Source organism: Streptomyces sp. 4F14, from assembly GCF_048159485.1.
In the GTDB taxonomy this organism is placed as follows: domain Bacteria; phylum Actinomycetota; class Actinomycetes; order Streptomycetales; family Streptomycetaceae; genus Streptomyces.
This window is the reverse complement of record NZ_JBLRVY010000008.1, coordinates 281,340-336,622: the sequence shown is the minus strand read 5'-3', so window position 1 is coordinate 336,622 and position 55,283 is coordinate 281,340. Positions and strand designations below refer to the sequence as shown.

55 protein-coding genes and 1 pseudogene (2 of these 56 cut by a window edge) are annotated in these 55,283 nt (G+C 71.6%); 24 read left to right on the top strand and 32 right to left on the bottom strand.

What is annotated here, in order from left to right; all coding sequences use genetic code 11:
• The 13 genes from ACLZOT_RS16865 to ACLZOT_RS16805 form a co-directional block, all read right to left on the bottom strand.
• Window positions 1–533 carry the beginning of an acyl-CoA dehydrogenase family protein gene (locus ACLZOT_RS16865; RefSeq protein WP_416969728.1) on the bottom strand. It extends 616 nt beyond the left edge of the window, so the window shows 533 of its 1,149 coding nt (coding positions 1–533); its start codon is at window positions 531–533; the stop codon falls past the left edge of the window.
• A gap of 14 nt (window positions 534–547) precedes the next feature.
• A complete protein-coding gene (locus tag ACLZOT_RS16860) occupies window positions 548–1,678 on the bottom strand; it encodes a thiolase family protein (protein WP_416969727.1) in 1,131 nt (376 codons plus the stop codon).
• Window positions 1,675–2,466: an enoyl-CoA hydratase/isomerase family protein gene (locus ACLZOT_RS16855; protein ID WP_416969726.1), complete on the bottom strand. Its 792-nt coding sequence runs from the start codon at window positions 2,464–2,466 to the stop codon at window positions 1,675–1,677. Before ACLZOT_RS16855 ends, ACLZOT_RS16860 begins: the two co-directional genes overlap by 4 nt.
• Entirely contained in the window at window positions 2,463–3,635 is a 1,173-nt protein-coding gene (locus ACLZOT_RS16850; RefSeq protein WP_416969725.1) for a CaiB/BaiF CoA transferase family protein, read from the bottom strand. Before ACLZOT_RS16850 ends, ACLZOT_RS16855 begins: the two co-directional genes overlap by 4 nt.
• Before the next feature lies 1 nt (window position 3,636).
• Window positions 3,637–5,142, bottom strand: coding sequence for a FadD3 family acyl-CoA ligase (locus ACLZOT_RS16845; RefSeq protein ID WP_416969724.1), 1,506 nt, complete (start codon window positions 5,140–5,142; stop codon window positions 3,637–3,639).
• Between the two features lie 3 nt (window positions 5,143–5,145).
• Complete coding sequence (locus tag ACLZOT_RS16840) at window positions 5,146–6,282, bottom strand: acyl-CoA dehydrogenase family protein (RefSeq protein WP_416969723.1); 1,137 nt, start codon at window positions 6,280–6,282, stop codon at window positions 5,146–5,148.
• Entirely contained in the window at window positions 6,279–7,190 is a 912-nt protein-coding gene (locus tag ACLZOT_RS16835; protein WP_416969722.1) for an acyl-CoA dehydrogenase family protein, read from the bottom strand. Before ACLZOT_RS16835 ends, ACLZOT_RS16840 begins: the two co-directional genes overlap by 4 nt.
• Window positions 7,191–7,192: 2 nt before the next feature.
• The gene (locus tag ACLZOT_RS16830) at window positions 7,193–7,966 is read right to left on the bottom strand and encodes an enoyl-CoA hydratase/isomerase family protein (protein ID WP_416969721.1); all 774 of its coding nucleotides are present in this window, start codon (window positions 7,964–7,966) and stop codon (window positions 7,193–7,195) included.
• Between the two features lie 99 nt (window positions 7,967–8,065).
• On the bottom strand, window positions 8,066–9,010 hold the full coding sequence (locus ACLZOT_RS16825) for an ROK family protein (protein WP_416969812.1): 945 nt from the start codon (window positions 9,008–9,010) through the stop codon (window positions 8,066–8,068).
• A gap of 248 nt (window positions 9,011–9,258) precedes the next feature.
• Window positions 9,259–10,974 (bottom strand): nickel ABC transporter ATP-binding protein NikE, encoded by a 1,716-nt coding sequence (nikE, locus tag ACLZOT_RS16820; RefSeq protein ID WP_416969720.1) that lies wholly within the window; start codon window positions 10,972–10,974, stop codon window positions 9,259–9,261.
• Window positions 10,971–11,834, bottom strand: a complete 864-nt coding sequence (locus tag ACLZOT_RS16815; RefSeq protein ID WP_416969719.1) for an ABC transporter permease — start codon at window positions 11,832–11,834, stop codon at window positions 10,971–10,973. Before ACLZOT_RS16815 ends, nikE begins: the two co-directional genes overlap by 4 nt.
• Window positions 11,831–12,790 (bottom strand): ABC transporter permease, encoded by a 960-nt coding sequence (locus ACLZOT_RS16810; protein ID WP_416969718.1) that lies wholly within the window; start codon window positions 12,788–12,790, stop codon window positions 11,831–11,833. Before ACLZOT_RS16810 ends, ACLZOT_RS16815 begins: the two co-directional genes overlap by 4 nt.
• Window positions 12,791–12,792: 2 nt before the next feature.
• Window positions 12,793–14,541, bottom strand: coding sequence for a peptide ABC transporter substrate-binding protein (locus ACLZOT_RS16805; protein WP_416969717.1), 1,749 nt, complete (start codon window positions 14,539–14,541; stop codon window positions 12,793–12,795).
• A gap of 174 nt (window positions 14,542–14,715) precedes the next feature.
• On the opposite strand from ACLZOT_RS16805, the gene ACLZOT_RS16800 reads away from it, so the two are divergent.
• Window positions 14,716–15,906 (top strand): ROK family protein, encoded by a 1,191-nt coding sequence (locus ACLZOT_RS16800; protein ID WP_416969716.1) that lies wholly within the window; start codon window positions 14,716–14,718, stop codon window positions 15,904–15,906.
• 104 nt (window positions 15,907–16,010) lie between these two features.
• Window positions 16,011–17,504 (top strand): M81 family metallopeptidase, encoded by a 1,494-nt coding sequence (locus ACLZOT_RS16795; RefSeq protein ID WP_416969715.1) that lies wholly within the window; start codon window positions 16,011–16,013, stop codon window positions 17,502–17,504.
• A gap of 4 nt (window positions 17,505–17,508) precedes the next feature.
• Here the strand turns inward: ACLZOT_RS16795 and ACLZOT_RS16790 are convergent, their stop codons facing one another.
• Window positions 17,509–18,267, bottom strand: coding sequence for an SDR family NAD(P)-dependent oxidoreductase (locus ACLZOT_RS16790; protein WP_416969714.1), 759 nt, complete (start codon window positions 18,265–18,267; stop codon window positions 17,509–17,511).
• Window positions 18,268–18,305: 38 nt separating this feature from the next.
• Window positions 18,306–19,472 carry an acyl-CoA dehydrogenase family protein gene (locus ACLZOT_RS16785; RefSeq protein WP_416969713.1) on the bottom strand — a complete coding sequence of 389 codons (1,167 nt, stop codon included), beginning with the start codon at window positions 19,470–19,472 and terminating at the stop codon, window positions 18,306–18,308.
• 99 nt (window positions 19,473–19,571) lie between these two features.
• Here ACLZOT_RS16785 and ACLZOT_RS16780 point away from each other — a divergent pair, with 99 nt between their 5' ends.
• From ACLZOT_RS16780 to ACLZOT_RS16770, 3 genes are read left to right on the top strand one after another with little or no spacing between them, the layout of a single operon-like run.
• Window positions 19,572–20,426 carry an acyl-CoA dehydrogenase family protein gene (locus ACLZOT_RS16780; RefSeq protein WP_416969712.1) on the top strand — a complete coding sequence of 285 codons (855 nt, stop codon included), beginning with the start codon at window positions 19,572–19,574 and terminating at the stop codon, window positions 20,424–20,426.
• Window positions 20,423–21,583, top strand: coding sequence for an acyl-CoA dehydrogenase family protein (locus ACLZOT_RS16775; RefSeq protein WP_416969711.1), 1,161 nt, complete (start codon window positions 20,423–20,425; stop codon window positions 21,581–21,583). The genes ACLZOT_RS16780 and ACLZOT_RS16775 overlap by 4 nt, the downstream gene beginning before the upstream one ends.
• 14 nt (window positions 21,584–21,597) lie before the next feature.
• Window positions 21,598–22,386, top strand: coding sequence for an enoyl-CoA hydratase (locus tag ACLZOT_RS16770; RefSeq protein ID WP_416969710.1), 789 nt, complete (start codon window positions 21,598–21,600; stop codon window positions 22,384–22,386).
• 19 nt (window positions 22,387–22,405) lie between these two features.
• Here ACLZOT_RS16770 and ACLZOT_RS16765 read toward each other — a convergent pair whose 3' ends face one another.
• Window positions 22,406–23,437 (bottom strand): dihydrodipicolinate reductase, encoded by a 1,032-nt coding sequence (locus ACLZOT_RS16765; RefSeq protein ID WP_416969709.1) that lies wholly within the window; start codon window positions 23,435–23,437, stop codon window positions 22,406–22,408.
• Window positions 23,438–23,501: 64 nt separating this feature from the next.
• Window positions 23,502–24,101 carry a TetR/AcrR family transcriptional regulator gene (locus ACLZOT_RS16760; protein ID WP_416969708.1) on the bottom strand — a complete coding sequence of 200 codons (600 nt, stop codon included), beginning with the start codon at window positions 24,099–24,101 and terminating at the stop codon, window positions 23,502–23,504.
• Window positions 24,102–24,245: 144 nt separating this feature from the next.
• Between ACLZOT_RS16760 and ACLZOT_RS16755 the strand changes: the two genes are divergently transcribed.
• From ACLZOT_RS16755 to ACLZOT_RS16745, 3 genes are read left to right on the top strand one after another with little or no spacing between them, the layout of a single operon-like run.
• Window positions 24,246–25,082 (top strand): mycofactocin-coupled SDR family oxidoreductase, encoded by an 837-nt coding sequence (locus ACLZOT_RS16755; RefSeq protein ID WP_416969707.1) that lies wholly within the window; start codon window positions 24,246–24,248, stop codon window positions 25,080–25,082.
• Between the two features lie 26 nt (window positions 25,083–25,108).
• The gene (locus ACLZOT_RS16750) at window positions 25,109–26,302 is read left to right on the top strand and encodes a cytochrome P450 (protein WP_416969706.1); all 1,194 of its coding nucleotides are present in this window, start codon (window positions 25,109–25,111) and stop codon (window positions 26,300–26,302) included.
• Window positions 26,302–26,538 (top strand): ferredoxin, encoded by a 237-nt coding sequence (locus tag ACLZOT_RS16745; RefSeq protein WP_416969705.1) that lies wholly within the window; start codon window positions 26,302–26,304, stop codon window positions 26,536–26,538. Before ACLZOT_RS16750 ends, ACLZOT_RS16745 begins: the two co-directional genes overlap by 1 nt.
• Window positions 26,539–26,584: 46 nt before the next feature.
• Here ACLZOT_RS16745 and ACLZOT_RS16740 read toward each other — a convergent pair whose 3' ends face one another.
• From ACLZOT_RS16740 to ACLZOT_RS16730, 3 genes are all read right to left on the bottom strand, one after another.
• Window positions 26,585–26,737 (bottom strand): hypothetical protein, encoded by a 153-nt coding sequence (locus ACLZOT_RS16740; RefSeq protein WP_416969704.1) that lies wholly within the window; start codon window positions 26,735–26,737, stop codon window positions 26,585–26,587.
• Window positions 26,734–26,952, bottom strand: coding sequence for a hypothetical protein (locus tag ACLZOT_RS16735; protein ID WP_416969703.1), 219 nt, complete (start codon window positions 26,950–26,952; stop codon window positions 26,734–26,736). The genes ACLZOT_RS16740 and ACLZOT_RS16735 overlap by 4 nt, the downstream gene beginning before the upstream one ends.
• Before the next feature lie 134 nt (window positions 26,953–27,086).
• On the bottom strand, window positions 27,087–27,389 hold the full coding sequence (locus tag ACLZOT_RS16730) for a chitin binding peritrophin-A domain-containing protein (protein ID WP_416969702.1): 303 nt from the start codon (window positions 27,387–27,389) through the stop codon (window positions 27,087–27,089).
• 205 nt (window positions 27,390–27,594) lie between these two features.
• On the opposite strand from ACLZOT_RS16730, the gene ACLZOT_RS16725 reads away from it, so the two are divergent.
• Window positions 27,595–29,757, top strand: a complete 2,163-nt coding sequence (locus ACLZOT_RS16725) for a glycosyltransferase family 39 protein (RefSeq protein WP_416969701.1) — start codon at window positions 27,595–27,597, stop codon at window positions 29,755–29,757.
• Window positions 29,758–29,849: 92 nt separating this feature from the next.
• Here the strand turns inward: ACLZOT_RS16725 and ACLZOT_RS16720 are convergent, their stop codons facing one another.
• The 3 genes from ACLZOT_RS16720 to ACLZOT_RS16710 form a co-directional block, all read right to left on the bottom strand.
• Window positions 29,850–30,179 carry an ArsR/SmtB family transcription factor gene (locus ACLZOT_RS16720; protein ID WP_416969700.1) on the bottom strand — a complete coding sequence of 110 codons (330 nt, stop codon included), beginning with the start codon at window positions 30,177–30,179 and terminating at the stop codon, window positions 29,850–29,852.
• Complete coding sequence (locus ACLZOT_RS16715; protein WP_416969699.1) at window positions 30,163–30,387, bottom strand: hypothetical protein; 225 nt, start codon at window positions 30,385–30,387, stop codon at window positions 30,163–30,165. Before ACLZOT_RS16715 ends, ACLZOT_RS16720 begins: the two co-directional genes overlap by 17 nt.
• A gap of 106 nt (window positions 30,388–30,493) precedes the next feature.
• On the bottom strand, window positions 30,494–31,459 hold the full coding sequence (locus tag ACLZOT_RS16710; protein ID WP_416969698.1) for a glycoside hydrolase family 6 protein: 966 nt from the start codon (window positions 31,457–31,459) through the stop codon (window positions 30,494–30,496).
• Between the two features lie 322 nt (window positions 31,460–31,781).
• Here ACLZOT_RS16710 and ACLZOT_RS16705 point away from each other — a divergent pair, with 322 nt between their 5' ends.
• From ACLZOT_RS16705 to ACLZOT_RS16695, 3 genes and pseudogenes are all read left to right on the top strand, one after another.
• Window positions 31,782–32,795 carry a LacI family DNA-binding transcriptional regulator gene (locus tag ACLZOT_RS16705; protein WP_416969697.1) on the top strand — a complete coding sequence of 338 codons (1,014 nt, stop codon included), beginning with the start codon at window positions 31,782–31,784 and terminating at the stop codon, window positions 32,793–32,795.
• Window positions 32,796–33,005: 210 nt separating this feature from the next.
• Window positions 33,006–33,785, top strand: a complete 780-nt coding sequence (locus tag ACLZOT_RS16700; protein ID WP_416969811.1) for a class I SAM-dependent methyltransferase — start codon at window positions 33,006–33,008, stop codon at window positions 33,783–33,785.
• A 95-nt stretch (window positions 33,786–33,880) separates the two neighbouring features.
• A pseudogene (locus ACLZOT_RS16695) lies at window positions 33,881–34,068 on the top strand (hypothetical protein); the annotation flags it as partial.
• Window positions 34,069–34,130: 62 nt separating this feature from the next.
• Here ACLZOT_RS16695 and ACLZOT_RS16690 read toward each other — a convergent pair.
• The 3 genes from ACLZOT_RS16690 to ACLZOT_RS16680 all read right to left on the bottom strand — a co-directional run bounded on the left by ACLZOT_RS16690 (window position 34,131) and on the right by ACLZOT_RS16680 (window position 36,293).
• On the bottom strand, window positions 34,131–34,583 hold the full coding sequence (locus tag ACLZOT_RS16690) for a hypothetical protein (RefSeq protein WP_416969696.1): 453 nt from the start codon (window positions 34,581–34,583) through the stop codon (window positions 34,131–34,133).
• Between the two features lie 647 nt (window positions 34,584–35,230).
• Window positions 35,231–35,749: a GNAT family N-acetyltransferase gene (locus ACLZOT_RS16685; RefSeq protein WP_416969695.1), complete on the bottom strand. Its 519-nt coding sequence runs from the start codon at window positions 35,747–35,749 to the stop codon at window positions 35,231–35,233.
• A 97-nt stretch (window positions 35,750–35,846) separates the two neighbouring features.
• Window positions 35,847–36,293, bottom strand: coding sequence for a hypothetical protein (locus tag ACLZOT_RS16680; RefSeq protein WP_416969694.1), 447 nt, complete (start codon window positions 36,291–36,293; stop codon window positions 35,847–35,849).
• Window positions 36,294–36,739: 446 nt separating this feature from the next.
• Here ACLZOT_RS16680 and ACLZOT_RS16675 point away from each other — a divergent pair, with 446 nt between their 5' ends.
• A complete protein-coding gene (locus ACLZOT_RS16675) occupies window positions 36,740–37,999 on the top strand; it encodes a cytochrome P450 family protein (protein ID WP_416969693.1) in 1,260 nt (419 codons plus the stop codon).
• A 10-nt stretch (window positions 38,000–38,009) separates the two neighbouring features.
• Here the strand turns inward: ACLZOT_RS16675 and ACLZOT_RS16670 are convergent, their stop codons facing one another.
• Genes ACLZOT_RS16670 through ACLZOT_RS16650 form a run of 5 tightly spaced genes read right to left on the bottom strand, consistent with a single transcriptional unit; the run spans window position 38,010 to window position 43,607 of the window.
• Complete coding sequence (locus ACLZOT_RS16670; protein WP_416969692.1) at window positions 38,010–39,611, bottom strand: FMN-binding glutamate synthase family protein; 1,602 nt, start codon at window positions 39,609–39,611, stop codon at window positions 38,010–38,012.
• A 12-nt stretch (window positions 39,612–39,623) separates the two neighbouring features.
• Window positions 39,624–41,363, bottom strand: a complete 1,740-nt coding sequence (locus ACLZOT_RS16665) for a pyruvate dehydrogenase (protein ID WP_416969691.1) — start codon at window positions 41,361–41,363, stop codon at window positions 39,624–39,626.
• A gap of 53 nt (window positions 41,364–41,416) precedes the next feature.
• Window positions 41,417–42,100 carry a carboxymuconolactone decarboxylase family protein gene (locus ACLZOT_RS16660; RefSeq protein WP_416969690.1) on the bottom strand — a complete coding sequence of 228 codons (684 nt, stop codon included), beginning with the start codon at window positions 42,098–42,100 and terminating at the stop codon, window positions 41,417–41,419.
• Entirely contained in the window at window positions 42,097–42,804 is a 708-nt protein-coding gene (locus ACLZOT_RS16655; protein ID WP_416969689.1) for an SDR family NAD(P)-dependent oxidoreductase, read from the bottom strand. Before ACLZOT_RS16655 ends, ACLZOT_RS16660 begins: the two co-directional genes overlap by 4 nt.
• The gene (locus ACLZOT_RS16650) at window positions 42,801–43,607 is read right to left on the bottom strand and encodes a TauD/TfdA dioxygenase family protein (RefSeq protein ID WP_416969688.1); all 807 of its coding nucleotides are present in this window, start codon (window positions 43,605–43,607) and stop codon (window positions 42,801–42,803) included. The genes ACLZOT_RS16655 and ACLZOT_RS16650 overlap by 4 nt, the downstream gene beginning before the upstream one ends.
• A 154-nt stretch (window positions 43,608–43,761) precedes the next feature.
• Between ACLZOT_RS16650 and ACLZOT_RS16645 the strand changes: the two genes are divergently transcribed.
• From ACLZOT_RS16645 to ACLZOT_RS16595, 11 genes are all read left to right on the top strand, one after another.
• Window positions 43,762–44,496, top strand: a complete 735-nt coding sequence (locus ACLZOT_RS16645; RefSeq protein ID WP_416969687.1) for an SDR family oxidoreductase — start codon at window positions 43,762–43,764, stop codon at window positions 44,494–44,496.
• Window positions 44,493–45,992: an aldehyde dehydrogenase family protein gene (locus ACLZOT_RS16640; RefSeq protein ID WP_416969686.1), complete on the top strand. Its 1,500-nt coding sequence runs from the start codon at window positions 44,493–44,495 to the stop codon at window positions 45,990–45,992. The genes ACLZOT_RS16645 and ACLZOT_RS16640 overlap by 4 nt, the downstream gene beginning before the upstream one ends.
• Complete coding sequence (locus ACLZOT_RS16635; protein WP_416969685.1) at window positions 45,989–47,194, top strand: CaiB/BaiF CoA transferase family protein; 1,206 nt, start codon at window positions 45,989–45,991, stop codon at window positions 47,192–47,194. Before ACLZOT_RS16640 ends, ACLZOT_RS16635 begins: the two co-directional genes overlap by 4 nt.
• A gap of 28 nt (window positions 47,195–47,222) precedes the next feature.
• Window positions 47,223–48,596, top strand: a complete 1,374-nt coding sequence (locus ACLZOT_RS16630; protein WP_416969684.1) for an ABC transporter substrate-binding protein — start codon at window positions 47,223–47,225, stop codon at window positions 48,594–48,596.
• Between the two features lie 16 nt (window positions 48,597–48,612).
• Window positions 48,613–48,804, top strand: a complete 192-nt coding sequence (locus ACLZOT_RS16625) for a ferredoxin (protein WP_416969683.1) — start codon at window positions 48,613–48,615, stop codon at window positions 48,802–48,804.
• Between the two features lie 16 nt (window positions 48,805–48,820).
• Window positions 48,821–50,164 carry a cytochrome P450 gene (locus ACLZOT_RS16620; RefSeq protein WP_416969682.1) on the top strand — a complete coding sequence of 448 codons (1,344 nt, stop codon included), beginning with the start codon at window positions 48,821–48,823 and terminating at the stop codon, window positions 50,162–50,164.
• On the top strand, window positions 50,161–51,804 hold the full coding sequence (locus ACLZOT_RS16615) for a thiolase C-terminal domain-containing protein (protein WP_416969681.1): 1,644 nt from the start codon (window positions 50,161–50,163) through the stop codon (window positions 51,802–51,804). Before ACLZOT_RS16620 ends, ACLZOT_RS16615 begins: the two co-directional genes overlap by 4 nt.
• Window positions 51,801–52,706: an alpha/beta hydrolase gene (locus ACLZOT_RS16610; RefSeq protein ID WP_416969680.1), complete on the top strand. Its 906-nt coding sequence runs from the start codon at window positions 51,801–51,803 to the stop codon at window positions 52,704–52,706. The genes ACLZOT_RS16615 and ACLZOT_RS16610 overlap by 4 nt, the downstream gene beginning before the upstream one ends.
• Entirely contained in the window at window positions 52,696–53,190 is a 495-nt protein-coding gene (locus tag ACLZOT_RS16605; RefSeq protein ID WP_416969679.1) for a DoxX family protein, read from the top strand. Before ACLZOT_RS16610 ends, ACLZOT_RS16605 begins: the two co-directional genes overlap by 11 nt.
• A gap of 12 nt (window positions 53,191–53,202) precedes the next feature.
• Entirely contained in the window at window positions 53,203–54,003 is an 801-nt protein-coding gene (locus tag ACLZOT_RS16600) for an NAD(P)-dependent oxidoreductase (RefSeq protein ID WP_416969678.1), read from the top strand.
• A gap of 87 nt (window positions 54,004–54,090) precedes the next feature.
• Complete coding sequence (locus ACLZOT_RS16595) at window positions 54,091–54,756, top strand: TetR/AcrR family transcriptional regulator (protein WP_416969677.1); 666 nt, start codon at window positions 54,091–54,093, stop codon at window positions 54,754–54,756.
• On the opposite strand, the gene ACLZOT_RS16590 is transcribed toward ACLZOT_RS16595, so the two are convergent.
• Window positions 54,720–55,283 carry the 3' portion of an NAD(P)-dependent oxidoreductase gene (locus tag ACLZOT_RS16590; RefSeq protein ID WP_416969676.1) on the bottom strand. The gene runs 330 nt beyond the window's last position, so 564 of the gene's 894 nt are visible here — the last part of the coding sequence; the start codon falls outside the window, past its right edge; the stop codon is at window positions 54,720–54,722. The genes ACLZOT_RS16595 and ACLZOT_RS16590 overlap by 37 nt on opposite strands.

Below are 55,283 nucleotides of genomic sequence, written 5' to 3'. Positions count from 1 at the left end.
CCGGGGTCGGTGCCGGTGCGGGCGACGACGATGACGAGGTCGGCGAGGAGCCCGCCGGTGATGAAGGTCTTCGCCCCGTCCAACACGTAGGTGTCGCCGTCGCGTCGGGCGGTCGTACGGATGCCCGCGAGGTCGGATCCGGTGCCGGGTTCGGTCATCGCGATCGCCGTCAGGAGGCGTCCGGCGGCCAGGCCCGGGAACCAGCGGCGGCGCTGCTCGGGGTTGGCGTAGGTGAGGAAGTAGGGGAGGACGACGTCGAGTTGGGTGCGGACCGTGCCCAGGGTGACGAGCGCGCGGGCCGCCTCCTCCTGGAGGACGACGTTGTAGCGGTAGTCGGGCTGTCCGCCGCCCCCGTACTCCTCGGGGATCGCCATGCCCAACAGGCCCAGCCCGCCGAGCCGTTCGAAGAACGACCGGGGCAGCCGGCCCGCCTTCTCCCACTCCGTGTAGTGCGGCACGACCTCCTTGGCGACGACGTCCCTGACCAGTTCCCTGAACGCCTCGTGATCGGCGGTGAAGACTTCCCGGCGCACGGCGACACCCCCTGTCAGTCGGCGAGTTCGACGAGTGTGGCGTTCGCGGTGCCGCCGCCCTCGCACATCGTCTGGAGCCCGTAACGGATGCCGTGGGCCCGCATGTGGTGGATCATCCGCGTCATCAGGACGGCGCCGGAGGCGCCCAGCGGGTGGCCCAGGGCGATGGCTCCGCCGAGCGGGTTGAGGCGGGCCGGGTCGGCGCCGGTCTCCGCGAGCCACGCCAACGGGATGGGCGCGAAAGCCTCGTTGACCTCGAAGACACCGACGTCCGCCAGGGGTACGCCCGCCTTGCGCAGGACCTGTTCCGTCGCCGGGATCGGGCCCGTCAGCATCAGGACCGGGTCGGATCCGGTCACGGCCCCCGCGCGGTAGCGGACGAGGGGGCTCAGGCCCAACTCCCGTGCCTTCTCGGGGGTGGTGACCAGCAGGGCGGCCGAACCGTCCGAGATCTGCGAGGAGTTGCCCGCGTGGATCACGCCGTCCTCCTGGAACGACGGCTTCAGCTTCGCGAGGGTCTCGACACTGCTGCCGGGACGGACGCCCTCGTCCCGCGCGACACCGGCCACGGGGACGATCTCCGCGTCGAACGTGCCCTGCGCGGCCGCCGCCTTCTGGTGGGAGGACGCCGCGAACTCGTCGACCTGGACCCGGCCGAACCCCCATTTGCGGGCGATGAGTTCGGCGGAGATCCCCTGGTTGAACGAGAAGTCGTCGTAACGCGCCAGGACTTGAGGGCTGTACGGTGTGCCGCCCGCCTTGGCCGCGCCGAGCGGGACCCGGCTCATGACCTCCACGCCGCCCGCCACGACCACGTCGTGCTGGCCGGAGCGGACCGCCTGGACGGCGAACTCCAGGGCCTGCTGGCTCGATCCGCAGGCCCGGCTGACGGTCGTCCCCGGCACGGACTCCGGCCAGCCCGCCGCGAGGACCGAGTAGCGGCCGATGTTGCCGGCCTGGTCGCCTACCTGGGAGACGCAGCCCCAGATCACGTCGTCCACCTCGGCCGGGTCGAGACCCGTGCGCTCCACCAGCGCTCTCAGGACCGTGGCGGAGAGGTCGGCGGGGTGGACGCCGGCCAGCCCGCCGCCGCGTTTCCCCACGGGGGTGCGGACGGCGGCGACGATCACGGCTTCCCGGGTCATGTGCTCTCCGATCGTGTGGCGGGCGTCCAGTCACCCGTGAAGCGCGGCGCGCGTTTCTCCCTGAACGCCGCGTACGCCTCCGGGACATCAGCGGAGGCGAAGTTGACGGCCTGGGCGCGTGCCTCGTTCGCGAGGGCCTCGCGCAGTGAACCGGCCTCGTTCAGAAGGGACTTGGTCTGCGCGAGGGCGACGGGCGGACCGGCGGCCAGCCGGGCGGTGACGTCGTCGGTGAACGCGTCCACCTCACCCGCGTCCACCACCCACGTCACCAGACCGAGCGCCCGCGCCTCCTCGGCGTCGATCGTCTCCGCCAACAGGGCCAGCCGCTTGGCCTGTTGGAGCCCGACGAGCCTAGGCAGCAGCCAGGAGCCGCCGAGGTCCGGGGAGAGCCCGCGCCGGGCGAAGATCTGCGAGAACGACGCCTCGGGGGTCGCCACCACCAAGTCGCAGCCCAACGCCAGGTTCCAGCCCGCGCCGACGGCGACTCCCGTCACCTTGGCGACAGTCGGCACCGGAAGGTCGTGCAGCAGCAGCGCCACATCGGTCAACACCCGCATCCGGTACAGGGGATGAGCCGAACTGACTGTCACGGGCACCTCGGCCCCGGAGCAGAAGGCACCGCCCGCACCCGTGATCACAAGGGCCCGTACGCCCCTGTCCTCACCGGCCTCGGCCAGCGCCCCGCCCAGCGCGGCCCACAACTCGGCGTCCAGGGCGTTGCGCTTGTGCGGCCGGTTGAGGGTCAGGGTCCGGACGCCGTCCTTGTCGTCGACCAGAAGGGACGTCACCGCACGACCCCCCGCTCCCGGAGACCGGCGATCTCCCCTGCTCCGTAACCGAGTTCGGCCAGCACGGCGTCCGTGTGCTCGCCCAGCGCGGGCACCGCCCCCATCGGCGGCTCGAACCCGGCGATCACCGGGGGCGGCAGCAGCGCCGGGACCGGACCCGACGGGGTGCCGATCTCGCGCCAGCGGTCGCGGGCGGCGAGCTGGGGATGGGCGAGGACGTCCTTGGCCGTGTTGTAGCGGGCGTTGCCGATGCCCACCGCGTCCGCGCGACTCTGGATCTCGGCCAGGGGGCGCCGGGCGCACCAGTCGCCGATGGCCTCCTCCAGGACCGCGCGGTGCGCCGTCCGGCCCGCGTTCGTGCGGAACCGCTCGTCGTCCGCGAGGTCGGGACGTTCGATCAACTCCCGTGCCAGGCGGTCCCATTCACGGTCGTTCGTCGTGCCCAGAACGACCGTCTGCGCGTCCGCCGTACGGTAGGCGCCGTAGGGGGCGACGGCGGGGGAGCTCATGCCGAGCGGCTGCTGCTCCACGCCGGAGTGGCGGGTGTAGGTGAGGGGGTAGCCCATCAGCTCCGCCATCGTGTCGAAGAGGCTGATCTGTACGGGGGTGCGCCGGCCGGAGTACAGGAGGGCGAGGATCGACAGCGCCGCGTACAGGCCGCTGGTGACGTCGGCGACGGGCGGGCCGGGCTTCGCGGGGGCGCCGGGGGTGCCGGTGACCGAGCAGGCGCCGGACTCGGCCTGGATCAGCAGGTCGTAGGCGCGCTTGTGGGAGAGGGGGCCGCCGGGGCCGTAGCCGTCGATCTCCACGGCGATCAGGTGGGGGTGGCGGACGGCCAAGTCGGCGGGGGCGAGGCCGAGTTTGGTGGTCGTGCCGGGGGTGAGGTTCGAGACCAGGACGTCCGCCGTCGCCAGGAGCTGGTGCAACACGCCCATGCCGTCGGGGGACTTGAGGTCGAGGGCGACGGATTCCTTGCCCCGGTTGGCCCACACGAAGTGGGCGCCGAGGCCGCCCACGACGTCGTCGTAGTGGCGGGCGAAGTCGCCGCCCTTCGGGTTCTCGACCTTGATGACGCGCGCGCCGAAGTCGCCCAGCGTGCGCGTGCACATGGGCGCGGAGACGGCCTGTTCGAGGGTGACGACCGTGACACCGGCCAGGGGTGCGCGCACGTCACTTCTCCCCGAAGCGGGCGCGCAGTTCGTGCTTGAGGACCTTCTGACTCGCGTTGCGCGGGAGGCCCTCGACGAAGCGGACGTGGCGCGGCACCTTGAAGTTGGCCATGTGCTCGCGCGCCCTCGCTATGACGTCCTCCGCGGTGAGTTCGGCGCCGGGGCGCGGGACGACGTACGCGCAGCCGACCTCGCCGAGGCGGGTGTCGGGCACGCCGATGACCGCGACCTGCGCCAACCGGTCGTCGGCCAGGAGGAGTTGCTCGATCTCCGCCGGGTAGGCGTTGAAGCCGCCGACGATGAACATCTCCTTCTTGCGGTCGACGATCAGGAGGTTGCCGGATGCGTCGAGGAGGCCGACGTCTCCCGTGCGGAGCCAGCCGTCGGGGTCGATGGCGGCGGCGGTGGCCTCGGGGTCGTCCCAGTAGCCGCGCGTCACGGTGTAGCCCCGCACGAGGATCTCCCCGTCGGCGATGCGGACTTCGACGTCCGGAATGGGGCGGCCGGTGGTGCGGGCGACCGTGTCCTCGGTGTCGCCGGGGCGGGTGGAGGTGACCAGCGCGCTCGCCTCGGTGAGGCCGTAGGCGCTGAGCACGATGTCGAAGGAGAGGTCCTTCTTCATGGCGTGGATGAGGGACTCCGGGACGGTCGTCCCGCCGGTCATCGACACCCGCAGCGACGAGAGGTCGTGGCGGGGGCGGTCGGGGTGGCTCAGGAGGTCGTGGAAGATGGTCGGAGGGCCCAGCAGGATGCTCACCCGCTCCCGCTCGATGACCTCCAACGCCCCTGCCGCGTCGAAGACTTGCACCGGGATGACCGTCACACCGTGCAGGAACGACGCGAGCCAGCCCGCCTTGTAGCCGAAGCAGTGGAAGAACGGCGGTACGACCAGGAAGCGGTCGTCGGCGCGGAACGTGTACTGCGCCGACATCCAGCCGTACGCCCGCAGCGACTGGCCGTGCGTGAGGATCACGCCCTTGGGGTGGCCGGTCGTGCCGGAGGTGAACATGATGTCGGAGACGTCGTCCGGGCCGAGGCGGTCGATGGAGGCGTGCGCTTGAGTGTCCGTACGCTCGTCGACCCTGTCGTAGAGGTCCGGCGTGCAGCGCAGAGCGGGCAACTCAGGGTCGTGCGCGCGGAGTTCGGCGACATAGTCCCGGCCGAGGAACGGTGTCGCGTACAGCGCCTTCGCCCCCGACTTGCGCAGGATGTAGGCCAACTCACCGGCTTTGAAACGGGTGTTGAGGGGTACGACGATGCCGCCCGCACCCTGGATGCCGACCGCCGCGAGGATCCACTCGGCCGAGTTGGGGGCGCACAGGCCGACGCGGTCGCCGGGGCCGATGCCCAGGGCGAGCGCCGAGCGCACCGAGCGGATCATCAGGTCCGACAACTCGCTGAAGGAGATGCGGCGTTCGCCGTCCACGAGGGCGGTGGCGGCGCCGTGGCGGCGGGCGGCGACTCTGAGCACGTTCGGGATGCTGAGGAATTCGAGGTCGTGGCGCACGCTTCAGGCTCCGTTCAGGCGCAGCAGCCGCTTGGCGATGATGTCGCGCTGGATCTGGGACGTCCCGCCGTACACGGACGCCGCCCGGGAGTAGAGGTAGTCCGCGAACACCTCGCCGCCGGGGCCGGTCAGTTCCTCGGGGAACACCTTCAACGCCGTTTCGTACAGGCGCTGTTCGGTGCGGGTCATCAGCAGCTTGTCGACCGAGGACTCCGGGCCCGCGGGGCGTCCGGCGAGGCGTTCGGCGGTGCGGCGGCGGGCGTGCGCGACGAGGACCCCGTAGTCGACGACACAGCGGCCGATCTCCGACAACAGGCCGTCGGGCAGGGCGCGTTCACGGGTCTCGGCGCGCAGGCGCTCGATCAGCAGGCGGTACTTGGAGAGGTGGCCGGTGTCGAGGGCGTTGCGCTCGTACGACACCGTCGTCATGGCCAGCGGCCAGCCGTCGCCCTCGGCGCCCACCCGCTCGTGCGGCTCCAGCCGGACGTCGTCCAGGAAGAGTTCGCAGAACTCGTCGTCGCCGTTGGCCGCGCGCAGCGGGCGCACGGTGACGCCCGGGCGGTCCAGGGGGAGGGCGAAGGCGGTGATCGAGGTGTGGCGGGGGGCTTCGGGGTCGGTGCGGGCCAGCAGGAGGCACAGGTCGGAGTACTGGGCGTAACTCGTCCACAGTTTCTGGCCGTTGACGGTGTAGTGGCCGTCCGGGTGGCGTTCGGCGCGGGTGGTCAGGCCGGCCAGGTCGGAGCCCGCGCCGGGTTCGCTGAAGCCCTGGCACCAGACGTCGGCGCCGGAGAGCATGCGGGGCAGGAGGGTACGGCGTTGGTGCTCCGTGCCGAACTTCAGCAGGGCGTGGGCCAGGTAGCCGATGCGGGGGACGCCGGGGGCGCCGCTGGCTCCCAACTCGTCGCTGACCGCCACCTGGTGAAGGGCCGTCAGACCGCGGCCGCCGTACTCCTCGGGGACGTCCAGGCCGACCCAGCCGCCCGCGTGGAGCTGCCGGTGCCAGCGGTGCAGGAAGTGGGGGACGGGCTCGTCGGGGGCGCGCTGCGGGAGGGGGTTGGCCGCCAGCCAGGCGCGGAAGTCGTGGCGGAGGGTCTCCAGGTCGGCCGGGTCGCCGAAGTGCAGGGGCGTGTCGTCGGTCATCCGGTGGCCTCCGGGGTCGCCAGGGCGGTGAGGAGGTCCGGGGTGCCGGCGAAGAGGGCGGCGTCCACCAGGACCCGGCGCAGGTGGAGGTGGGCCGGGTGCTCCCAGGTCTGGGCGATGCCGCCGAACACTTGCATCGCCGCGTACACGGCGTCCACCGCCGAGGAGTTGGCCTCCGCTTTCGCGACGCGGGCGGCGGCGAGGGCGTGGGGCGGGGGCTCGTGGTCCAGGCACCAGGCGGCGTAGCGGGTCGCGCTCGTGCACGCCTCGACCAGGACCGTGGCGTCGGCCAGGAGGTGCTGGACCGCCTGGAAGGAGGCGATGGGGCGGCCGTACTGGTGGCGGTCGCGGGCGTAGGCGGTGGCCTGGTCGAGCAAGGCGCGGGCGGTGGCGGTGAGTTCGCTCGACGCCATGACCAAGGTGTAGGCGTGCCAAAAGGTTTGGGACGTGAGGTGGCCGATGGGTTCGCCGGTGGGCGTGAGAGTGCGGGTGCTGCGCAGGAGGTCGGCCGTGGGGTCGGGTCGGCCCAACTCGTGGCGGGTGACGGTGCCTTCGGGGGTGACGTACAGCGCGCTGTCCGCTCCGTCGCAGTCCCAGGCGAGGGCGGCGGAGACGGCGATCGTGGGGCGGCCGGGCGTTGTCGTGCCGAGCAGGTGCAGGAGCTGCGGGGCCAGGAGGGTCGTGCCGAGGAAGGACGTCGTGAGGGGGGTGCGGGCGTGTTCCTCGGCGAGGAGGGCGCGTTCCTGGACCGTCGCCGCCTCGTGCAGCTCGGCCAGGCCCAGGGCGTCCAGGGAATCCTGGGCCCGCTCACGGGACTTGGGGGTGATCTGGTCCGCCGAGGTCACGGTGTGGCGGGCGGCGAAGGACCGGACCAGGTCGCGGACCTGCGTGAACTCCTCCGGCTGCACGCTCAGTTCTCCCTGCGGGCGAGGTGGTCGAGGATGCGGATGTGGTCGGGGCTGGTCATCGTGGAGCGCTCGGCGAGCAGGGCCGCCTCCATGCCGCCCCGGGAGACCTGTTCGACCACCGCCGCGAGGGCGGCCTTCGTGGCGCGCAGGGCCTCGGCGGGCTGCGCGGCCAGGCGGTGGGCCAGGTCGAGGGCCTCGGGCATGAGGTCCGGCTTCGGCAACACGCGGTTCGCCAGGCCGAGTTCGACCGCCTTCGCGGCGGGGATGCGGTCGCCGGTGAACAGGTACTCCTTCACCCGCAGCAGGCTCGTCAGCAGCGGCCACAGGGTGACACCGCCGTCGCCCGCGACCAGACCCACGGAGACGTGCGGGTCGGCCAGGTAGGCGTCGTCCGCCATCAGGACCAGGTCGCAGCCCAGGGCGAGGCTGCAACCCAGGCCCACGGCCGGGCCGTTGACGGCCGCGATCACCGGCAGGGGGAAGCGGATCATCTCCGTCTGGATGATCCGGTCCAGCCTGATCGACCGCTCCCGCAGCTCCGGGTCGGTGTGGTGGCGGCGCAGGTGGTCGAAGTCGCCGCCCGCGCTGAACGCCCGGCCCGCACCCGTGAGGACGACGGCCCTCGCCTTCCCGTCGTCCGCCAGTTCGCGCCATACCTCCGACAGCCTGCGGTGCAGTTCCTCCGAGACGCCGTTGAGGCGGTCGGGGCGGTTCAGGGTGACGATCCGGACGTCGCCGTCGGCGGCCACGGTCAGGACGGGGGGCACGTCGGTCATGCCGCTGATGATAAGAACGGGCGTACCGTTACTGTCAATGGCGTTGCAAGAAATAGAGAATGGGATTCTCGCATTCAGAGTGGGCCTCAGCCGGGCCCCTCACCCGAGCGCCCCGTCCCAGAGCCCCGCCCGCACGAGCGCCGCCGCCCCCACCCCCACCGCATCCGCCCCCAACCCCGCCGGCACCACCCTCAACTCCTGCCCGCCCACCGGCGGTTCCGCCTCCAGTGCCCGCCGCACCGCCGGCTCCAGCAGTGTCCACGCCCGCCCGACACCCCCGCCGATCACGACGGTCCCGACGTCCAGGAGCCCCGCCGTGACGAGGATCGCGCGCGCCACGGCGGCCCCGGCCTCCTCGTATACGGCCCCTGCGTCCGCATCCCCCCGCCCCGCCGCCTCGGCGACCTCGCGGGCGGAGAGCCGGCGCCCGGTCCGCTCGGCGTACCGCGCGGCGACGGCCCGCCCCGACGCCAGGGTCTCCAGGTGACCCCGGCCCCCGCAGGTGCACGGGCGGTCCCCGAACCCGGGTACGTGCCCGATCTCCCCCGCCGCCCCGCGCGGCCCCCCGTACAACGCGCCGCCCAGCCACAACGCGCCCCCGACCCCGGTCCCCAGCGTCATCCCGAGCACGTGCGACGCCCCCGCGACCGCGCCCCCGGCGACCTCGCCGCGCAGGAACGCGTTGACGTCGTTGTCCAGGTACGCCGGTACGCCGAGCGCCGCCTCGACCGTCGCCGTGACCGGGAACCCGGCCCAGCCTCGGAAGGAGTCGCTGGCCACGACGATGCGCCCGGCATCCGCGTCGACGACACCGGCCGCGCCGACCCCGACGCCGAGCAGCTCGCCCGGCGTGCGGCCGAGAAGGACACGCAGGGCGTCCAAGGCGGCCCCCAGCATCGCCGTACCGCCCTCGACGGCCGGGGTCGGGACGGTGAGCCGGTCCAGGATGCGCAACTCGGGGGTGCACAGGAGGACTTCGGTGCTGGTGCCGCCGATGTCGATGCCGGCGAGGAGGGGAACGGGGTGCGCGGGGGCCTCCGGCAGGTGAACGGCCGTCCAGGGAACGCCCGTTGGGTCGGTTTCTCTCGCACCGGGCCCCGCCCCGCGAGCGCCTGCCGAGCCCAGGCCCGCCCCGTGAGCGCCCGTCGCGCCGGGCCCCGCCCCGCGAGCGCCCCTCGGGAACCGTGCCTCAGGAACACTTGCCACGCCAATACCCGCCCTGCGGGCGTCCGTCGGGCTGACGCCCGCCTCAGGAGCACCCGAGACGCCAACCCCCGCCCCACGCACGCCCGTCACACCGCCCCCCGCCGAACCCGCCCCCGCCGCTCCCACTGCACCACCGGATCCGGTACCGGCACCGCCGCCACCAAACGCCGCGTGTACTCCGTCTCCGGCCACGACAACGTCCTCATGGTCGGCCCCTCCTCGACGACACCCCCGCCCCGCATGACGACGACCCGGTCCGCGAACTCCTGCACCACCGCCAGGTCGTGCGAGACGAAGAGGCACGCGAACCCCAACTCCCCCCGCAGCTCGGCGATCACCTCAAGCACCGTCCGCTGCACGCTCACATCCAGCGCACTCGTCGGCTCGTCCGCCACCAGCAGCCGGGGCCGCAGCACCAGCGCCCGCGCGAGGCTCACCCGCTGCCGCTGGCCGCCCGACAGCTCACGCGGCCCACGCGCCGCCAACTCGCCCGGCAGCCGCACGAGTTCGAGCACCTCGGCGACCCGCGCCCGACGCTCCGCCCCGGACATGCCCCGCCGGTGCATCCGCAGCGGCTCGGCCACGCACTCCGCGACACTCATCCGCGCGTCCAGCGAGGCCACCGGGTCCTGGAGCACCACCCCCACCCCGGCGAGCAGCGCACGCCGGGCCCGCCCCCGGGTCCGCGCGAGGTCGGCACCGAACAGCGTCGCCGACCCGGCGCCGGGCCGGATCAGCCCCAACGCCACCCGCGCGGCAGTGGACTTGCCCGACCCCGACTCCCCGACGAGACCGACCGTCTCACCGGGACGGACGTCGAGGGACACCCCGTCGAGGGCCGTGACACGGCCGAACCGTACGGAGACGTCGCGGAGTTGGACGACGGGGTCACCGCCGACGGCAGCCTCGGACGCCAACGGCGTGGAATCGGCGCCGAGTTCGGCAGCACGGCCCGAGGCTCCCGCCGGCGCCTCAGCACCTGACTCCGCCGAAGCCTCAACCGAAGCCCCCGTCTCCACCACCCGAAGCCGCGGCACCGCCCCCAACAACCCCCGCGTATACGCGTGCTTCGGCCGCAACAACACCTCCTCCACACCCCCGCTCTCCACCACCTCCCCCTCCAGCATCACCGCCACCCGGTCCGCGAAGTCCGCCACCACCCCCATGTTGTGCGTCACCAGCAACACCCCCGTCCCCGACTCCACCGCCAACTCCCGCAGCAGATCCAGGATCTCGGCCTGCACCGTCACATCGAGCGCGGTCGTCGGCTCGTCCGCGATGAGCAGTCCCGGCGAGTTCGCGATGGCCATCGCGATGACGACCCGCTGCCGCTGCCCGCCGGACAACTGGAACGGAAACGCGGAGGCCCGCCGCTCGGGCTCGGGAATCCCCACCCGGCGCAGCAGTTCGACCGCCTCCCGCATGGCCTCGGCACGCGACACCGGCCGGTGATTGCGGACGACCTCGACGATCTGCGCCCCGACCCGCATCAACGGATCGAGCGCGGTGGCCGGTTCCTGGAAGACCATGGACGCCGTACGCCCCCGCAGCCGGGACAGCTCGGGCTCCCCGGCACCCACGACATCCGTGCCGTCGACCGAAACCCGCCCGGAGACAAGGGCGTTGGACGGCAGCAGCCCCAACGCGGCCAGCGCGACCGTGGACTTGCCGGACCCGGACTCCCCGACGAGCGCGAGCGTCTCACCGGGCCGGACACCGAGCGACACCCCGCGTACGGCGGGTACTTCACCCGCTTCGGTCGCGAAAGAGACGCGAAGGTCGTCGATCTGAAGAAAGTTCACGCACGTCCCCTGACGTCGAAGGCGTCCCGCAACCCGTCGCCGAGCGCGTTGAACGCGCAGACGACGAGGATGATCGCGAGCCCCGGCGGCACGATCAGCCACCAGCGGTCCGAGTAGACGGCCGTGAGCCCGGCCGAGAGCATGCCGCCCCAGTCGGTCGACGGCGGCTGCACACCGAGGCCCAGGTACGAGACGTAGGCGACGAGGAGGATCGCGTCGGCGACCTGGAAAGTGGCCGCGACGACCAGCGTGGACACGGAGTTGGGCAGGATGTGCCGGAGGATGGCCCGGCCGTGGGTGCCGCCGGTCGCGCGCAGCGTCAGGACGTAGTCGCGGTTCTTGAGGGTCAGGGTCTGGGCCCGCACGAGCCGCGCGGGCACCAGCCACGACACCAGCCCGAGGATGACGATCAGCCCGGGCACCCCCGGTGAGGTGATCGCGGAGACGACGAGCAGGATGAACAGCGCGGGGATCGCGATCCCGGCGTCCACGACCCGCATCATCGCCGCGTCGACCCAGCCGCCCGCGTACCCGGCGACCGCGCCCCACAGCGCGCCGATGACGGTCGCGAGGAGCCCGGCGGCCAGCCCGACGAGCAGGGAGACCCGCCCGCCGTACATGAGCCGCCCCAGCTCGTCGTGGCCCACGGCGTCCGTGCCGAGCCAATGGCCGCTCCCCGGTGGGAGGTTGACCTGCGTGAGGTCGGTGTGGGTCTGGTCGGTGGAGTACAGGAGGGGCCCGGCGAAGCAGAACAGCAGGAAGAGGACGATGACGACGAGCCCGGCGACCGCGAGCCGGTTGCGCGTGAAACGGCGCAGGGCAAGGGAGTCGGGGTTCAGCCTGAGCGCGATGGTGGTCATGTGCGGTCCGCCTTCACGCGTGGGTCGACGAGCCGCTGGGCGACGTCCGCGAGGAGTGTGCCGGTGACGGTCGCGACGGAGATGACGAGGACACAGCCGAGCAGCACCGGGTAGTCGGAGGACTGGGCGGCGGACCAGAACAGCAGCCCCATTCCCGGGTAGTTGAAGAGCTGCTCGACGACGAGGGCGCCGCCGAAGAGGACGGGCACGTAGTAGCCGAGCATCGCGATCACCGGGGTGAGGGAGTTGCGCAGGACGTGCCGGAAGAGGATCGCGTACGGGCGTGCGCCGCCCGCGCGCGCCGTACGGACGTAGTCCTCGGAGAGGTTCTCCAGGGTCGCCGCCCGCATGTACCGGCTGAAGACGGCGACCATCGACGCGGCCCCGGTGACGACCGGCAGGACGAGGGCCGACGGGTCGCCCAACACCTGCGCCAGGGTGTCTCCTTGGGGTGCCTGGGAGGGGAACCAGCGCAGGGTCTGGGTGAACAGCAGGACCAGCATCAGGCCGAGGAAGTAGACGGGCGTGGAGTACGCGACGAAGCTGAGCGTGGTGATGACGTAGTCGGCCGGCTTGTTGCGGCGGATCGCCTGCCACATGCCGAGCGGGATCGCGAACAGCAGCCCGGCCAGCGCGGACAGGCCCGTCAACACCAGTGTCTTCGGCAGGCGTTGCCCGATCAGCGCGGACACCGCCTCGTTGAGTGTGTACGAGGTGCCGAGGTCGCCGCGCAGCAGATCGCGCAGGTAGTAGACGTACTGGACGGGCAACGACCGGTCGAGGCCCTGCTCGTGGTCGAACGCGGCGAGCTGCTGGGCGGTGGCCTGCGGGCCGAGGATCCCGCGCGCGGGACCCCCGGGCAGCGCGTGCAGCAGACCGAACACGACGACCGTGACGACCAGGATCACCGCCAGCGCCTGGAGGAGGCGCCGGGTCAGATAGAGGGCGGTGTCCATGCTCAGCTGGTCCACTTCCACTGCGCCGGGTGGAAGTTGGCGAGGGAGTCCTGGGAGAAGCCGCCGAGGCCGTTCTTCATGACGGAGATCTGGTAGACGGGTTCGGGGAGCCAGATCACCGGCAGGTTCTGGGCGAGGGCGGCGCTGTACTGCTGGATCGCCTGGTTCGAACTCGACGTCGTGGACGCGGAGATGAGCTGGTCGACGGCCGGGTCGGAGTAGCCGCCGAAGTTGGAGCCGCCGCCGGTCTGGAACAGGGAGTCACCGGTCGGGAAGGCGTTGAAGTACCAACTCCCCGCCGTGCCGAAGAAACTGAGCTGCCACTTGCAGATCGCCTGGCTCGCCTTGCACGAAGGGGTCTGCGACAGAACGGAGTTGACCGGCGCCGTCCTGATCGTGAACTTGATGCCGGTCTTCGCCAGCGAGGACTGGATCGCGCTCATCATGTTGTCCGTGACGGCCGACCCGGACTGCGAGAGCACCTGCATCTCGAACTTCGTTCCCTGCGCGACCCCTTGACCGCACTTGGCGGGTTCGGTACAGGTCATCACCCCGCCCTGCTCGCTCCAGCCGTGACTGGTCAGGAGGGTGCGCGCGGCGTCCGTGTCGTACGGGTACGGGTTCGCCTTCTGCACCGGCGACAGGAAGTCCGAGGACTGGCCCTGCGGGATCGGCCCGTACCCGGGGACCGCCGTCCCGTTGAGGACGACCTTCGACAGGCTCGCCTGGTCGATGGAGCGCTGGATCGCCTGGCGGGCGTACAACTGCTTGAACACGGCGCCCATGGCAGGGTTGTTGAAGTTGTACGGCATGTAGGTGATCGCCCAGCCCGACCACGGGCGGACGGTGTAGCCCTGTGCGGTGAAGCTGTCCTTCTGGTCGAGGTCGGTCGCCTCGATGTAGCCGTAGTCGACGCTGCCGGAGCGCAGGGCGTTCTTCTCCGCGTCGGCGGTGGTGAACGGCAGCAGGTTCACCGTCGGGATGCCGGGCTTCTCGCCGCCGTCGTACTTGGCGTTCGCCGCGAGAACGACCTTTCCGGCGGTGGAGAACGACTTCACGGTGTAGGGGCCGCTGACCGTCTTCCACAGCGGGTTCGAGGCGTAGCCGGAGATGTTCTTCGCCGCGTCGTTGAGGTACGTCCATGTCTTCGCGGGGTCGCCGCCCTGGTCCCAGACGTGCTGGGGGAGGGGGTTGATGGCGCTCAGCTCGTTGGCGAGCATCCACTGCGGGTTGTACGCCTTGTCGAAGGTGATCGTGAAGTGCCGGGCGTCGACCGTCTTGAAGGACGTCCAGTTGTCGGGCGCCTTGCCCGGGTTGTAGCCCGCCCACTGCGCCTTGTTCGCCTTGATCAGGTCGAACCAGAACTCGACGTCCGCCGAGGTGACCGGCTTGCCGTCGCTCCAGTGCCGGTCGCCGAGAGTGATCGTCACGCTCTTGTCGTCGGCCGCGAAATCGGCGGCGGTGGCGATCGAACCCGCCTTGTTCCAGGCGATCTTGCCGGTCGAGCCGTCGTACGCGATCAGCGGCTCCCACAGCGTGTTCGCGATGGAGATGTTGTTGGTGTTGAGGTGCGCGGCCGTACCGATCGGCAGGATCCAGTTCGGGGTGAAGTTCGCGGGCAGCGCGTAGTTGATCCGGCTGTGGTCGGCGGACGACGACGTGCCGCCCGCCCCGGAACAGGCGGCCAGCAGCAGGGTGCCCGCGCTGAGGGCGGCGGCACCGGCGAGGAGTCTCGGGCGGGCAGGGGACATCGCACACTCCAAGGAGGCGGAATCGGGGGTTCAGCCAGTGAACGCCCCGACCGTTGGAGAAAACAGGCGTCCCGCTGTAAAAAGCCTGTTACTGCCGTTCTGAAAAAAGTCCGGAGCCCGTCTCCCGGCTTACTCTCGATCTCCCAGCCGCCGATCGCGGGAGTAACACCGGACATGCCTGAAAAAAGTGCCCCCCAGCACCGGAGGAACGGCACGGGCTTCTCGTCCCTCGCCGAAGGAGTCCTCGAACTCCTCGCCTCCGGCGAGGCGGCGACCCGTACGGAACTCGCCGCGCTGCTCGGCGCCGCGCCCTCCAGCGTGTCGTTCGCGGTCGGGCAGCTGCTGGAGCACGGCCTGGTCGCCGAGGAGGGCACCCGCTCCTCCACCGGCGGCCGGCCCCGCAAGGTGCTGCGCCTGGGCGGTCACGACGGGTACGCCGTCGCCGCCGACCTCGGCGGCAACCACGCCCGCGTCGGCGCCGTCCACGCGGGCGGCGGGCTCACCGACGTCACGACCGTGCCGTTCGCCACCGCCGAGGGCCCCGAGGCCGCCCTCCCCGCCCTGGTCGAGACGCTGACGGCCCTGATCGACCGGCACGGCCGCGACGGGCTGCGCGGCGTCGGCCTGTGCCTGCCGGGCCCCGTCGACGTGGAACCCGGCCTGGTCACCCTCCCCGCCCGGATGCCCGGCTGGAACCGGTTCCCGGTCCGCGACTGGCTGGAGGAGCGGTTCGCGGTCCCGGTCGCCGTCGAGAACGACGCCAACTGCATGGCCGTCGGCGAACACGGCGTACGGCCCGCCGGGCACCGCCAGACGATCATGGTCAAGGCCGGTTCCGGGATCGGCGCGGGCGTCCTCGTCGACGGCCGCCTGTACCGGGGCGGCACCGGCGCCGCCGGCGAGATCACCCACGTCCGCGTCGAGGCCGCCCAGGACACGCCCTGCTCCTGCGGGAACACCGGCTGCCTGGAGACCGTCGCGTCCGGCGCCGCCCTCGTCCGCGTCCTGCACGCGCGGGGCCTCGCCGTCACCAGCACCGAGGACGTCGTACGCCTCGCCTCCGACGCCGACCCCGAGGCGACCCGCGCGGTCCGCCAGGCCGGGCGCTACCTCGGGCAGGTCCTCGCGGCGAACGTCAACTTCTTCAACCCCGACGCCGTGTATCTGGGCGGGATCCTGTCCACGCTGGAGCCGTTCGTGGCCGCCGTGCGCAGTCAGCTGTACGAGGTGTGCCATCCGCTCGTCACCGAGCATCTGGTGATCGAGCGGGCGAGCCTCGGGGCGGACGCGGGGCTGGCGGGGGCGGGGCGGTTCGCGTTGCAGCGGGCGCTGGCGGAGGCGTTGCGGGCGGTGGCGGGGCCGTGAGCGGCCACGGAGAACGAAGCGGGCATATGAACTGACCGGAAGATCATCGACCACCCGCATCGCCCCCTGTATCGCCCCTCTGCAACGACCCCTTGTGAGGAACCATGCCCCTTACCCGCCCCGTGATCGCCATCGCCGGTCTCGGCATCGAGTCGTCCACCTTCTCCCCGGCCCGCACCGAGGCCCCCGCCTTCCACCCCCTGCGCGGCCCCGACGTCCTCACCCGCTACCCCTTCCTGGCCCCCGGCGAGCCCCTCCGCGAGGCCGCCGACTGGCGCGGAGCCCTCGTCGGCAAGGCGCTCCCCGGCGGCACGGTGACAGCGACCGCGTACGCCGACCTCTCGGGCGAACTCCTCGACCGGCTGCGCGAGTTGGGCCCACTCGACGGCCTCTGGTTCGACATCCACGGCGCGATGACCGTCGAGGGCCTGGACGACGCCGAGGCCGACCTCCTCGCTCGCGTCCGCGAGACGGTCGGCCCGGACGTCATCGTGTCCACCTCCATGGACCTCCACGGCAACGTCTCCCGTGACCTGGTCCACGGCACCGACCTGATCACCTGCTACCGCATGGCCCCCCACGAGGACGCCATGGAGACCAAGGAACGCGCCGCCCGCAACCTCGTCCACCACCTGACCAGCGGCGCACCCCGCCCGGTCAAGGCATGGGTGCCCGTACCGGTCCTGCTGGCCGGCGAGCAGACGTCCACCCGGATCGAGCCCGCGCGCAGCGTGTACGCGGCGGTCGACGAGGTCGAGGCAGCTGCGGGCGTCCTCGACGCGGCGATCTGGGTCGGCTACGCGTGGGCGGACGAACCGCGCAACCAGGCCGCCGTGGTCGTCACCGGCGACGACGAGCAGGCCGTCACCGCCGGCGCCGAGCGGCTGGCGCGCGGATTCTGGGCCGCCCGGCACGACTTCGCGTTCGTCGCGCCGACCGACACCCTCGACGCCTGCCTCGACGCGGCGCTCGCCTCCCCGGCCCGCCCCTACTTCGTCAGCGACACCGGCGACAACCCGACGGCGGGCGGCGCCGGGGACGTCACCTGGAGCCTCGCGCGGATCCTGGCCCGCCCGGAGTTCCGCGACCCGGACGGGCCGACCGTCCTGTACGCCTCACTGCCCGGCCCCGGTGCGGTGGACACGGCCGTACGGGCTGGGGTCGGGGCGACCGTCACCGTCACCGCCGGTGCCGAGGTCGACGACCGGCACTGCGGGCCGCTCACCCTGACCGGCGTCGTCCACGCGATCCGGCACGGAGACCGGGACGCCGGGACCGAGGCCGTCGTCCGGGTCGGGAGCGTGTACGTGGTCCTCACGCGGCTGCGCAAGCCGTACCACCACGAACACGACTTCACCGACCTGGAGTTGAGCCCCCGGGACGCCGACGTCGTCATCGTGAAGATCGGCTACCTGGAGCCCGAACTCTTCGCGATGGCCGCCGACTGGAAGATGGCGCTCACCCCGGGCGGCGTCGACCAGGACCTGTCACGGCTCGGCCACCATCGCATCGAGCGCCCGATGTTCCCCTTCGACCGGGCGATGCCAGACCCGGACCTGACCGCGCGGATCATCTCCCCGTCCAACTCCCCGCGATGACCGCCTACATGACCAACCCACCGTCCACCGGCAGGACTTGACCCGTCACGAACGACGCCGCGTCCGACGCGAGGAACACGAACGCGCCCGCCACCTCGTCCGGCTCGGCCCAACGCCCCAGCGGGATACGGGTGAGCATGCGCTCCGCGAACTTCGGATCCGTACGGATGGTCTCGGTCATCGGCGTCGCGGCCAGCGGGGCGAGCGCGTTGACGAGGATGCGGCGCCGGGCCAACTCCCGTGCCAGGGACTTCGTCAGGCCGATGATCCCGGCCTTGGCGATGGAGTAGTTGACCTGGCCGAGCGTCCCGGTCAGCCCGGCGGAGGACGTGACGTTGATGACGCGTCCCGTCCCGTCCTCGGCGAGGAACGGCAGCGCGGCCTGCGTGCAGTGGAACGCGCCCAGCACATGGATGTCGACCAGGCGCCGCACGGAGTCCTCGGACAGCTTCTCGAACATCGCCGGGTCGGTGACCCCGGCGTTGTTGACCAGGATGTGCAGCGTCCCGCCGGTCAGCGCGGCGGCACGGGCGGCGGCCTCGTCGGCCTGCGCCCTTTCCTGTACGTCGAGTTGGACGGCGTCGGCGCTCAGCCCGGCGGCGGTCAGCTTGCCCGCGACGGCCGCCGCCGCGTCCCCGTCCACGTCGGTGACCAGCACGGACGCACCCGCACGGGCGAGTGCTCCGGCGACGGCCGCGCCGATACCGCCGGCGGCGCCGGTGACGAGGGCCGAGCGGCCGGTGAGGTCGAACAGAGTGGTCATCGGTAACTCCCTTACATTGTCAGGCCGTTACGGCGGTGTCAGTAGCTTCTCGGCAGGCCCAGCGCGTGTTCGCCCAGATAGTTCAGGACCATTTCCTGGCTGATCGGCGCGATGCGGGTCAGCCGCGCCTCGCGGAAGTAGCGGGCGACGTCGTACTCCTCGGCGTACCCCATGCCGCCGTGGGTCTGGAGGGCCCGGTCGGCGGCGGTGAAACCGGCGTCCGCGCACAGGTACTTGGCGGTGTTGGCCTCCCGTCCGCAGGGTCGCCCGTTGTCGTAGAGCCAGGTCGCCTTGCGCAGCACCAGTTCGGCGGCGTCGAGGTGGGCGAGGGAGTCGGCCAGCGGGAACTGGATGCCCTGGTTCATGCCGATGGGCCGCCCGAACACCTCGCGCTCGCGGCCGTAGCGCACCGCCCGGTCCAGCGCGACCCGGCCGATACCGAGGGCCTCGGCGGCGATCAGCATGCGTTCGGGGTTGAGGCCGTCGAGCAGATAACGGAAGCCCTGGCCCTCCTCGCCGACCCGGTCCGCGACGGGGACGCGCAGCTCGTCGATGAAGAGCTCGTTCGAGGTGACCGCGTTGCGGCCCATCTTGGCGATGGGGCGGATCTCGACGCGGGCCCGGTCGAGGTCGGTGAGGAAGAGCGTCATGCCGTCCGTGCGCTTGGCCGCGTCCGCCAACTTCGTGGTGCGGGTGAGGAGAAGGATCTTCTCGGACTCAACCGCCTTGGATATCCAGACCTTTCGGCCGCTCACGACGTAATGGTCGCCGTCGCGCCGGGCGTACGTCGTGATGCGCGTCGTGTCGAGACCCGCGCCGGGTTCGGTCACGCCGAAGCAGACGTGCAGGTCACCGCGCGCGATCCGGGGCAGCGTACGGCGTTTCAGCTCCTCGGAGCCGTGCACGACGACCGGGTGCATGCCGAAGATCGACATGTGGATCGAGCTGGCCGCGTTCATCGCGCCGCCCGAGCGGGCCACCTCCTCAAGGAGGAGCGTCGCCTCCGTGATGCCGAGGCCGTGGCCGCCGTACGCCTCCGGGATCGTGATGCCGAGCCAGCCACCGCCCGCGATGGCCGCGTAGAACTCCTCGGGGAAGGCGTGGTCGCGGTCGTGCTCCTGCCAGTAGCGGTCGTCGAAGTCGCGCAGGAGGCCCGCGACCGCCTTGCGGATCGTCTCCTGGTCCTCGGTCAGCTCAAAGTCCACGGGACCCCTCCGTCGGGTGCGAGACTCTTACTTCCCATAATGGAGAATGATATTCTCACACAGCTTGTACGGCACTGCCTCAAGAAGCGGAGGACGGACGTGGAGTTCGAACTCGACGAGGAACAGCGGCTCCTGCGCCGCACGGTCCGCGAGACGGTCGCCAAAGTGCGCGAGCGGCCCGAGGACCAGCAGTGGCAGACCTACCGCGACCTCGGCTGGCTGGAGGCACCACCCTTCGAACTCACCCTGATCCTGGAAGAGTTGGGCTACGCAGCCGACCCCACCCCGTTCCTCGCCACCGCCACCTGGTTCGCTCCCCTCACCGGCCGCCTCCCGGACGGCAGTGGTACGGCGGTCTTCGACGGCACCGGACGGTACGTCCTCGACGCCGACCGCGCCGACGAGATCGCCCTTCTCACCCCCGAGGGTGTCGTCGTCGTCCCCGGCTCCCGGCTCACCCCCGAACGGGTCCCCGTCCTCGACCCCCGTCTCCACGTCGCGCACGTCGACGCCCGCCCGCTCGCCGCAGGCGTCCCCGACCTCGCGCTCACCGGACTCGCGGCCACCGCCGTGGGTGCCTGCCGCCGAGTGCTGGACCTGGTGCTCGAACACGTCAAGCGGCGCACCCAGTTCGGCCGCCCGATCGGCTCCTTCCAGGCCGTCCAGCACAAGGCCGCCGACATGTACGTCGCCATCGAACGCGCCCGTGCCCTCACCCACTACGCGGCGCTCACCATCGCCGAGGACGACGCGCAGCGCACCCGCGCCGCCCACATGGCGAAGGCGGCGGCGGGAGAGTGCCAGCGCACCGTCTTCCGCAGCGGCCTCCAGCTCTTCGGCGCGATGGGCTTCACCTGGGAGAACGAACTCCAACTCCACCTGAAACGCGCCCAGTCCTGCGACCTGCTCCTCGGCACCGCCTCCGTCCACAGGAAGGCACTGCTGCCCGTATGAAGCTCGCCGACGACCCCCAAGTCACCGCGTTCCGCGACCGGTTCACCGCCTTCCTCGACGAGCACCTCCCCGCCGAGGCAGACGCCCGCGAACGCTCCCGCTCCAGCGCCGACGTCCCCGCCTGGGCCCGCCACTGGCAGCGCACCCTCTTCGACCACGGCTGGCTGCTGCCCGGCCAGCCCCCCGAGTACGGCGGACAGCACGCCACCCTCCCCCAACAGCTCGCCCACCTGGAGGAGTTGGCCCGGCGAGGCATCTACCACAGCTTCAACCCGCAGGGCCTCGGCATCATCGCCGCCTCCCTGCTCACCTTCGGCACCGAGGAGCAGAAACGCCGCTGGGCCGTGCCGATCCTGCGCGCCGAGATCACCGCCGCACTCGGCATGAGCGAGCCCGAGGCCGGCTCGGACCTCGCGTCCCTGCGCACCAGGGCCGAGGCCACGCACGACGGCTTCACCGTGAACGGCCAGAAGATCTGGACCTCCGGCGCCCACGACGCCGACGTCCTGCTCACCTTCGTCCGCACCGACCCCGACGCCCCCAAACACCGGGGAATCAGCGCCCTGTTGATCCCCACGGACACCGAGGGCGTCGTCCGCAGGCCCTTCGGTTCGATCGCCGCCGAGGACGACCTCGACTTCAACGAGGTGTTCCTCACGGACGTACGGGTGCCGCGCGAGAATCTGGTGGGCGGGCTGAACGAGGGCTGGAAGGTGGCCAACGGCTCGCTCGGGCACGAACGGACGCTGCTGTGGCTGTCGTACGCCGAACGCCTCGAAGAACTCGTCCGGGACGCCGCCGACGTCGGCGCGGGACAGGAGTGGTACGCCACCCTCCTCATGGACCTCACCGCGCTACGGCTCCTCGGCTACCGCCAACTCGGCCCGGACCGGGACCCGTTCGAGATCTCCGTGCTGAAACTGTTCGGCTCCGAGGCCGTGCAGAACGCCTCGCTGCACGCGCTGGAGGCACACGGCGCCGAGGGGCTCCCGCATCCGGCGCGCACCGGCCCCTACCAGCACATGAACAACGAGGCGTTCAGCGCGAGTTGGTTCGACCGGTACGCCCGCAGTTTCGCAGGGACGATCGCCGGGGGCACCAGCGAGATCCAGCGCACCATCATCGCCGAGCGCATCCTCGGCCTGCCGCGACAGTGAGAGGACGCCGGGAAATGGACCAGATCCTGTACGACGCCGGGGACGACGGGGTCGCCGTCGTCACCCTGAACCGCCCCGAGGCCGCCAACGCCCAGACCATGGCCCTCCTCGACGACCTCGACGCCGCCCTCACCCGCGCCGCCCGCGACGACCAGGTCAAGGTGATCGTCCTGCGCGCCAACGGGCGGCACTTCTCCGCCGGCCACGACCTCAAGGACCGCTGGCCCGGACCCGGCGAGATCACCCTGGAGTGGATCTACGACGCGGAGACGCGCCGGTATCTGGAGTACGCGCTCAAGTGGCGCAACATCCCGAAGCCGACGATCGCCGCCGTCCAGGGCAGGTGCATCGCCGCCGGGCTGATGCTCTGCTGGCCGTGCGATCTGATCGTCGCCGCCGAGAACGCCGAATTCTCCGACCCCGTCGTCCACATGGGTATCGGTGGCGTCGAATACCACGGACACACCTGGGAGTTGGGGGCGCGCAAGGCCAAGGAGATCCTGTTCACCGGGCGCCCGCTCAGCGCGCGGGAGGCGGAGCAGGTGGGGATGGTCAACCGGGTCGTGCCGCTCGACGAACTCGACGCGTCCGCCCTGGAGTTGGCGCGGCGGATCGCGGCGATGCCGTCGTTCGGGCTGCGGCAGGCGAAGCGGGCCGTCAACCAGACGCAGGACGTGCAGGGGTTCTACGCCGCGCTCCAGGCGGTGTTCGACATCCACCAGACGGGACACGGTAACGCGCTCAGCGTGAGCGGGTTCCCGATCCTCACGCGGCTCGAAGACATGAAGCAGAAGCTCAAGTAGGGCCCCGGCCCTGGGCGGTTCAGCCCAGGGCCGCCGTGAACAACGGCAGGTCGACCGTCGTACGGATGCCGGGCGGGGCCGCGCACACGGCCGGGACGGCGTTCACCGCGCGGTGGGCCGTGTAGCCGGGGGAGACGTCCGCCAACCGGTCCAGCGGGACGGGGAAGTTGAGGTCCACGTCGAGCGGGGTGTCGCCGTCGACGGTGACGCGCCAGCCGGTGGGGCGCAGCTCCCAGGCGGGGGAGAGGCCGGTGGTGCAGTACCAGGTGGAGTTGAACTCCAGGAGGGGACGGCCGTCATGGAAGCCGGTGACGGTCGTGCGCTGCGCGGCGACCGTGCCGGCGTCGAGAGTGCCCGCCGCGATCCTCGACTCCCTTGCCGCCATGGCGAGTTGGCCGCTCGCCCGCAGCTCGTCCAGGGGGAGGCCGAGGGCGTCGGCGACCAGGCGCAGGGACGGGCCGAAGCTCGACGTGAGGTGGGCCAGGCGGTGTTCGTCGTAGCCGGTGGTCGCCGGGCGGCCGAAACCCATCACGTCGAACAGGAGCCCCGGGGACGGGCGTTGGGACAGGTCGGCGTACTCGTGGATCGTCAGCTTCGTCAACCGGCGTTGCAAGGAGGCCAGGACGAGGGGAACGGCCTCGGTGATGAAGCCGGGGCTGCTGCCCGTGCTGTGCAGGGAGGCGCCGCCGCGCTTGCAGGCGTCCTCGACGCGTTCCCTGAACGCCGGGTCCATGCTCGGCGGGTGGTGGAAACCGCCGGTCGTGGTGACGACGTTCGCGCCCGAGGCGAGCAGGGCGCACAGGTCGTCGGGGTCGGGGGTGTGCGGCATGTAGAGCACACAGTCGGGGGACAGGGCCAGGATGTCGTCCAGCTCGGTCGTCGCCGTGATGCCGGTCGGGCCCGAGCCGCACAACTCGCCCGCGTCCAGGCCCGACTTGGCGGGGGAGTGGACGTGGACGCCGGTCAATCGCAGGTGGGGGTGGTCGAGTACGGCGCGCAGGGAGCGCAGGCCGATGGTGCCGGTGGACCACTGGACGGCGCGAAGGGTCATGGGATCCTCATCGTGACGGTGCACCTCTCTCCGTTGAGAATGTAATTCTCTCAAGAGGAGATTGCTAGTCCCCGGTTCCGGGTTCTGTTGGCTGCTCCGTGAGGTGAAGCAGCCGCTGCACCAGCTCCCGCGCCTCCTCGTGGCCCGTCGTCAACCCCATCTGTTCCTCAAGGCCGATGATCCGGGCAACCGCGGTCGTGAACACGACCATCGCCGCAGGCGGCACATCCGGGAAACCCGTCCCCGCCTCCGCGAATCGCCGCGTCACCAGCTCGATCTGCGCCCGCCGGTACCGGTCCGAGTGCGCCGCGAGTTCCGCGCGGATCGCCTTGCGGTGGTTCGACAGCGCCGTGAACTCGGTGATCAGCGCGGCACCCGGGCGGCTCGACAACTCCCAGAGCGAGCGCAGGGGTTGGGAGGGATCGAGGGCCCGGTCCTGGGCCTCGTACTCCTGGTCCGCCAGCCGGCGCAGCACCGCGAGGAACAGATCGTCGAGCGTGCGGAAGTAGTACAGGACCAGCGCCGGAGCCACCCCGGCCTCCCGCGCGACGCGCCGGACGCCGACGGCGGCGTACCCCTCCTTGAGCATCAGCCGCTGGGTGATGTCGAGCAGGCGGTGGCGCGTCTCGGAGTTCTCGTTGCCCATGCGGCGGGGTGCGGTCATGCCGGTCATTGTCCTTGACGGCCTTCCGGGCCGGTGTTAAACAGTTGTTCAGCACGCCCCTTCGTTGCGAGCACCCCCTTTCCCCACGGACGGCGCACCTCTCCCGGAACCCTGTCGTCGTACCAGAGGAATCGAGGCACACCCATGCCCGGACGAGTGGAAGGCAAGGTCGCCTTCGTCACCGGCGCCGCGCGCGGCCAGGGCCGCAGTCATGCCGTGCGGCTCGCGGAGGAAGGCGCCGACATCATCGCCGTGGACGTCTGCGAACAGCTCGACGGCGTCACGTTCCCCATGTCCACGCCCGAAGACCTGGAGGAGACAGCCGAGTTGGTGCGCAAGACGGGGCGCGGGATCGTCGCCGTCAAGGCGGACGTGCGTGACCACGACGCCCTCAAGGCCACGGTGGACCGGGGGGTCGAGGAGTTCGGGCGGCTCGACATCGTCGTCGCCAACGCGGGGCTCGGCAGCGACGGGGCCACCCTCGACGCGATGCGCGAGAAGACCTGGCGGGACATGATCGACGTCAACCTCACCGGCGTATGGCTGTCGGCGAAGGCCGCGATCCCGCACATCGTCGCGGGCGGGCGGGGCGGTTCGCTGGTCCTCACCAGCTCCGTCGGCGGACTGAAGGGGTACGAGAACATCGGGCACTACATCGCCGCCAAGCACGGCGTCGTCGGCCTGATGCGCAGCCTGGCACGGGAGTTGGGGCCGCACGGCATCCGCGTCAACACCCTGCATCCCACGCAGGTGAACACGCCGATGGTGATGCACGAGGGCACCTACCGGATGTTCCGGCCCGACCTGGAGAACCCCACCGCCGACGACTTCGCGGCCGTCTCGCAGGGCATGCACGTCCTGCCGACCCCCTGGGTGGAGGCCCAGGACGTCAGCCACGCCGTCCTCTTCCTCGCCTGCGACGAGTCCCGCTTCATCACCGGCGCCACCCTGCCGATCGACGCCGGCGCGCTGCTCAAGTAGCACGCCCTCCAAGTGGGAGACGCACCATGACACTTGCCGCCGAGACGCTCTACTGGGACCCCTACGACCCCGCCCTCGCCCGCGACCCCTACCCGCTCTACGCCAGGCTCCGCGAAGAGGCACCCCTCTACTACAACGAGACCCACGACTTCTACGCCGTCACCCGGCACGCCGACGTCCAGCGCGGGCTCGCCGACTGGCAGACCTTCTCCTCCGCGCGCGGCGACATCCTGGAGATCGTCCAGGCGGACATCGAACTCCCCCCGGGGACACTGATCTTCGAGGATCCGCCGGTCCACGACATCCACCGGCGGCTGCTGGCACGGCTGTTCACACCGCGCCGGCTCGCGGCGCTGGAGCCGCAGGTCCGGGCCTTCTGCCGCCGGGCCCTCCAACCGGTCCTGGGGGCAAAGGAGTTCGACCTCATCGAGGCGGTCGGTGCGGAGATGCCGATGCGGGTCATCGGCATGCTGCTCGGCATCCCGGAGTCCGACCAGCCCGCGATCCGCGACCGCACCGACAGCACCCTCAACACCGAGGGCACCGGGAAGATCGACCACGAGGAGATCCTCAGCACCGAGGCGTTCCGCGACTACATCGAGTGGCGCAAGAAGCACCCCTCCGGCGACCTCATGACCGAACTGATGACCGCCGAGTTCGAGGACGAGAACGGGGTCACGCGCACCCTCACCGACGAGGAGGTCCTGACGTACTGCACGGTCGTCGCGGGCGCCGGGAACGAGACCACCGGGCGGCTCATCGGCTGGTTCGGCGCGCTCATGGCCCGCTACCCCGAGGCCCGCGGGGAACTCGCCGCCGATCCGGCGCTCATCCCCAACGCCATCGAGGAGGTGCTCAGGTTCGAGCCGACGGGACCGTTCACGGCGCGGTACGTGACACGGGACGTGCAGCTGCACGGCCGTACGGTCCCCGCCGGAAGCGCCATCCTGTTCGTCCAGGCCGCAGCCAACCGCGACCCCCGGCGCTTCGACGAACCCGACCGGTTCGACATCCACCGCGTCACCCAGCACATGAGCTTCGGCGTCGGCGCCCACTACTGCCTCGGCGCCGCGCTCGCCCGGCTGGAGGGGCGGATCGCCGCCGAGGAACTCCTCCGGCACTTCCCCGGCTGGCAAGTCGACTGGGAGCACGCCGAGTTGGCGCAGACCTCGACCGTACGCGGCTGGAAGTCCCTGCCGCTCGTGATCGAGGGGGCGTGATGGCGGGGGAGCGGTGGGCCGTCACCGTCGACAAACGGGCCTGCGTCCGCACCGGGTTGTGCGCGGCGTCGGCGCCCGACCGGTTCACGCTCGACGAACGGGGGCAGGGGCAGGCGCGGGACGAGGTGGTGGGCGCGTCCGAGGAGGTGCTCGAAGTCGCCGAGTCCTGCCCGATCGAGGCGATCTCCATCGTGGACGCGTCGACCGGCAAGTCGGTGTTCCCACCGGAGAGTTGAGCGTGGGCGGCAGACCCGGCGCACGGGTCTGCCGCCCCTCGGACGCTCAGGTCCGCGCGGCGGGCACGTCGTGGAACGCGGGCAGACCGCTGTAGCGGCGCGGGACCTCGGCCTCCGTGCCGAGGGCGGTTCTGCAGAACTCGACGGCTTCCTCGCAACGCCCGAAGAAGTGCACGTGCGGCGGCACCTGCGGGGTCACTTGGCGGTGTCCAGGCCGGCCAGCGCCTGCGCCCAGCGCGCGTACTTCAGGGACGCCAGATCGGCGACGGTCCTGACCCCGAACGCCTCCTGGAGCAGGTCTCCCTGGCGGTCGGAGACCCCCTTCAGCGCGGACACCGGGGCCGCCATGATCTCCGGGAGCGCCTTGTCCGCCCACGCCTTGTCCAGCACCTTGCTCAGGTCGATCTCCGCCATGTCTCCTCGTTCCGTCGCGCGTTGTACGCTTTCTCTACAGTCGATGTAGAGAATAGGTTCGCCGGAGAGCGATTCGAACACCTTCCTGAGGAAATGGCGGAAAAGCCCTGTTCGCGTCCGGATCCGTACCCGATCTAGGGCCGGTAGTTCGGCGGGTACACCTTGATGGTCGGGTCGAAGCTGCCGGGCCAGTCGCAGTAACCCAGCGGCCTGTTCACCGGGTTGAAGTTCAGGCCCGACGGACAGGAGTGGATCAAAGACGCCTCCGCGTTGCACTCGACGTACAACTGCGCGCTGGAGGGGTGGGAGTAGTTGGCGTCCGGGGCGCCGTCGCAGAAGCCGTTCGCCGCCGCGGACGACGGCGAGGCGGCTCCGAGGACGAACACGAGGGAACCGGCCGCCGCAGCGGCTGTGGCACAGAGGGCACGCATCTTCATGCCCGGACCAACGAGCCCCGCCACACCGACGACACGCCTGTGCGCCCCCTGTGTCTGCTCCTGTCGATCGGCAGGCAATGACATTCCCCGCACAGGTTGAAAAGCGGCCCCCGCGATTAAAGCGCCGTCCTCAAGACGATGAGAATTCCCTTGGAGGAGCCCGATTCGGAAGGGCCGCGCCGGGGCGTGCCGAACACTGCTGTGCATGGCTACGACAGTCCCCGCGCCGCCCGCGCCCCCGTGGCGTCCGCTCTGGCGCTCCCCCTCCGACCAGCCCGCACACGCCCGCCCGACGCTGCTCGCCCTCCTCGCGCTCGCCGCCCTGCTCTACACCTGGGGCATCGGCCACAGCTCGTACCACGCCTTCTACGCCGACGCCGCGCGCAGCATGTCGGAGAACTGGAAAGCGTTCTTCTACGGTTCCTTCGACCCCGGGAATTCCATCACCCTCGACAAACTCCCCGGATTCCTCTGGCCGCAGGCCCTGTCCGCACGCCTCTTCGGATTCCACCCCTGGGCCCTGGTCCTCCCCCAGGTCCTCGAAGGCATGGCGAGCGTCCTCGTCCTGCACCGCCTCGTCTCCCGCTGGGCCGGCACGAACGCGGCACTCCTCACCTGCACGGCCTTCCTCCTGACCCCGGTCTCCGTCGGGCTGTTCCGTACGGCCGTGGAGGACCCGGCGTTCACGCTGTGCCTGCTGCTCGCGGTGGAGGCGACCCAGCGGGCCGCCCGTGACGGGCGTGCGCGGACGCTGGTCGTCGCGGGGGTGTGGGTCGGGGTCGGGTTCCAGAGCAAGATGCTGGAGGCGTGGGCGGTGCTGCCCGCGCTGGCGGTGGTGTACCTGGTGTCGGCGCCGATCTCCTTGCGGCGGAGGGTGGTTCACCTCGGGGTGGCCGCGGTGGTGATGACCTGTGTGTCGGTGTCGTGGATGGTGGCGGTGACGCTGGTGCCGGCGAAGGACCGGCCCTATGTGGACGGGACGACCGACAACTCCGTGTTCAGCATGGTCGTCGGGTACAACTTCCTGAACCGGTTCTCGGCGTTGGGGGTCAGTGCGGGGGTGACGGGGAGTGTGAGCGGGAGTCAAGGGGGTGGGCATCGGGGGGAGGCGGATGCCGGTGCTGCTGCGCGTGCAGGTGCGGGTGCTTTCGGCGGTGCGGGCCGGGTGCAGGGGATGCGGTCGGGAGAAGGACAGAGGCAGGGGCAAGGTCAAGGGCAAGGCCAGGACGGCTGGGCGAAGATGTTCGGGGCGTCGCTCGCCTCGCAGACCGGGTGGCTGTATCCGTTCGCGGCGGTGTGTGCCGTGTGCGGGCTGGTGTGGAGTCGGGGACGGCCGCGTACTGACGGGCCGCGCGCCGGGTTCCTGCTCTGGGGAACCTGGCTGGCCACGTTCTTCCTGGTCTTCAGCGCGGGGAGCGTCGGGGGGCACACGTACTACATGGGCGTGATCGCCGTGCCGCTGGCGGCGCTGACCGGGGGTGGGGCTGTCGTGCTGTGGCGGGCGTACCGGGCCGGTGGGCGGCGGGCCTGGGCGTTGCCGGGAGCGGTGGCGGCCACGACCGTGTGGAGTGCGTATCTCGCGGGGGAGTTCACGTCGTTCCTGCCGTGGCTGGCGCCGGTGGTGGGGGTGTTGGGGGTGACGGCCGTCGTCCTGCTGGCGGTGGCGCGTCCTGGTGGGCGGCGACGGGCCGGTGGGCGGCTCGCTCTCGCCGGGCTCGCCACCGCCCTGGCGGCTCTGCTGATCGCGCCGGGCGCGTGGGTGGCGCAGGTGTTCAACCCCTCGTACCGCAATACCGGCATGGGCGCGGTCGGGCCGTCCCGAACCGGGGGCGGGCGTGGGGCGTTCACGTCGTTCGAACGGTCCGCGCCGGAAGGGGCGTTCGCGTCGGCGGGCGGCCGGACGGGACGGCTGCGGTGGGACGGGGGCAGGGGAGAGCGGGCCGACGGTGACACGGGCACCGGCACCCCCGGCGGCTTCGGCGGGATCGGATCGGACGGTGGACTCACCATGCCCCAGCGGGAGTTGCTCGCCTACACCACCGCGCACCAGGGCTCGGCGCCGTACGTCTTCGCCACCACGAACTGGACCACCGCCTCCCCGTACATCCTCGCCACCGGTGCCCACGTCCTGCCCCTCGGTGGCTTCAGCGGCCGCGTGCCGTTCCCGACGGAGACGGGGTTCCAGCGGCTCGTGCGGGACGGGGAGGTCCGGTACGTCGTGGTGGGCGGCGTCGGCCGTACGTCGAACGGGGCGACGGCCGCGGCACGGATCACGCAGTGGGTCCGGTCGGCCTGCGCGCCGGTGCCGTCGTCGGACTACGGCGGTACGGACGACGGGCAGACGCTGTACCGCTGCGCACGCGCTTGAAGCCACGGCATCCCGTCAGCCCGGCGTCGCCACGCGCCGGGCCGGGCGGGCGGATCCGGGAGCCGGAGGTCGACAGGCACCCGTCGGCTCTCTTACCGGCGCACCGGCCGCAGCTCCTCCAGCAAACCCTGGCGGTCCGTGAGGACGTTCGTCAGGATCCGCCGCGCGGTGCCCAGGAGTTCCGCCACGTCGCCGCCGGCCAGCTCGTACACCACGGTCGAACCCGTGCGTGTGGCGGTCACGATGCCCGACCGGCGCAACACCGCGAGCTGCTGCGACAGGCTCGACGGCTCGATCTCGATCTCCGCGAGCAGGTCCCGTACCGGCTTCGGACCGTCCTGGAGCAGCTCCAGCACCCGGATGCGCACCGGATGCCCCAGCATCCGGAAGAACTCGGCCTTCGCCTCATACAGCGGGACCATCGCCGGCTCCATCCTCCTCCACGGCCACGTCGTTGGCACGGGCGATCCGCAGCGCGTCATCCAACTCGTCCTCGGCCACGGCAATCGCGTACGCGTCACCCTCCCGCCGCGCGGCCCTCACCCGCACCCGCGCCGCCCGCACCCGCTCCCGCAACGCCTCAGCGAACCCACCCACCCCGAGCAACCCTTCCCTGCCGGCCAAGATCATGAAGTAGTGAATTGAAGAACTCTGCAAGTTCTTGAGCATCCTAGCCCGCAGATGTGCCGTGACCCGGTCGCGCGGTGCGGGCGGACCGGGCCACGGCCGTCCCCGGTCAGTAGCCGTAGATCATCTTGTAGGCGACCTCGGGAAGGAACTGCCCGGCCGAGGAGCCGCCGCCCACACCGCAGTTGCCGTCGGACTCGCCGGGCGTCTTGATCCACAGGAGCATCTCGGCGCCGCCGCCCATCTGCGTGGGCGTGCCGATCCTGCGGCCGGCGGGGTTGCACCACTGGCCGTTGGAGCCGTTGCCGTTGCGGCTGGTGTCCACGACGAACGGCTTCGTGTAGCCGTAGCGGGCGCTGAGTTCACGGTTGACGGCGTTGCCGTAGTTGGTGTTCTCGGCGGTGGTGAAGTAGTTGGAGATGTTGAGGGAGAAGCCGTGGGCCTGGCGCAGGCCGGCGTTGTTGAGGCGCTGGGCCATGGTGGCGGCGTCGGCCCAGCCGGGGTTGCCGGAGTCGAGGTAGACCCAGGCGTTGGGGGCCTGGCGGCCGAACGTGGACAGGGCCCCGGTCAGCATGTTCTGGCGCTCGGTGATCTGCGCCTGGTTCATGCAGCCGTAGTCGCCGAGGGAGTCGGGTTCGAGGATGACGACGGCCTGGCGGCTGCCGATCCCGGAGGCGAACTGGGAGATCCAGGTGGCGTAGGCGGCGGGCGAGGAGGCCCCGCCCGCCGAGTGGCCGCCGCAGTAGTCGCGGTTGTAGACGTTGTAGGCGACCATGATCGGCAGCTTGTTCGCGCCGGCCGCGGCACCCGCGTACGCGCTGGTGGCGGCGTTGATGGAGCCGCTCCAGGAGCCGAACCAGCGGGCGGCGGGCGTGTTGGCGAGGGAGCTGTTGATCGCGGCGGCGCGGCCGTCGTTCGGGTTGGCGGCGACCCACTGCTTCGCGCTGGAGTTGGGGTCCACGTAGAACCCGTTGGCCTTGACGGCCGGGGCTGCCGCCTGGGTGGACGGGGCGACGGCGAGTGCCAGCGGCAGGGCGAACAGGGCCGCCGTCAGGGCGCGGAGCTTTCGGCGCATGGAGGTACCTCCTGGTGGGGGAGCGTCGCCCGCCCTCGTCCTGGACGGGCGACGCGGTAAGGAAGTGCGGCGGTACACGTCCCTCGGCGCCGGCGGCTCTCCGGCGGGACGTCACGTCGGACGACCGGCGACTCGCTGTGGGAGCGCTCCCAAAGTGGAAGCGGTTCCAGTGGTGTCGGGGCCTTCCTGGTGTGGTGGATATCGTGTGGGGAGCCGTTGGGGCTGTCAAGAGCGGGCGTACGACGGGCTCTTCACACCGCGCGGGCAAGGATCTACAGTCCTGTTTCTGGAAGCGCTTCCAGCCACAGGAGGTCCACGTTCCATGGCAGCAGACGGAGTCAGCCGGCGGCCGACGCTCGAAGCGGTGGCCGAACTCGCGGGCGTCTCCCGCTCCGTGGCCTCCCGCGTCCTCAACGACGCCCCGTACGTCAGCCGCGTCAAGCGCCAGGCGGTCGAACGGGCCGTCAGGCAACTCGGCTACGTCCCCAATCCGCGCGCCCGGGCGCTGGCCACCCGGCAGACGGGCGCGGCCGCCCTGGTCATCTCGGGAGAGGACCCGTCGATCTTCGCGGACCCCTTCTTCGCCCAGGTGATCGTGGGGGCGTCGGCCGCGCTGGAGGAGGCCGACCTGCATCTGATGCTGTGTCTGGCCGCCTCCGCCCGGGGCCGTGAACGGGTGGCGGCGCTGCTGCGGTCCCGGGGCGCCGACGGCGTCATGCTGATGGCACTGCGCGAGGGCGATCCGCTGGTACGGATGGCGCAGGAGGCGGAACTGCCCGTCGTGTTCGGCGGACGTCCGGTGGGGCCCGTTCCCCGCTGGTACGTGGACGTCGACAACGTCGGCGGCGCCCGTGAGGCGACCGAGTACCTGCTCGCGCGGGGCCGGACCCGGGTCGCCGTCATCTGCGGACGCCTGGACACCGAGGCCGGGCGAGCCCGCCACCGCGGCTACCGGGACGCGATGCTGGCCGCCGGGCTGACCCCGCTCCCCCCAGGGGAAGGGGACTTCACCGAGTCCGGCGGCGCCGCCGCCATGGCCGCGCTCCTCGCCGAACTCCCCGACCTGGACGGCGTGTTCGCCGCCAACGACAACATGGCGGCGGGGGCGCTGCGCACCCTGCGCGAGAGCGGGCGCCTGGTGCCCGCCGACGTCGCGGTGGTCGGGTTCGACGACCTCGCCGTCGCCCGGATCGCCGATCCGCCGCTGAGCACCGTCCACCAGCCGATCACGGCGCTCGGGAGGGAGACGGCACGCATGCTCGTCGCGTTGATCGACGGGCAGGATCCCACGCCGCTGATTCTTCCGACGCGGTTGGTCGTCCGGGCGAGCGCTTGACGGGGCGTGCAGTCGGCGGGTTCGCTCGCGGCGGCGTGCGACATGACGGGATGTGCGGCCGGCGGGTCCGATCGCGGCGGCGCTCAAGCTGTTCCACCCCGGCCGGCCGGGATTCCTCTCGAAGCCGTGGGTTCCCGGCGACGGGCCGTCCGCGTGGCTAGTCTCTGCCGCGTGAACGCAGACGACGCGAACCGGCGGTGGACACGGTCCATGCCCGATGCCTACGAACGTCACCTGGTGCCGGTCTTCTTCCGGCCCTTCGCCGAGGACCTGGCCGCGCGGGCGGCGGCGCTGCACCCCGGCAGGATCCTGGAACTCGCGGCCGGGACAGGGGCGTTGACCTCGGCGCTGCTCGCCGCGCTGCCCGGGGCCTCGGTGGTGGCGACCGACCTCAACGAGGCCATGGTCAGCGCCGGGTCACTGCGGGAGCCGCGGGCCGTGTGGCGGCAGGCGGACGCCCAGCAACTGCCCTTCAGCGACGAGGAGTTCGACCTCGTCGTATGCCAGTTCGGGGTGATGTTCTTCCCCGACCGGCCCGCCGCCTACGCCGAGGCGCGCAGGGTCCTGGCACCGGGTGGACGGTTCCTGTTCAACAGCTGGGGCCCACTGGCCTCGCACGGCTTCGGGTCCGCCTTCCAGACCGCCCTGGCGGAGTCGATGCCGGACGACACACCCTCGTTCCTCCCCGACGTGCCCCACGGCTACACGGATCCGGCCACCGTCACCGCGGACCTGACAGCCGCGGGCCTGTTCCTGGCCGACGCCGAGGAGGTCACACTGAACGGCGTCGCGGAGTCGGCCGCATCCATCGCCACCGGCCTCCTCACCGGCACACCGGTGCACGCCGCCGTGGGGGCCCGTGAAGACGCGGAGACCATCCGGGCCGCCGTCATCCGGGGCATGACGGAACGCCTGGGCGTGGGGCCGGTTACGGCGCCGATGACCGCGATGGTCTATACGGCGCGCGGGGAGGGGGAGGAGGGGGCCTGACGGGTCCCGAGTGCACCCGGGCGGCCCTGCCGGATCGGGGCGGGCGGCGCGACGCCGGCGGGGGCGAGCGGACCGGAGAGGCGCCCGTGCTCGCGGCCGTCACGCTCCGCCGCGCCGCCAACGCCCGGCTGGAGACCGGCGTTTGGGGCGAGCACGGCGGCGACTCCGCGTCCGACCGCTTCTTCCACCGGGCCGGACCGGACTACGTCTCCTGTTCCCCGTCGCCCGCCTCGAAGCGGGGCGCGCGGCGCTGGAGGGGGGTGGGGTGAGCGACAGCAGGTGATGCCGTGGTCGCGGCGTCGAGTGGCCCGGCCTCGCCGAGAGCCGATGAGGCCGGGCCGGTGCTCAGTGGTTGGTGCCGGTAGCCCAGATCGCCTGGCTGCCGTCGTAGATGACCACGTTGCCGTCGTCCTGGACGACCAGCCGGGAGCCGGGGTGGCCCGCCGTGTTGGACGCCCACACGGCCCTGTTGGAGGCCGTGTAGACGACGAAGTTGCCGTCGGTCTGGAAGCGGGCCGTCCAGCCCTGGTTGACGGTGTTCGAGGCCCAGCGGGCGCGGTTGAACTCGTCGTACACGACGAGGTTGCCGTCGGACTGCATGATCAGCCGGGCGGTGTTGGAGGAGACCGACTGGTTGTGGTTGAGGGTGAAGGGCGCGTAGCGGGTCTGGTTGGCGCGCAGCGCTTTCTCCGCCGTTGCGCCGGCGCCGGCCGTCGAGGGGGCCGCGCCGGCCTCGCCGATGAGCGGCAGGGTGGCGAGGGCGGCTGTTGCGAGAAGTGCGATGACTTTCCGTCTCACGAGCGAACTCCCTGAGTCAGATGGTGCATCTTGCAGTTCCCTGGCCCTGAACTCTGACAGCACGGCTGCGCCGGTCGCGGGGCTTTCCTGTGCCATGACCGGTTTGTGTCCGCCGTTGACTTGAAGAGGCGGAGGGACGGAGCGGCCCGGGTACACCCGGCATCCCCCGGTCCGGACTGACACTGCGGGCGTGAGGCGTCCTGGAGCAGTGTCGCGGACCGCTGGACGAAGTGCTCGACGGCCGGCGCGTCACCACGGACCGGCTGGTGGACCGCGTGGATCCGCGGTAGCTGGAGCCGGCAGTGTGCCGGACCTGGTGCCGGCGTCCGTCGAGAAGGACCACGGCGGCGGTGCCCGCACCTCCGGCGACCGGGCCCAGAGCATGACCTCGGGCGGCCCTGCGAGCCGGCGGTGCAACGGCTCGCGGGACTGCCCGGATCCCCGTACCTCCAGCCCTTCGACGACGCCCGGCGCACCATGCACTCCCCCTCGACACCGCCTGACCCGTAGGACGGCGAAGAGGCGAACACGAGGCCGTCCCCGTTACGTTCGCCGGGAGCGGCGCCGGCCGGCCTCCGGAGTCGGTCGGTTCGGCGGAGGGAGCGGATGGGGTCGGGCCGCCACCCGAACGCGCTCTTCCGGCGGGCTCAGTGCGCGTCCGCGCCGCCCGGTGGGGGCGTCAGTTCCGCGAGTACGTCGGCGCTGTCCCGGCTCGTCGTCAGCGTCGCGCCGTTGCGGCGCAGTGCGCCGAGGGCCGCCGCGTTGTGCGCCATCGTGTCCGCGACGACGCTCCGCGCACCGGCTCTCGCCGCCTCGTCGAGGAGGATCCGCAGCGCGGCGGTGCCGATGCCGCGCCCTCGCTGTGAACGGCCGAGCCACATGCCGGTTTCGAGGGCGTCGAGGCTGTCGCGCGCGGCCAGCCGGGCCGACCCCACGACCTCCCCGTCGTGGACGACCACGAACGTGCACTCGCGAAGCGGACCCGCGAGCCCGGGAAACCGGGCCCGATGCCACTCCCGGAACGCCTCCCGGCGCTGCGCGGTCCAGCCGGGCGGCCCGTCCACGGGTGGCATGACCTCATCGGGCTCCGCGTCCCCGACGGCCACCGCGAGAAGCTCTGCGAGGGCTTCCTCGTCCATCCGCCGCACCGCCACCTGACCGACCACGCGGGTTCCTCTCCACTGAACGCTGGACACCGGTTGTCGATCCTCACGTCCTACGGGGCGCCACGCGAGGGGTTTTCGGCCGTGGCGGTTCGCGGGTCTACAGCCAGCCGCGACGGCGCAGGCGCCGTGCGACGGTCTCGTGGACCGTGCGGAGCGCGTCCAGGTGCTCCCGGCCCAGGCCCCAGTTGTGCCGGTCGATGAACGCGACGGGTCCGCGGAGCTTGATGACCCGGTCCTCCGGGGTGAAGTCGTCGTCCGCGTACGGGGCGTCGGGGCCGGGCGGGACAGGTCCGCTCAGCTCCCAGAACATGCCGTCGGCGACCTTGTTCATACGTCGGTCGTCGTCGTGGTAGGGGGCGTGGAAGTAAGCGGTGACGGGGTGCAGGCCACGCAGGAACCCGTGGCCGGTCTCGCCCTCGGACCGGTCGCCGAGCTGGGCCCGGATGTCGTGGTACGGCTCGTCGCCGACGGTGAGTTCGCCGTCCGGGGTGACCAGGGCGTACCACATGGGCCGGCGGGCGGAGGGGTCGGTGTGGACGTGCACCAGGTTCTTCCTCGGTGCGTCCGGCGCCGGCGAGGAGGCCGGCGAGGCGGGGTGCGGCGTACGAGGTGGTTCCCTCGGGATGGGAGCGGGCCTGCGTGATCGCTGCGTCGACGCCGTCGCGGGCGGCGAGCAGCGGCAGCCGTATCCAGTACAGGTCCCAGCCCTCCTCGCCCCCGCGAGCGGCGGCGAGGGCGTCGAGGTGCGCCAGTTCGTCCGCGGGGCGGCCCTGGTCGAGGTACAGGCCGGACAGGACATGGAGGATCCAGTCGTCTCCGCTGCGGGTGTCGGCCTGGGCCCGCATCACCTCGACCGCCTCGGTCTCCCGGCCGTGCTCCGGGACGTACCCCACGCGGTCGAGGCGCGGGGCGAGGCGTGGTTCCCCCGGAGCCTGTCGGCCGAGGACACTACCGGTCCGCCCCCGTGTCCCGCCCGTGAGGAGAGGCCCCATGACGGTCACGTCCCTCCATCAGCATCCCCGCCCGATCCCCGTCGATCCCCGGGGCGCTGATCTGCCCGCCCAGGCCGCCCGGCTCCGCGCAGCCGGTGACGTGGTCGCCGTGGAGCTGCTCGGCGGCGTACGCGCCTGGATGCCCACCACGCAGCGGGTGATGGAACCGCTGCTGACGGATCCGCGGGTCAGTCGGGACGCGCGTCGGCATTGGGACGCCTGGGGGAACGGCTGGCTGGCCGGGCATCCGGAGGCGCACTGGATGTACGGGCTGATCAGCGACAGCATGTTGTCCTCCTACGGGCCCGAGCACACCCGGCTGCGGAAACTCGTCGCGCCCGCGTTCACCGGCCGCCGTATCAAGGCGCTCCAGCCGGCCTTCGACCGTATCGCCGCCGGCCTCCTCGACCCGCTGGCCCGGGTGGCGCCCGGTGAGGTCACGGATCTGCGGGCCGTGTTCGCCGATCCGCTGCCGTTGCGGGTGATCTGCGAGATGTTCGACGTACGCGGCGAGGGCGCCGTCGCGGTGAAGGAGTTCGCCACGATCCTGCTCAACGACCCGGCTGCGCTGGGGAGTTCGGATGCGCCGGAGGTCTGCCGGGCCGCCTTCGCGGAGGTCCTCGCGGACAAGCGGGTCCACCCCGGCGACGATCTGACGACCGCGCTCGTCCAGGCGCAGGACGGCGACGACACGCTCACCGACACCGAGATCGTCGACACGATGGTCCTCGTCCTCGGCGCGGGACTGGAGACGACCGTCCATCTGATCGGCAACGCGATCGTGGCGCTGCTCCAGCACCCCGAGCAGCTCGCCGAGGTCCGGGCGGGCCGGGTGCCGTGGGAGGCCGTCGTCGAGGAGACCCTGCGGTTCGCCGCCGCCGCGCCGATGAGCCCGCTGCGGTTCGCGGTGGAGGACATCACCGTCGGGGACGTCCGGATCCGCGCCGGCGAGGCGATCATCGCCGCGTTCGGGCTCTACGGCTGGGACCCGGCCCGGCACGGCGAGGACGCCGGCCGCTTCGACATCGGCCGCCCCGCACCCGCCCGGCACCTCGCCTTCGGCCACGGCGTCCACCACTGCCTGGGCGCACCCCTGGCCCGCGCCGAGGCCCTCACCGCGCTCCCGGCGCTCTTCGAACGCTTCCCCCGCGTGTCCCTCGCCGGGAGCGGCTCACCGGACCGGGTGCCGTCGTTCCTGATCCACGGGTTCCGGGAGATCGAGGTCGTACTCGACCACGGGGAGCCGGACCGCCAATGACGTCGGACACTCACACCGAGAACCGATCCGGATCCGCCGCGGCCCAGTCCTCCGCCCACGACCCCGGCGGCTCCGCGAGCAACTGCCCCTCGCCCAGCCACTCGTACAGCTCCGCGTAGCTGAGCACCTCGGTGGGGGTGACGCGGCGGCGGAGCATGCCGGGGTGGAGCTGGGAGGGGTGGTCGACGCCCATGGAGGCCATGATCTGGAGGGCGGCGGCCACGGTGGAGGTCTGGTAGCGGTGGACGCGGTCCGTCTTGTCGGCGATGTTCAGGGCGCGCACCCGGCGGGGGTCCTGGGTGGCGACGCCGACGGGGCAGGTGTTGGTGTTGCACTGCTGCGCCTGGATGCAGCCGACGGCGAACATCATCGCGCGGGCCGCGTTCGTGTAATCGGCGCCCTGGGCAAGGCGTTTGACGATGTCGGAGGCGGTCGCGACCTTGCCGCTCGCGCCGATCCTGATCCGGTCGCGCAGCCCGGTGCCGACGAGGGCGTTGTGGACGGTGATGAGGCCCTCGGTGAGCGGGGTGCCGAGGTTGTCGGCGAACTCCAGGGGCGCCGCGCCGGTACCGCCCTCCGCGCCGTCGACGACGATGAAGTCGGGGGTGACGCCTTCCGCGAGCATGGCCTTGCACACCGCGAGGACCTGTCGGCGCGAGCCGACGCACAGTTTGAACCCGGTGGGCTTGCCGCCCGCCGACTCCCGCATCCGGGCGATGAACTGAACGAGTTCGCGCGGGGTGGAGAACACCCGGTGGTACGGCGGCGAGATGACCGTACGCCCCTCGGGCACCTCACGGACACGCGCGATCTCCGCGGTGACCTTCGGCCCCGGCAGCACCCCGCCGATGCCGGGCTTCGCGCCCTGCGACAGCTTCAGGGACACGCACTTGACGTGCTCGTGCGCGGCCTTGTCGGCGAACTCGGCGGGGTCGAAGCCGCCGTCGGCGGTGCGGCAGCCGAAGTAGCCGGTGCCGATCTCCCAGATCAGGTCGCCGCCGGGCCGCAGATGGTAGTCGGAGAGCCCGCCCTCCCCGGTGTCGTGCGCGAAACCCCCGCGCGCCGCACCGGCGTTGAGGGCGAGCAGCGCGTTCGGGGACAGCGCGCCGAAGCTCATCGCGGACACGTTCAGCAACGCCATGTCGTACGGCTGCGTGCAGTCGGGGCCGCCGACCCGCACCCTCGGCGCCTCCTCGGCGACCGGGCGGGGCGCCATGGACGGGGTGAGGTACTCGCTGCCCGCCTCGTACAGGTCGAGTTCGGTGCCGAACGGCTCCTCCGCCTCGATGCCCTTGGCCCGCTGGTAGACGACGCTGCGCACGCTCCTCGGGTAGGGGCGGCCGTCGTAGTCCCGCTCGATGTAGTACTGCTGGAGTTCGGGGCGGATACGCTCCAGCAGGAACCGCATATGGCCCAGGAGCGGGTAGTTGCGCAGGATCGAGTGCCGGCGCTGCACCAGGTCGTGCACGGCGAGCGCGGACGCCGCGAGGAACACGGCGGCGCCGGTCCACCACCACGGCGAGTGCAGCACGGCGAGCAGCACCCCGGCGACCGCGCACAGGGAGACCAGGACCGCCGGGACGTACCGGGCGAGTCTGCCGATCGGGTTCATGGCGCACCTGCCTCACGGCCGGGGGATGTTGCGGATGTTGGCGCGGGCCAGGTCGAGCATCGTCCCCACGCCGCCCTCCAGGACCGTCCGTGTCGCGGCCAGCGCGAACCCCCGTACCTGCTCGGCGTCGATGTGCGAGGGGATGGACAGCGCGTCGGGGTCGGTGACGAGGTCGACGAGCCCCGGACCGGGAGCGGCCAGCGTCTCGGCGAGCGCCCTGCCCACGTCGGCGGGGTCCTCGACCCGTACGGAGGGAATGCCGATGCCGCGCGCGACGGCGGCGAAGTCCACGCGCGTGTGGTCCGTCCCGTACGACGGCATTCCCTCGACCATCATCTCCAGCTTGACCATGCCGAGCGCCGAGTTGTCGAACACCACCGTCTTGACGTTCAGATCGTGCTGCCGGACGGTGACCAGCTCCCCGAGGAGCATCGCGAGCCCGCCGTCCCCGGACAGCGACACCACCTGCCGGCCGGGCAGGGCGAACGCGGCGCCCACCGCGTGCGGGAGCGCGTTCGCCATCGTGCCGTGGTTGAAGGAGCCGACGAAGCGGCGCCGCCCGTTCGGGGTGAGGTAGCGCGCCGCCCACACGGTGTTCATGCCGGTGTCGAACGTGAACACCGCGTCGTCCGCCGCCGCCTCGTCCAGCAGCCGCGCCGCGTACTCCGGATGGATCGGCCGCAGGTGTTCCACGTCGTGCGTGTACGCGTCGACGACCTTCGTGAGCGCGCGCTCATGCGCGTGCAGCGTCTTGTGCAGGAAGCGCGCCGAGTCGTTCGCGCGCACCAGCGGCAGTACGGCGCGCAGGGTCGCGCGGACGTCGCCGTGGACGCCCAGCTCCAGCGGGGTACGCCGCCCCAGGCGGGTGGCGTCCCGGTCGATCTGGACGGTGTGCGCCTGCGGGAGGAACGTGTCGTACGGGAAGTCGGTGCCCAGCAGGAGCAACAGGTCCGCCTCGTGGACGGCCTCGTAGCAGGCGCCGTAGCCGAGCAGGCCCATCATGCCGACGTCGTACGGGTTGTCGTACTGGATCCACTCCTTGCCGCGCAGCGAGTGCCCGACCGGCGCCTTCAGCGTCCCGGCCAGCTCCAGCACCTCGGCGCGCGCGTCACGGGCGCCCAGGCCGCAGAACAGGACGGGCTTGCGGGCCGCGTTCAGGGCGTCCGCGAGGAGCTGGACGGTCCGCTCGTCCGGTACGACCGTGCCGGGGGCGATGTGCGGGGCGGCTGGGCCGGTCGGGTGAACGGTCGCGCGGCCCGCTACGTCGCCCGGCAGGACCAGGACGGAGACACCGGGCGAGCCCAGCGCGTGCCGGATCGCGATCCTGGCCAGGCGGGGCATCTGGTCGGCCTGCGAGACCAGCTCGCAGTACCCGGCGATGTCCGCGAACAGCTTCTCCGGGTGCGTCTCCTGGTGGTACTCCGTGCCGATCTGGCCGGTGGGGATGTGCGAGGCGATCGCCAGGACCGGTGCTCCGGTGCGCTTCGCGTCGTACAGGCCCTGGACGAGGTGGGTGTTGCCGGGGCCGCAGGACCCCGCGCACACCGCGAGCCGCCCGGTGAGCTGTGCCTCGGCGGACGCGGCGAACGCGGCGCCCTCCTCGTTGTGGACGTGGGTCCACTCGATGCCGTCGGTGCGGCGGATCGCGTCGACGAGGGGGTTGAGGCTGTCTCCCGCGACGCCGTAGACGCGCTCCACACCGGCCTGGAGGAGGACCTCGACGAACTGGTCGGCGAGGGTGTGACGGGCCATGGAGGCGTCCTCCGGTCTCCCCCCTCCGGGTCGGGTGTGTGGCGGGAGCCAACCTAGGGGTGAGCGGGGTTCGCCGCATCCGGGGTGGTGCCGGGGGCTGTGTCCGAGGGCGCGTCCGGGGTGGTGCCGGGGATGGTGACCGGGGCCGTGTGCGGGCTCGTGCCGGAGTTCGTGTGCGGGCCCGTGCCGGGTTTCGTGTGCGGGGTGGCTTTCGGGGCCGCCGGCATCCCCCCGTCGTCCATCCCCTCGTCCGGCTCCACCCCGAACGCGTTGTACACCATCGCCTGCATCGCGTACGCCCCGACCGTGAACACGAACTCCATGAGCTGGCGTTCGTCGAGGAGCGCCGCCAGTTCGGCGTACGTGGGGTCGGAGAGGGTCGAGGTGTCCTCCAGCTCGTCCACGGCGCGGGTGACGAGGGTCGGGTCGCCGCGCCGGACGCCCGCCAACTCCTCGTCGGTGACGCCGGCTCGGCGGGCCGAGAGGGCGTGGTGGGACCACTCGTACCGGCACCGGCGGCGCCAGGCGACGCGCAGGACGGCCAGTTCGCGGATCCGGGCGGGGAGCGTGCCGCGGTAGACGAGGGGCGTGCTGAAGCCGAGGAACGCCTTGGCCAGGCGCGGGTGGTTGAGGAGGAGGCCGAGGGCGTTGGACGGCGGGATCTTCCGGCCGCCGGTCAGCGGCCTGAGCACCTCCTCGTCCCATTCCTCGTACGGCACCGGAGGCAGCCGCGTCATGTGTTGCGGCCCCCGTTCACGCCGATGATCTGCCCGGTGATGTAGCCGGCCTCCTCGCGGACCAGGAACGAGCAGGTCGCCGCGATGTCCTCGGGGCGCCCGACACGGCGTACGGGGGTACGCGCGATGTGTTCCTCGACGGTGCCGCCGAGCCGCTCGCGGGCCTCCGCCGAGCGCAGCATCGGGGTGTCGACGAAGCCGGGCGGGACGGCGTTGACGGTGATGCCGCGCGGGCCCAGCTCCAGGGCGAGGGACTTGGTGAGGCCGTTGACCGCGGACTTCGCGGCGACGTAGTGCGCCATGAACGGCTGGCCCGAATGCGCGCTGGACGAGGAGATGTTGACGATCCGCCCCCAGCGTCCCTCCCACATGTCCGGCAGCGCGGACTGCACGCAGTGGAAGACCCCGTTGAGGTTGATGTCCAACACACGCTGCCAGTCGGCGAATCGCAGGCTCGCGAACCTGGAGTGCCCGTCCATCCCCGCCGCGTTGACGAGCACCGACACCGGCCCGAAGCGCTCCCGTACGGCGTCCATCGCCTTGTCGACCTGGGTGCGGTCGGTGACGTCCACGGCGTGGCCGTCGGGGGTGGGGGAGAGGTCGAACACGGCGACATTCAGGCCGTCCTGGGCGAGGCGCTCGGCGACGGCCTTGCCGATGCCGGAGGCGCCGCCGGTCACCACAGCCGTCCTGGTCGCGCTCACGCGAACGCCTCGTCCCCGACGATCGTCGTACGGTGCAGCAGGCGTTCGGAGTTCTCGTCGTACGGCAGCGCGCGGTGCAGGATCCCGGTGTTGTCCCAGACGACGAGGTCGCCGACGCTCCAGTCGTGGGCGTAGCGGAAGCGTTCCTGGGTGGTCCAGTCGAGGAGTTCAGCGAGGAGGTCGCGGCTGCTGCCGGCGGACATGCCGACGACGTGGTCGGCGGTGGCGCCGGTGACGAACGAGCGGCGTCCGTCGCGGCGTCGCCACACGAGGGACGTCTCCTGGCCCGGCTGGGTGCGCCAGGCGGCGAGCTGCTGTTCGGTGGGGTCGGGGACGACGAGGCGCTGGGCGGCCTCGAAGCTGTGCACGACACGGAGGTTCTCGTAGCGCGCGCGGTCCTTCTCGGGCAGGTTGTCGTACGCGGCGTACGTGTTGGAGAACTCGGTTCCCCCGCCGACGGCGGCGACGTGCCGCGCGGTCAGGGTGGTCGCCTTGACGGGGACGGTGTCGGTGGTGCCGTCGAGGTGCCAGAAGAAGGCGCCCCTCAGGTACTGGGCGGTCGCGTTCTTCTCCGGGTCCAGGGAGATGGGGAAGATCTCCCGGCCGCGCAGCTCGACGACCTTGCCCAGCTTGCGGCTGAACGCCAACTGCCCCGCGTCGTCGAGGTGGAGACCACGGACGAGCAGGACGCCGCGCCACTTGAGGGCCTCGGCGGCGCGCGCCACGAACGTGTCGTCGAGGGGGTCGGTGACACCCGTGAACTCCACCCCGAGCGCCGGGCTCAACGCCTTCGATTCGATCATGGAAACACCCCTTCTGTTCGTGAGAACCTTATTCTCAACGGGCTTGCCATCGGAAGGGCAAGAGCATCAGATTCTCTTGTCCGAATCCTTGATTCGCCTAAATGGAGAATGTAGTTTCCGGATCAGTCGAGCTCAGTGGAGCGAGGAGGCCGGGATGCGGTTCAAGGACAAGGTGGCGGTCGTCACCGGCGCCGGACAGGGCATCGGGGAGGGTTATGCGAAGGCGCTGGCCGCCGAGGGCGCGAAGGTGGTGGTCGCCGAGCTGAACGAGGACCAGGGGCAGCGGGTCGCGAAGGAGATCGGCGACGCCGCCCTCTTCGTCCCCGTCGACGTCGCCGACCCGGCCTCCGCGCAGGCCCTCGCCGACACGGTGATCGCCGAACTCGGGCGCGTGGACTGCCTGGTGAACAACGCGGCGATCTTCCACGGCATGCGCCGCGAGGGCATCGTCACCGTCGACTACGACTACCTCGACCGGTTCCTCAAGGTGAACCTGCTCGGCGCGCTGCACGTCACCCGCGCCGTCCTGCCGCACCTCAAGGAGGGCGCGGCGATCGTCAACCAGTCCTCCACCGCCGCCTGGACCGCGACCGGCTTCTACGGCCTCGCCAAGGCCGGCCTCAACCACCTCACCGTCGACCTCGCCGCCGAACTCGGCCCGCGCGGCATCCGCGTCAACGCGATAGCCCCCGGCCCCACCGACACCGAGGCCGCCCGCAGCATCATCCCCGAGGCCCACCGCACCGCGATGGTCCAGCAGTTCCCCCTCAAACGCATGGGCACCCCCGCCGACCAGGCGGGCGCGCTGCTTTTCCTGCTCTCCGAGGACGCGTCCTGGATCACCGGGCAGATCCTGTCGGTGGACGGCGGATCGGTGGTGCGGCTGTGACGGAGCCGATCATCAAGGCCGTGACGGACCCGAGCGTCAACGCTGTGCCGGGCTTGATCGTCAAGTCCCAGCTCATCGACGGCAAACTCCAGGCCGCCGAGACCTCCTTCGACTCCCGCAACCCCGCCACCGGCGCCCTCCTGGGCCACGCCCCCGAGGCGACCGTCGCCGACGCCGAGACCGCCGTGGCCGCCGCCCGCCGCGCCTTCGACACCACCGACTGGGCGACGAACACCGACCTCCGGGTGCGCTGCCTGCGCCAGTTGCACACCGCGCTCGACGAACACCGCGAGGAACTCCGCGAGTTGACGATCGCCGAGGTCGGCGCACCCCGCCAGCTCACCCACGGCCCCCAGCTCGACGAACCCATCGGCATCGTCACGTACTACGCCGACCTCCTCGAAACGTACGCGTTCACCGAGGACCTGGGCGAGATCGAGTCGCGCGGCCAGCGCCACCACCGCTGGGTGGAGAAGGAGGCCGCCGGGGTCGTCGCCGCGATCCTGCCGTACAACTTCCCCAACCAGCTCGCCCTCGCCAAGCTCGCCCCCGCGCTCGCGGCCGGCTGCACCGTCGTCCTCAAGGGCGCCCCGCAGACCCCGCTGACCACTCTCGCGCTCGGTGAACTCATCGCCGGGCACACGGACATACCGCCGGGCGTCGTCAACGTCCTCAGCTCCTCGAAGCCCGAGGTCGGCGCCGTCCTCACCACGCACCCGGACGTCGACGTCGTCACCTTCACCGGCGCGACCACCACCGGCCGCGCCATCATGGCCGCCGCGGCCGACAGCGTGAAACGCGTCTTCCTCGAACTCGGCGGCAAGTCCGCGATGATCGTGCTGGAGGACGCCGACTTCGTGAAGTCGGCCATGTTCGCCGCGTTCACGATCTGCTCCCACTCCGGACAGGGTTGTGCCCTCACCTCGCGCCTCCTGGTGCCCCGCCGACACCACGACCAGATCGTGCAGTTGGTGTCCGCCGGGCTCGACCGCGTCAAGGTCGGCGACCCCACCGACGCGAAGACCACCATGGGCCCCCTCATCAGCGAGCAGCAGCGCGACAAGGTCGACGCCATGGTGCACAGGGCCGTCGAGGCCGGCGCCACCCTCGTACGCGGCGGGCAGCGCATCGACCCCGGGCACTTCTACGAGCCGACGCTCCTCGCGAACGTCGACCCCGACAGCGAGATCGCCCAGGAGGAGGTGTTCGGACCCGTCCTCGCCGTCATCCCCTTCGACGACGAGGAGGACGCCGTCCGCATCGCGAACAACTCGAAGTACGGGCTGTCGGGGGCCGTGCACAGCGCCGACGAGGAGCGGGCCATCCGCATCGCGCGCCGCATCCGCACCGGGACGTTCTCCATCAACGGCGGCAACTACTTCGCCCCCGACGTGCCGTTCGGGGGCTACAAGCAGTCCGGGGTGGGGCGCGAGAGCGGGCGCAGCGGGTTCGAGGAGTTCCTGGAGGAGAAGTCGTTCGCGCGGGTGGTGTCGTGAAACCGCTGGAGGGCATCCGCGTCCTCGAAGTCGCCATGTACGGCTTCGTCCCGTCGGCCGGCGCCGTGCTCGCCGACTGGGGCGCGGACGTCGTCAAGGTCGAGCACGCGGTCACCGGCGACCCACAGCGCGGACTGCGCCGTACGGGCACGTTCGTCGTGGAGGGCGACCCGAACCCGAACGTCGCCCACGCCAACCGGGGGAAACGCTCCATCGGGTTGGACATGTCGACCCCCGAAGGGCAGGAAGTATTAAGGGAGTTGACGAAGTCCGCGGACGTCTTCCTCACCAGCTTCCTGCCCGGCGCCCGCGCCCGTCTGAAGATCGACGTGGCCGACATCAAGGCGGTCAACCCCGACATCGTGTACGCCCGGGGCACCGCGCTCGGCCCGCGCGGACCCGAATCCGACCGCGGCGGCTACGACATGACCGCCTTCTGGTGCCGGGCGGGCACCGCCGCGAGCATCACCCCGCGCGGCACCGAGGGCATGGTCCCCCCGCCGGGACCGGCCTACGGCGACACGATCTCCGGCACCAACCTCGCCGGAGGCATCGCCGCCGCGCTCCTGCGGCGTGAACGCACCGGAGAAGCCCCGGTGGTCGATGTGTCGTTGCTGGGCAGCGGCCTGTGGTCGCTCGGCCACTCCATCGGGCTCTCCCTCCACCTCGACCGCGCCTGGGAGGGCACCAAGCCGGGTGCGCACGCCTCGCCCGCCAACCCGCTCACCGGGCTCTACCGCACCTCCGACGACCGCTACCTGTCCTTCGTCATGCTCCAGCCCGCCAAGTTCTGGGCCACCGTGTGCCGTTGCCTGGGCCGGCCCGACCTCGCGGACGACCCCCGGTTCGCGAGCGCCGAGTCGATCGCCGAGCACACCGCCGACGCGGTGAAGGAACTGCGCGCGACCATCGCCACCCGCACGCTCGCCGAGTGGTCGACGGATCTCGCCGCACTGGACGGGCCGTGGGCACCGGTCCAGGACACCTTGCAGGCCGCCGCCGACGCGCAGGTGCGCGCCAACGGCTACATCGGACAGGCCGGCGACCTCGAACTCGTCTCCAGCCCCGTCCAGTTCGACGTCGAGGACACCACGCTCGGCGCGGCACCGGAGTTCGCCGCGCAGACCGAGGAGATCCTCACCGGCCTCGGCTACGACTGGGACCGCATCCTCGCCCTGAAGGCGAGCGGCGCGATCACCTGAACACCCTTTTTTGGCCCAGGAGGCCATCATGCGCAGGCTGTTGATCGGCACGCTCACCGCCCTCGCGGTGGTTCTGGCCGGCTGCTCCACCAGATCCGACGACGACACCCCCTCGGACTCGGCGCCCAAACCCTCGCCGACCGCCGTGAGTTCGGCCGACTTCGGCACCCTCAAGAACGTCTGCGGCCCCGGTACACCCGGCGCGGCAGGCGCCCAGGGAGTCACCGACAAGAAGATCCAAGTAGGCGTCCTGTCCGACGTCGGCTTCACCAAGAAGTCCGAATTCACCGACGCCGCCAAGGTGTTCACCGAGTGGTGCAACGCGGCCGGCGGCATCAACGGCCGCACGATCGACCCCGTCACCCGCGACACCCGCCTCACCGAGGTCCGCCAACGCGTCCTGGAAGCCTGCAAGTCGGACTTCGCGCTCGTCGGCGGCGGCGCCGCGCTCGACAGCCTCGGCGTGCAGGACCGCCTCAAGTGCCTGCTGCCCAGCTTCCCCGGCCAGTCCAGCCAGATCGGCGCCATCGGCTCCGACCTCCAGCTCATCGCCTCCGGACCGACCGCCGGATACTTCCAGTACGCCGGGTACTACACCTGGCTCCTGAAGGAGAAGTACCCCGACTCCGCGCAGCAGGTCGGCATCATCTCCGGCGACTCGCCCGTCACCAAGGTCATGACCGGCCAGTTCAAGGAAGCCGTCGCCGGCCTCGGCGGCAAGGTCTCCTACAGCGACCTCTACCCCGCGACCGGCGTCGCCGACTGGACCCCGTACGCCCAGGCCATCAAGAAGGACGGCGTCAAGGGCCTCGTCTTCCTGGACGACTTCGCGAGCCTCGCCAAGCTGGAGCAGGCCCTCACCAACATCGGGTACGTCCCCGACTGGATCGACGCCAACTCCAACGCGTACGGCCCCGCCTTCGCCCAACTCGCCGGAACCGCCCTGGCGAAGCAGCACAACTACGCCGAACTCTTCGGCACCGCACCCCTGGAGAGCGCCGCCACCAACCCGGCCACCCAGCAGGTCCTGGACCTGTTCGAGAAGTACGCGCCCGGGAAGCAGGTCACCTACCCCGTCCTGCGGGCCTTCTCCGCCTGGCTGCTGTTCGCGACCTCCGCCCGCGACTGCACGACCCTCACCCGCAAGTGCGTCTACGACAACGCGCTGAAGCAGACCGACTGGACGGCCGGCGGCCTCCAGGCACCCTTCGACCTCTCCTCGAAGACACCCCCCAAGTGCTACTCGGTCGTCGAGGCCACCACCAACGGCTGGAAGCCCGCCGACTTCAAGCCGAACCAGGGCCTCTACCGCTGCGACGACGCCGTCTACCAGTACAAGACGGACTACGGCCGGCCGGCCACCCTCGCCTCGGTCGGCAAGTCCCTGTCCGACCTCACCTGAACGGGAGTTGAGGAACGTGAAGGTCCGCGTCGACCCCGAGCGCTGCCAGGGCCACACCCTGTGCTTCATGCGCGCCCCCGAGGTCTTCGAACTGAGCGAGATCGACGGCCACTCGTCGCCGGTCGACGAAGAAGTCCCCGACGACCAGCAGGAGAAGGTCGTGGACGCCGTCCGCTCCTGCCCCGAGCGCGCCATCGGCGTGTTCTGAGAGGAGCGGAGAACACATGACCGACGACGAGGCCCGCAAGCACCCCCGGGTCCACTTCGACCGCCACGCCCCCGAGTACCGCGACGAGTTCGAGGACCAGACCCGCGCCTTCCACTCCGGCTGCCCGATGGCCTGGTCCGACACCTACGGCGGCCACTGGGTCGCCGCCGGCAACCGCGAGCTCCTCGCCTTCGCCCGCGCCGGACAGGCCCTCTCCAACGACCACGACATCCACGGCGAACGCCGCGGCTACCGGGGCATCAACATCCCCTCCGCCCCTCGCGGCAAGGGGATGCGCGGCGGCTTCCTGGAGATGGACCCGCCCGAACAGCGGCAGTACCGCAACGCGTTGAACCCCTACCTGTCGCCGGCGGCCATCGCCCGCTGGATCCCGTTCCTCGACGAGATCGCCCGCGCCTGCATCGACGAGAAGATCGAGTCGGGGCGGATCGACTTCGTCGACGACCTCGCCAACATCGTCCCGGCCGTCTTCACCCTCGCGATGATGGGCATCCCGCTCAAGAAGTGGGAGATGTACAACGAGCCCGCCCACGCGGGCGTCTACACCCCGCCCAACTCCCCTGAGATGGCCCGGGTGATCGAGACCCACATGGCCATGATCAAGGACCTCGGGCTCACCCTGAGGGAGGTCCGCGACAACCCGCGCCCCGGGCTCGTCGACGCCCTGCTGAAGATGGACGGCGACCCCAGCGAGTCCGACCTCGTCGGCGCGCTCGCCCTGCTCATCGGCGGCGGCTTCGACACGACCACCGCACTCACCGCGCACGCCCTGGAGTGGCTCTCCCAACACCCGGACGAGCGCGCCACGTTGAGCCGCGACCGGGATACGCTCCTCGACTCGGCGACCGAGGAATTCCTGCGCTACTTCACCCCGGCGCCCGGCGACGGGCGGACCGTCGCCGAGGACTGTGTCATCGCCGGGAAGGAGCTGAAGGAGGGCGACCGGCTGTGGCTGTCGTGGGCCATGGCCAACCGCGACCCGGCGGTCTTCGCCGACCCCGACACCGTGGACCTCGGCCGCCCCGGCAACCGGCACGCCGCGTTCGGCCTCGGCATCCACCGCTGCATCGGATCGAACGTCGCCCGCACGGCGTTCAAGCGGATGCTCCTCCAAGTCCTCGACCGGATACCGGACTTCGTGTGCGACCCCGAGGGCGCCGTGCACTACGAGACCATCGGCGTCATCCAGGGCATGCGCCACCTGCCCGCCGCCTTCACTCCCGGCAAGCGGCTCGGCCCCGGTATCGAGGAGACCCTCGTCACCCTCCAACAGGCGTGTGACGAACAGGGGTTGGCGGAGCCGGTGACCAGGCGCAAGGCGGAGGCGAAGATCCGTTGAGCGGAGCTGCCCCAGCTGCCCGTCCCCAGCCGCAGATCAGCCAGGAGACCGACTTCTTCTGGACCTCCGGCCAGGACGGGCGGCTCCGCTTCCGGTCCTGCACCGACTGCGCGGCGATCATCCACCCTCCTCAGCCGGTCTGCCGCCGGTGCAGGGGACGGCAGCTGACGGTCCGTGAGGTCTCCGGGCGGGCCACCCTCATCGGCTTCAGCGTCAACCACCGCTTCCCCTTCCCGGGGCTGCCGTCACCGTTCGTCGTCGCCCAGGTCGCCATCGAGGAGGACCCGGGCGTCCGGCTGACCACCAACGTCGTCGACTGCGCGCCGGACGACCTGCGCATCGGGATGCCGATGGAGGTCGTCTTCGAGCAGGCCGGCGAGGCATGGCTCCCGCTGTTCCGGCCCCGCGACGGTGACCCCGCGCCGCTGCCCGACGACGAACCCGTCACGCCCCATCTCCGGGCCCCTTTACGGAAGTTCGAGGACAAGGCCGTCATCACCGGCACCGGCGCCACCCGCCCGGGCCGCCGCCTCATGGTCCCGCCGCTCCAACTCACCGTGGACGCCTGCGAGAAGGCCGTCGCCGACGCCGGACTCACCTTCGACGACATCGACGGCCTCGCCACCTACCCCGGCGCCGGCCCCTTCGGCGGCTTCGGCGAGGGCGGCGTCACCGCCCTGGAGTCCGCGCTCGGCCTGCGCCCCGTCTGGTACAGCGGCGGCGGCGAGACCTTCGGCCCCGGCGGCTCCGTCATCTCCGCGATGCTCGCCGTCGCCTCCGGACTCGCCCGGCACGTCCTGTGCTTCCGCACGGTCTGGGAGTCCACCTACGCCGAACTCATCAAACAGGGCAGGCTTCCCGCACCCCAACAGGGCGCGTACGACGGCTGGTTCAAGCCCTTCGGCGCCGTCTCGCCCGCCGTCATGCTCGCCATGGGCGCCCAGCGTCACATGCACCGCTACGGCACCACCCGCGAGACCCTCGGCCGGATCGCCCTCAACCAGCGCGCGGGCGCCGCCCGCCACCCCGACGCGATCTACCGCGACCCGCTCACCATGGACGACTACCTCGCCGCCCGCCCCATCGCCACCCCCTTCGGCCTCTACGACTGCGACGTCCCCTGCGACGCAGCCACCGCCGTCGTCGTCTCCGCCGCCGACGCGGCAACCGACCTACCGGGTACGGCCGTTCACATCGAGGCCGTCGGCACCCAGCTCGTCGAACGCCCCGAATGGGACCAGGCGAGCCTCACCCACGAACCCCAGGTCCTCGGCCAGGCCGCCCACCTGTGGACCCGCACCGACCTGCGCCCCGCCGACGTCGACGTGGCCCTCCTCTACGACGGCTTCACCTTCAACTGCCTCTCCTGGATAGAGGCGTTGGGCTTCTGCGGCATCGGCGAGGCCCGCGACTTCCTCGACGACGGCAAGAACATCGCCCTCGACGGCGTCATCCCCCTCAACCCGCACGGCGGCCAGCTCTCCCACGGCCGCACCCACGGCATGGGACTCCTCCACGAGGCCGTCCTCCAACTGCGCGGCGAGGCCGGAGACCGTCAAGTCACCGGCGCCCGCACGGCCGTCGTCTCCACCGGTGGGCTCACCCCCAGCGGCGTACTCCTGCTCAGGACGGACGCATGACCTCCACGCACCCCGAACACGCCGTCGCCGTACGCCGTGAAGTGGCCGACGTGCGCGGTGTCCCCGCCTCCGCGCTGATCGCCGAGGCACCGGCACCGCGCGCGGTCGTCGTCGCCCTGCACGGCGGCGCGACCAGCTCCGCGTACTTCGACCACCCCGACCATCCCCGCCTCTCCCTGCTGCGGACCGCCGTCGCCGCCGGGTTCTCCGTCGTCGCCATCGACCGTCCCGGGTACGGGAGTTCGGCCCCCCACGAGGAACGCCTCCGCACCCCCGAACAGCGCACCGACTTCGCCTACGACGCGCTGACGGCCCTGCTCGGCGACCGTGAAGAGGGGCTCTTCCTGTGGGCGCACTCCGCCGGCTGTGAACTCGCCGTCCGCATGGCGAGCGACCCGCGCGGTGCCGACCTCCTCGGCATCGAGCTCGCGGGCATGGGGCGTACCCACCACCCCCGGTCGGTCGCCGCGATGGAAGCCTGGCGGCGCGACCCCGTGCGCAGTCGGCCCAACCTCCGTACCGCGCTGTGGGATCCGCCGCACGCCTATCCGCCCGACGTCTACGGCGGCCGGCGCATCGGCTCCGCCTCACCCGCCTACGAGGGCCATCGAGAGGGCTGGCAGGCCGAGTTCGAGGGGCTCGCGGCGAAGGTGGCCGTGCCGGTGCACATCACGCTCGCCGAGTACGAGCAGGTGTGGATGAACGGGCCCGCCGGACTCGCCGACCTCGCCGCCATGTTCACCGGGTCGCCGCGTGTCGTCCGGCACGAGCAGGCGGGCGCCGGGCACAACACCAGCGTCGGACGGACCGCCCTCGCCTACCACCTGCGGGTGCTCGCGTTCGTCGAGGAGTGCGCGCTTGGCGTGGGGGCGCTGCCGGGGGAGTCCGCCGATGGCGACTGACGTGCTGCTGCTGGCCGTTCGGGGCGTGCTCGGCGTCGTCATGATCGCCCACGGCTGGAACCACTGGCGCGGGGGCGGCGGCATCGAGGGGACCGCCCGCTGGTTCGCCGGGCTCGGGCTGGGCAGGCCCCGGCTCCAGGCGTGGCTCAGCGTCCTCACCGAACTCGGCGCCGGCGTCCTGCTGTTGGCGGGGCTGTTCACCTTCCTCGCCTGCGCCGCCGTGCTCTCCGTCATGCTCGTCGCCGGTCTCCTCGCCCACCGGCCCCACGGGTTCTTCGTGTTCAAGGAGGGCTACGAGTACGTCCTCGTCCTGGGCGTCCTCGCGCTCGGGCTCGGGGCGTGGGGGCCCGGGGAGTACGCCCTCGACCACGCGGCGGACATCTCGGTGACCGGATGGGCGGGAGCCGGGGTCGTCCTCGGAGTGGGAGCGTTGGCCACGGCTGGGCTGCTGGGCGTCTTCTGGCGTCCACGCAAGGCGAACTGAGGGAGCGTCAGGATGCGTGTCGGTTTCATCGGCCTCGGCAGCCAGGGGGCGCCGATGGCTCGGCGGATCGTCGAGGCGGGGTTCGAGACGACGTTGTGGGCGCGGAGGGCCGAGGCGCTGGCGCCGTTCACGGACACGGCGGCCCGGGTCGCGGGTTCGCCCGCGGAGGTGGCGGCGGCAAGTGACCTGGTGTGCCTGTGCGTTGTCGACGATCAGGGGGTCGAGGAGGTCGCCGAGGGGGTGTTGGCGGGGTTCCACAAGGGCGGCATCATCGCCGTGCACTCCACGGTCCATCCGGACACCTGTCGCCGGCTCGCCGAACGGGCTTCAGGTCAGGGAGTGCTGGTGCTCGACGCCCCGGTCAGCGGAGGCGGACGGGGTGCCGCCGAGGGGACCTTGCTGGTCATGGTCGGAGGGCCGGAGGAGGCGGTGTCGGTGTGCCGCCCGGTGTTCTCCTCGTACGGGGATCCCGTCGTCCATCTCGGGGACGTCGGCACCGGACAGGTCGCCAAGCTGCTCAACAACCTGTTGTTCACGGCCCAGTTGGGGCTGGCGGCCGACACGCTCGCGCTCGGCGGCGAACTCGGGCTCGATCCCGTCGAGTTGGGGCGCATGCTGACGCGGGGGAGTTCCGCGAGCTTCGCGCTCGGGCGGCTGGTGGACGCGGGCGGGACGCTGGAGCGGATCTCCGGGCACGCGGGCGCACTGCTCGCCAAGGACGTGCGGCTGCTGGGGGAGATCGCCGGGGAGCGGGGTGCCGGGGGAGCGGTGCGGGGAGCGGCCGGGGCGGCGTTGGGGGCCATGGGTGTCTGACGACAAGTCCCCGACGCCCTCTCGCCATGCCCCGTAGCCGTACATAGGGTGTGGAAGCACCTGCTCCGATGGCGGAAGGGGTCCTTCGTGGTGGCTGGGCGGCGGGAGGAGATCCTCGGGGCGGCCGTGGAGGTGTTCGCCGAGCGCGGGTTCAAGGGGACGTCGATCGACGCGGTCGCCGAGCGGGCGGGGCTGACCCGGCAAGGCGTCCTGCACTACTTCCCCAGCAAGAAACGGCTCCTGCTGGAGATCCTCAACTTCCGTGAGCGCGCCAACCGCGAGCACCTCGCCGAGCGGGGGGCCGGGGACGACTGGGCGGGGGAGTTCGCGGAGGCCGTCGCGTTCGAACAGCTCCATCCGTCGTTCGCCCAGGTGTACAGCGTGGTGGTCGCGGAGGCGGTGACCGGGCAGGAGCCCGCACAGGGCTTCGTACGGGACCGGAGCACCGCCATTCAGGAACACCTCGCCGGACTGCTGACACAGCGGTACGGGGAGCGGCTGCCCAGCGGCCTCAGCGCACGGACCGGGGCCGCGGCGGCGTTCGCGCTGATCGAGGGGGTGCATCAGCTGTGGCTCGTGGACCGGGACGCGGGGCGGTACCCGGAGGTGGTGCGGGCGGCGATGACGGTACTTCTGGGGGACGGGGTGACGGCGTCCGCGCCCTCGGGGACACGGCACGCCTGCGAGGACTGCCCGATGTGTGTCGTACCTGAGAGCTACGACGCCTCCCCCGACCCCCTTGTGAACGGGTAGATCCGCGTGAAGTCCGCCCCCGGCTCCGCCTCCGCGAACGCCTCCCACACCGCCCGCGTCACCTCCGCGAGCGTCGTCGCCGTACCCAGCCCGGCCGCCTCGCGCCCGTACAGGTGCACGTCCTTCGCCATCAGCGCGTTGCTGAAGCCGGAGGCGTAGCGGCCGGTCAGGACCTCGGCGGGAAACTTGTCGGCGGTCGCGGCGCTGCGTCCGCTGGAGGCGTTGAGGACGTCGAGGACGGTCTCCATGTCGAGCCCGGCGGAGCGGGCGAAGGCGACGGCCTCGCTGGTCGCGGCCAGTGCGGTGGCCGAGAGGAAGTTGTTGGCGAGCTTGAGGGCCTGCGCCTGCCCGGGCCGGTCGCCGACCCTGCGGCGGCGGTCGGAGAGGCCGGCGAGGACGGGCTCGACGTGCGCGCAGGCGTCGTCCGTCCCCGCGTACATCACCATCAGCGTCCGCTTGCGGGCCCCGGCGACCCCGCCGGACACGGGCGCGTCGACGTACGACAGACCACGGACCCCGGCGAGGCT

Excerpts from the sequence above, each read along its gene's own strand:
- ACLZOT_RS16860 (WP_416969727.1), bottom strand. The coding sequence starts at position 1,678 with ATGACCCGGGAAGCCGTGATCGTCGCCGCCGTCCGCACCCCCGTGGGG.
- ACLZOT_RS16840 (WP_416969723.1), bottom strand. The coding sequence starts at position 6,282 with ATGACCGACGACACGCCCCTGCACTTCGGCGACCCGGCCGACCTGGAG.
- ACLZOT_RS16830 (WP_416969721.1), bottom strand. The coding sequence starts at position 7,966 with ATGACCGACGTGCCCCCCGTCCTGACCGTGGCCGCCGACGGCGACGTC.
- ACLZOT_RS16815 (WP_416969719.1), bottom strand. The coding sequence starts at position 11,834 with ATGACCACCATCGCGCTCAGGCTGAACCCCGACTCCCTTGCCCTGCGC.
- ACLZOT_RS16810 (WP_416969718.1), bottom strand. The coding sequence starts at position 12,790 with ATGGACACCGCCCTCTATCTGACCCGGCGCCTCCTCCAGGCGCTGGCG.
- ACLZOT_RS16805 (WP_416969717.1), bottom strand. The coding sequence starts at position 14,541 with ATGTCCCCTGCCCGCCCGAGACTCCTCGCCGGTGCCGCCGCCCTCAGC.
- ACLZOT_RS16800 (WP_416969716.1), top strand. The coding sequence starts at position 14,716 with ATGCCTGAAAAAAGTGCCCCCCAGCACCGGAGGAACGGCACGGGCTTC.
- ACLZOT_RS16795 (WP_416969715.1), top strand. The coding sequence starts at position 16,011 with ATGCCCCTTACCCGCCCCGTGATCGCCATCGCCGGTCTCGGCATCGAG.
- ACLZOT_RS16790 (WP_416969714.1), bottom strand. The coding sequence starts at position 18,267 with ATGACCACTCTGTTCGACCTCACCGGCCGCTCGGCCCTCGTCACCGGC.
- ACLZOT_RS16775 (WP_416969711.1), top strand. The coding sequence starts at position 20,423 with ATGAAGCTCGCCGACGACCCCCAAGTCACCGCGTTCCGCGACCGGTTC.
- ACLZOT_RS16770 (WP_416969710.1), top strand. The coding sequence starts at position 21,598 with ATGGACCAGATCCTGTACGACGCCGGGGACGACGGGGTCGCCGTCGTC.
- ACLZOT_RS16765 (WP_416969709.1), bottom strand. The coding sequence starts at position 23,437 with ATGACCCTTCGCGCCGTCCAGTGGTCCACCGGCACCATCGGCCTGCGC.
- ACLZOT_RS16760 (WP_416969708.1), bottom strand. The coding sequence starts at position 24,101 with ATGACCGCACCCCGCCGCATGGGCAACGAGAACTCCGAGACGCGCCAC.
- ACLZOT_RS16755 (WP_416969707.1), top strand. The coding sequence starts at position 24,246 with ATGCCCGGACGAGTGGAAGGCAAGGTCGCCTTCGTCACCGGCGCCGCG.
- ACLZOT_RS16750 (WP_416969706.1), top strand. The coding sequence starts at position 25,109 with ATGACACTTGCCGCCGAGACGCTCTACTGGGACCCCTACGACCCCGCC.
- ACLZOT_RS16745 (WP_416969705.1), top strand. The coding sequence starts at position 26,302 with ATGGCGGGGGAGCGGTGGGCCGTCACCGTCGACAAACGGGCCTGCGTC.
- ACLZOT_RS16735 (WP_416969703.1), bottom strand. The coding sequence starts at position 26,952 with ATGGCGGAGATCGACCTGAGCAAGGTGCTGGACAAGGCGTGGGCGGAC.
- ACLZOT_RS16730 (WP_416969702.1), bottom strand. The coding sequence starts at position 27,389 with ATGAAGATGCGTGCCCTCTGTGCCACAGCCGCTGCGGCGGCCGGTTCC.
- ACLZOT_RS16725 (WP_416969701.1), top strand. The coding sequence starts at position 27,595 with ATGGCTACGACAGTCCCCGCGCCGCCCGCGCCCCCGTGGCGTCCGCTC.
- ACLZOT_RS16720 (WP_416969700.1), bottom strand. The coding sequence starts at position 30,179 with ATGGTCCCGCTGTATGAGGCGAAGGCCGAGTTCTTCCGGATGCTGGGG.
- ACLZOT_RS16715 (WP_416969699.1), bottom strand. The coding sequence starts at position 30,387 with ATGATCTTGGCCGGCAGGGAAGGGTTGCTCGGGGTGGGTGGGTTCGCT.
- ACLZOT_RS16710 (WP_416969698.1), bottom strand. The coding sequence starts at position 31,459 with ATGCGCCGAAAGCTCCGCGCCCTGACGGCGGCCCTGTTCGCCCTGCCG.
- ACLZOT_RS16705 (WP_416969697.1), top strand. The coding sequence starts at position 31,782 with ATGGCAGCAGACGGAGTCAGCCGGCGGCCGACGCTCGAAGCGGTGGCC.
- ACLZOT_RS16700 (WP_416969811.1), top strand. The coding sequence starts at position 33,006 with ATGCCCGATGCCTACGAACGTCACCTGGTGCCGGTCTTCTTCCGGCCC.
- ACLZOT_RS16675 (WP_416969693.1), top strand. The coding sequence starts at position 36,740 with ATGACGGTCACGTCCCTCCATCAGCATCCCCGCCCGATCCCCGTCGAT.
- ACLZOT_RS16670 (WP_416969692.1), bottom strand. The coding sequence starts at position 39,611 with ATGAACCCGATCGGCAGACTCGCCCGGTACGTCCCGGCGGTCCTGGTC.
- ACLZOT_RS16665 (WP_416969691.1), bottom strand. The coding sequence starts at position 41,363 with ATGGCCCGTCACACCCTCGCCGACCAGTTCGTCGAGGTCCTCCTCCAG.
- ACLZOT_RS16660 (WP_416969690.1), bottom strand. The coding sequence starts at position 42,100 with ATGACGCGGCTGCCTCCGGTGCCGTACGAGGAATGGGACGAGGAGGTG.
- ACLZOT_RS16650 (WP_416969688.1), bottom strand. The coding sequence starts at position 43,607 with ATGATCGAATCGAAGGCGTTGAGCCCGGCGCTCGGGGTGGAGTTCACG.
- ACLZOT_RS16645 (WP_416969687.1), top strand. The coding sequence starts at position 43,762 with ATGCGGTTCAAGGACAAGGTGGCGGTCGTCACCGGCGCCGGACAGGGC.
- ACLZOT_RS16630 (WP_416969684.1), top strand. The coding sequence starts at position 47,223 with ATGCGCAGGCTGTTGATCGGCACGCTCACCGCCCTCGCGGTGGTTCTG.
- ACLZOT_RS16620 (WP_416969682.1), top strand. The coding sequence starts at position 48,821 with ATGACCGACGACGAGGCCCGCAAGCACCCCCGGGTCCACTTCGACCGC.
- ACLZOT_RS16610 (WP_416969680.1), top strand. The coding sequence starts at position 51,801 with ATGACCTCCACGCACCCCGAACACGCCGTCGCCGTACGCCGTGAAGTG.
- ACLZOT_RS16605 (WP_416969679.1), top strand. The coding sequence starts at position 52,696 with ATGGCGACTGACGTGCTGCTGCTGGCCGTTCGGGGCGTGCTCGGCGTC.
- ACLZOT_RS16600 (WP_416969678.1), top strand. The coding sequence starts at position 53,203 with ATGCGTGTCGGTTTCATCGGCCTCGGCAGCCAGGGGGCGCCGATGGCT.